Below are 44,281 nucleotides of genomic sequence, written 5' to 3'. Positions count from 1 at the left end.
ATTGTTCGCGCGTTGACTGTTCGGGCGTTGAGCGTTCGGGCGTTGATTGTTCGCGCGTTGACTGTTCGGGCGTTGAACGTTCGGGCGTAGTGCGTTCGGGGTTCGGGGTTCGGGGTTGGGCGTCAGGCGGAGTGGCGCCAGACGACGGGGGAGTCGAGCACGACGCTCAGCTCGACCGGCTCGGCCCCGGCGATCTGGCGCAGCACCAGTTCGGCGGCGGTGCGGCCCACCTCGCGGGCCGGCTGGTGCACGGTGGACAGCGGTGGCTGGGTGCGCAGCGCCCACGAGCTGTCGTCGAAGCCGACCAGCCCGACGTCCTCGGGCACCCGCCGCCCGGCCTCGCGCAGCGCCTCGAGCGCCCCGGCCGCCACCGCGTCGGACGCCGCGAACACCCCGTCGATCGCCGGCTCCCGGTCGAGCAGCGCCCGCATACCCTTCACGCCGTACGTGTAGTCGTAGAGCGGCACGTCGGCCACCAGCCCCGGGTCGAACCGCTCGCCCAGCGCCTGCTTGAACCCGGTGAGCCGGTCGGCCCCCGAGTCGCGGTCGAGCGCCGCCGCGATCATGCCGATCCGGGTCCGTCCCGTCGCCATCAGCCGCCGCGTGATGGCCAGCGCCGACCCGGCGTTGTCGATCCCCACGTACGGCATGTCCCGCGCCAGATCGGGCGGGTGGCCCACAAAGGTGGTCGGCAGCCCGATCTCCCCGATCAGCCGGATGATCGGGTCGTGCGACCGGGCCGACACGATGATCGCCCCGTCGACGAACCCGCCGCTCAGATACCGCCCGACCCGCTGCATGTCCCGGTCGGAGTCGATGACCAGGCTCACCATCTGATGGTCGGCCAGCGACAACGCCGAGTTGGCCCCCAGCATGATCGCCCCGATGTTCGGATCCTCCAGCAACAGCGAATGCGGCTCCAACGCGAGGAATCCCACGGCTTGCGACCGCTGCCGGGCCAGCATGCTGGCCGCCCGGTTGGGCACATAGCCCACCTCGGCGATGGCGGCCTCGATGGCCGTACGCGCGTCGGCCGACACATACCCGCCGTTGAGTACCCGATTGACCGTCCCTCGCGAAACGCCCGCCGCCGCAGCCACGTCATGCACAGTGGCGCGGCGCGTTTTCCTGGGCCCGGTCACGGCCAACACTGTACGGCCATCGCCCCTGCTGACGCCGCCGGCGGGGCGCAGTGTCGCTCCCGGCCCCGCGTGGTCAGCTTCCGCATCGATCCTGTCCCGAAGTGGTCGACGTCGCTCGACAACCCGGCGACCTCAAGCAGCGCGGCCTCGATGTCGATGCCCGGCTCGCGGGCGCCGCTCGCAAGCGCCGAGCGGTGCCCCGAGAAGTCGTCGAGCGGTGCTCCGAGAAGTAGTCGAGCGGTGCTCCGAGAAGTAGTCGTGACCCGACCCGCTCATTGCCAATCCGACCCGCTCATGGCCAAGGAACAAGGGTGCCGAGCGGCGGTCGCGAAATCTCGCTATTGACCCCCGGAGCAGCCCAGTCCTAGTGTGTGCCCGTTCACACAATCGTCATCGGCGATTGCTCGCGGCGAAATGTGTGCACGTGCACACACGAAGGGATCACGAGGATGCTGCGGCTGGGCTGCGACTACAACTACGAGCAGTGGTCGCCTGAGGTCTGGCGTGAGGACATGGCCCTCATGCGGGAGGCCGGCGTCGATCTCGTGGCGATCAACGTGTTCGGGTGGTCGCAGATAGAGCCGCGGGCGGGGGAGTACGACTTCGCCGCGCTCGACGAGATCGTCGAGCTCCTGCACGCGGCCGGCATCAAGCTCAACCTCGGCACCGGCACCTCCTCCGCGCCGCCGTGGCTGACCCGGCGGCACCCCGAGGTGCTGCCCGTCGCCGTCGACGGCACTACCCGCTTCCCGGGCGGCCGGCAGGCCTGGTGTCCCAGCTCGCCCGTGTTCCGCGAGCACGCCCTGCGCCTCGTCGAGCAGGTCGCCCAGCGCTACGGGCAGCACCCGGCACTCGACCTCTGGCACGTCTCCAACGAGCTCGGCTGCCACAACGCCCTCTGCTACTGCCAGGCGAGCGCCGACGCGTTCCGGGTGTGGCTCGAGACGCGGTACGGAACGGTCGAGGCGCTCAACAAGGCCTGGGGCACCGCGTTCTGGAGCCAGCGCTACGGGAGCTTCGACGAGGTGCACCCGCCCCGCACGGCGCTGTCGGTGCGCAACCCGGCTCAGCTGGTCGACTTCCAGCGCTTCTCCTCGGACGAGCTGCTCGCTCACTACCGGGCCGAGGCGTCCGTGATCCGCCGGCATTCGGACAGGAACGTCACCACGAACTTCATGGTGACCGCGCACATCCGCAACCAGAACTACTGGTCGTGGGCCGCGGACATGGACGTGGTCGCCAACGACCACTACCTCGACCACCGGCTGGCCGACCCGGTGGCCGAGCTGTCCTTCGCCGCCGACCTCACCCGCGGCCTGGCCGGCGGCCGCCCGTGGATCCTCATGGAGACCTCGACCGGCGCCGTCAACTGGCAGCCCTACAACCTGGCCAAGGAGCCGGGCCAGCTGGTGCGCAACGCGCTCACCCACGTGGCCCGAGGCGCCGACGCGATCTGCTTCTTCCAGTGGCGGGCCTCGGCCCAGGGCGCCGAGAAGTTCCACTCGGCGATCGTTCCGCACGCCGGCGTGGACGCCGCGGTCTGGCGCGAAGTGCTCGAGTTGTCGGCAACGCTCAAGAAACTGAGCGAAGTCGGCGGTACGACCGTCGAGGCGGACACTGCGCTCATCTTCAGCTGGGAATCCTGGTGGGCGACCGACACCGAGGCCCGCCCCTCGCAGGACCTGCGCTACCTCGATCAGGTGCACGCCGCCTACGCCGCGCTGCGCGAACTCGGCGTCACCACCGACATCGTCGCGCCGGGCGCAGACCTCAGCCGCTACCGCGCGGTCGTCGTCCCCTGCCTCCACATGGTCTCCGACCAGGAGGCGGCCACGGTCGCCGATTACGTCGAGGGCGGCGGCCGCGCGGTCATCACGTTTTACAGCGGCATCGTCGACCCCGACGATCGGGTACGCCTCGGTGGCTATCCCGGCGCCTTCCGGGAGCTGCTCGGCGTGGTCAGCGAGGAGTTCGCTCCGCTGCTGCCCGGCACCTCGGTCCCCCTGGCCGACGGCGGCCGGGCCACCCTCTGGACCGAGCGTCTGAGGCTGACCACGGCCAAGACGGAGCTGGCGTACGCCGACGGCCGCCCCGCCGTGACCCGCAACGCGTTCGGCGCCGGCGAGGCCTGGTACGTGTCCACCGCCCTGGACACCCCCGCCCTGAGCGACGTCCTCGAACGCGCAATCGGCGCCCCCGACTTCCAATCGGGCACCGCAGTCGCTGAGCCCGACGCCCGGGTCGCTTACGCGGGTGGCCGGGTCGCTCACGCGGATGGCCGGGTCGCTCACGGGGGCGGCCGGGTCGCTCATGGGGATGTCCGGGGCGCTCACGCGCAGGTCGAGGTTGTGCGGCGGGGGCGCTTCGTCTTTGTGGTCAACCACGGGAGCAAGGACATCGAACATCCGATCACCGGTCACGAGCTGGTGACCGGCCAGCCGATCACCAGCTCGGTCACCGTGCCCGGGGGCGCGGTCCGGGTCGTACGGGAGGAGGCGTGACCATGACACAGACAGTGACCACCGTCGACGTGCCTGAGGGCAGCGGAACACCCCCCACACCAGGCCGAGCCGTCCGGTACGGCCGGGCTGTGCCCTTCTTCGTAGTCCCGTTCGGGCTGCTCTTCATCCTGTTCTATCTGGTGCCCATCGGGTACGCGATCGTGCAGTCCCTCTACACGGTCGAGCGCACCGGCACCTTCGGGCCCGCCCGCGAGGTCTTCGGGGGTCTCGTGCAGTACCAGCGGGTCTTCGAGGACGGGCCGTTCTGGACGTCGATCGGGCGCGTCCTGCTCTTCGGCGTCGTGCAGGTGCCGGTCATGCTGGGCCTGGCCCTGCTGCTGGCCCTGCTGCTCGACTCGGGCCTGGTCAAGGGGCGCCGCTTCTTCCGGCTCGCCTTCTTCGTGCCGTACGCCGTCCCGGGTGTCATCGCCGCGATCATGTGGGGCTTTCTCTACTCGCCCAATCTGTCCCCGCTCAAGTCGATCACCAGCGTGGTCGATCTCCTCTCCGCCGACTTCGTGCTGTGGGCCATGGCCAACGTCGTGACCTGGGTCTACGTCGGCTACAACATGTTGATCATCTATTCCTCGCTGCTGGCCATCCCGGCCGAGGTGTACGAAGCGGCGCGGCTCGACGGCGCCGGCCCGGTCCGCATCGCCTGGTCGATCAAGATCCCGTTGGTCATGCCGGCCATCGTGCTGACCACCGTCTTCTCGATCATCGGAACGCTCCAGCTGCTGGCCGAGCCGCAGGTCTTCCGCAGCTTCAGCTCGGCGGTCTCGAGCACCTATACGCCCAACCTGACCGTCTATTCGACGTCGTCCATCCCGAACTTCAACCTGGCCGCCGCGTTCTCGGTCGTGCTGGCCCTGGCGACGTTCGTCCTCTCGTTCGCCTTCCTCAAGTTCACCCAGCGCAAGGGGGCCGCCCAGTGAGCGTCGCCAAGTTCGTCCAGCGCAAGGGGCCCAGCGAGCGTCACCCAGCGCAAGAAGGCCTAGTGAGCGTCGCCAGGTTCACCCAGCGCATGGGGCCCAGCGCCGCCAAGTTCACCCAGCGCAAGGGGGCCCAGTGAGCGTCGCCGCACCGGCCGGCACCAAAATCCGGGAGAGTCTGCTCTCCCGGACGGCGGCCACTCTCGTCATGGCCGTCTGCACGGTCTATTTCCTGACGCCCATCTGGTGGCTGTTCGTCGGGGCCAGCAAGAGCTCCGAGCAGTTCACCAGCACCAACCCGCTCTGGTTCGCCGACTTCGACCTGTTCGCCAACATCGGGGACCTGTTCGCCTACCGCGACGGCGTGTTCCTGCGCTGGATGCTCAACAGCGTCCTCTACACCGGCGGCGCCGCCCTGATCGGCACCGTGCTGGCTGCCATGTGCGGCTACGCGCTGGCCAAGTACCGGTTCCGGGGCCGGGAGCTGATCTTCAACGTGGTGCTCAGCGGCGTGCTCGTGCCGGCCACCGCGCTCGCGCTGCCGCTGTTCCTGCTGTTCAGCAAGGTCGACGCCACCAACACGTTCTGGTCGGTCTTCCTGCCCAGCCTGGTCAACCCGTTCGGGGTCTATCTGGCCCGGATCTACGCCACCGCGAGCGTTCCCGACGAGTTGCTCGAGGCGGCCCGGATCGACGGCTCGGGCGAGGTGCGCACGTTCTTCAAGGTGGCCACCCGGCTGATGTTCCCCGCCCTGGTCACGATCTTCCTGTTCCACTTCGTCGCCGTCTGGAACAACTTCCTGCTGCCGCTGATCATGCTCGGCGACGAGCGGCTGTTCCCGGTGACGCTCGGCCTCTACTCCTGGAACACCCAGGTCAACCAGATCCCCGAGCTACGCGGACTGGTGATCATCGGCGCCCTGCTCTCGATCACGCCGCTCGTGATCGCGTTCCTCTTCCTCCAGCGGTTCTGGCGCAACGGCCTCGGCGCCGGCGCCGTCAAGTAGCACCCCTTCCCAGGAAGTCTCACCCCACTAAGGAAATCGCCATGCGCACTGCATTCCGCGCGGCCAGCGCCTTGCTGGTCTCCGCGCTCGCCCTGACAGCCTGCGGGTCCGGCGGCGACGACGAGTCCGGCGGCACCGCGTCCGCCGCCTCGTGCGCCCCGTCGTCGGGCCCCGTCACCATCACCTACACCACCTGGATCCCCGGGATCGAGAACGTGGTGAAGGTCTGGAACGACAAGAACCCGAACATCCAGGTCAAGGTGCAGACCGGCCCGAACGGCAACGGCGGCACCTACCAGAACTTCTTCAACCAGCTCAAGGCCGGCAACACCCCCGACCTAGGCCACATCGAGTACGACGCCCTGCCCAGCTTCCGCGTCCAGGACGGCCTGTTCGACGTCGCGTCCTGCGACATCGTGGCCAAGGCCAAGGACCAGTTCATCCCGTGGACCTGGAACCAGGTCAGCTTCGGCGACGAGAAGTCGGCCTGGGGCATCCCGCAGGACTCGGGCCCGATGGCGCTGTTCTACCGGGCCGACCTGTTCGAGAAGAACAACATCGCCGTCCCCAAGACCTGGGACGAGTACGCGGCGGCGGCCGAGAAGGTGAAGGCGGCCGGCGGCTACATCACCAACTTCTCGCAGAGCGACATCAACCAGTTCGCGGGCTTCGCCTGGCAGGCCGGTGGCCGCTGGTTCGCCAACGACGGACAGCAGTGGACGGTCAACCTGACCGACGACAAGACGAAGAAGGTCGCCGACTACTGGCAGAACCTGATCAGCAAGAAGCTCGTCTCGACCGTCCCGCCGTGGACCACCGAGTGGGACAACGCCTACAACTCGAGCTCGGCCTGGACCTGGGTGTCGGCGGTGTGGGGCGCCAACTCGATCATGAGTGGCGCGCCCAAGACGGCCGGCAAGTGGCGGGTCGCGCCGATGCCGCAGTGGAGCGCGGGCGAGGACGTCGCCGGCAACTGGGGTGGCTCGGCGACCGCCGTCTTCAAGAGCTCCAAGCACCCGTACGAAGCCGCGCAGTTCGCTCTGTGGCTGAACACCAGTGAGGAAGCGCTCGCCCTGCTCAACAAGGAAGCGCAGCTCTACCCGGCCACCACGGCCGGAACCAAGTATTCGTACCTGGCCAACCCGGTCGAGTTCTATGGTGACCAGAAGATCTACGAGGTCTTCGCCGAGGCGGCCGGCAAGGTCACGCCCGACTTCACCTGGGGGCCGACGATGACCTCGACGTACGCGAACGCCTCGGACGGCTTCAAGGCGGCGGTGTCCGGCTCGGGCACCCTCGAGGAGGCCCTCGCCGTGACCCAGAAGTCGACCATCGAGACCCTCAAGTCCCAGGCCATCCCGGTCAAGGAGTAACACGCGTTGTTGATCCACCTGCAGGCCGCGGGCGCCAGCTTCCTGCTGGACGCCCGCGGCCCGCAGCCGCCCTCGGTGTTGCACTGGGGGGCCGCGCTCGGCGACCTCGGCGACGCCGACCTGGCTGCGCTCGCCTCGTCCGCGGCGGCCGCCGTGCCGCCCAGCTCGCTCGACACCCCGCCCCGGCTGTCCCTGCTGCCCACGCTGGGGGACGGCTGGAGCGGCCGGCCCGCGTTCGCCGGCCCCGGCCGGCCGCGGTGGCGCCTGACCGAGGTGTCCCGGCCGTCACCCGCCTCGGTGCTGGTCACGCTGGCCGCTGAGGGGCTGCTGCTGGCCCTCGAGATCGAGCTGAGCGCTCAGGGCGTCCTGCGCCTGCGGCACCGGCTCGACAACACCGGGCGTACGGCTTATGACCTCGGTTGGATCGCCATGGTCCTGCCGGTGCCGTCGCGAGCCTCGGAGGTGCTCGATTTCGCCGGACTGTGGGCGTACGAGCGGAAACCGCAACGCACGACGCTGCGCAACGGGATCTGGAGCCGCGAGACCCGCCACGGCCGCCCCGGCCACGACGACCCGTTCCTGATGATGCTCGGCGTGCCCGGGTTCTCGTTCCGCGACGGCGAAGTGTGGGCCACCCACCTGGCCTGGAGTGGCGACAAGCAGTTGTGGGCGGAACGGTCGACGCTCGGGCCGACGGTGCTCGGCGCGGGGGAGTTGCTCGCGCCCGGCGAGGTGCGGCTGGCGCCCGGCGAGTCGTACGCGTCGCCGTGGACGATCGCCGTCTGGTCGCCGGACGGCATCGATGGACTGTCCGCGCGTTTGCACGAATGGATCCGCTCGCGGCGCGCGCCCGCGAAACCGCGGCCGATGGTGCTCAACACCTGGGAAGCGGTCTACTTCGATCAGTCACTCGAGCGTCTGATGCCGCTCGTTTCGGCCGCCGCGGCGGCCGGTGTTGAGCGTTTTGTGCTCGATGACGGCTGGTTCACCGGCCGAACGGACGATCGGCGCGCACTCGGCGACTGGACGGTCGACCCGGTCCGCTGGCCGAACGGTCTGACGCCGCTGATCGATGCTGTCCGTTCGCGCGGAATGGAGTTCGGGCTGTGGCTGGAGCCCGAGATGGTCTCGCCCGACTCGGCGACGGCGCGCGAGCATCCCGATTGGATCCTGGGCGGCGCGGACGCGGCGACCTGGCGGCATCAGCTGGTGCTCGACCTGTCGGTGCCGGCGGCATATTCACACGTGCTCGACAGCATCGCGGCGCTGCTGGCCGAGTACCCGATCGCCTTCGTCAAGTGGGACCACAACCGCGACCTGCTCGAGGAAGGCTCGGCCCACCGCCAGACGACCGCGCTCTACCGCCTGCTGGCCGCGGTGAAGCAGCGCTTCCCCGACGTCGAGATCGAGAGCTGTGCCTCCGGCGGGGCCCGGATCGACCTCGGCATCCTCGACCACGTCGACCGTTTCTGGACGTCCGACACCAACGACGCCCTGGAACGGCAGCAGATCCAGCGCTGGACGAGCGTGCTGATGCCGCCCGAACTGCTGGGCTCCCATGTCGGCGCGCCGACCGCCCACATCACGGGCCGCCGCGGCGATCTGAGCTTCCGCCTGGCCACCTCCCTGTTCGGCCACGCCGGCATCGAGTGGGACCTGACCACCGCGCCGCCGGCCGACCGCGCGGTGATCGCCGCCTGGGTCGCCGAGTACAAGCAGCGGCGCGCGTTGCTGCACGGTGGCACGCTGGTCCGCTCCGACGGCGACGACCCGGCCGCCCTGGTGCACGGCGTTGTCGCCCCCGATCGGCGGTCGGCCCTCTATGCCCTGGTCAGATTGCGCGCGGCGGGCGAGGCCGTTCCTCCGCCGGTACGGTTTCCGGGCCTTGATCCGGTACGGCGCTACACCGTACGACCGCTCGTGCTGGGCTCCCCGCCGCGGGCGCTCCAGGACGCACCGCCCCCGTGGCTGGCCGTGGGCGAAGTGACACTGCCCGGCCGCCTGCTCACCGAAGTGGGCCTGCCGGCTCCGTTGCTGACGCCCGAGCAGGCCCAGGTCTTCACCGTCGACGCGGAATCCTAAAAACTTTCGTGTTTCCACCGCGGGCGCCGAGCCCTAGGCTGCATCGCGTGCGGAACGTGACAGTGCTCGGGGCCGGCGCGGCTGGTCTGGCCGTGGCGGCCCAGCTCAAGGCCCGCGGCGTGGACAGCGTCATCCTCGAGCGGGGGCCGGGGGTGGCCACCAGCTGGCGCGGCCGCTACGACCGGTTGCGCCTGCACACCACCCGCCGGCTGTCGGGGCTGCCCGGCATGCCGATCCCGCGCGGATACGGGCGGTGGGTGAAGCGGGACGACCTGGTGCGCTATCTGGAGGCGTACGCCGGGAAATTCGCCCTGGACGTGCGGACCGGCACGACGGCCCGGCGGATCGCGCCGATCGACGGCGGCTGGTCGCTCGAGCTGGAAGGCGGTGGCGACCACACCACGAGGACCCTCGTGGTCGCCACCGGTTACCTCCACACGCCGGCGGTGCCGGATTGGCCGGGCCGCGACCAGTGGGCGGGCACGCTGGTGCACTCGTCGCAGTACCGCAACGCCGAACCGTTCCGGGGCAAGCACGCGCTGGTGGCCGGCGTCGGCAACAGCGGCGCCGAGATCGCCACCGACCTGGCCGAGGGCGGGGCGGCCTCGGTGACCATCGCGATCCGCACCCCGCCGCACATCGTGCGCCGCGCGGTGGCGGGCTGGCCGGCCCAGATGAACGGCATCCTGCTGGGCCGGCTCCCGGCGCGGCTCTTCGACCCGCTGGCCACCGTGACAGCCCGCCTCGAGGTGCCGGACCTGCGCCCGTACGGCGTCGACCGCCCCGCCCAGGGCCTGATGACCCGCCACCTCGCCGGCCGCTACGTGCCGCTGCAGGACGTCGGCATCGTCCGTGACGTGATGGCCCGCCGGGTCCGCCCGGTGGCCGCCGTGCAGGGCTTCACGGCATCCTCGGTGCGGCTGGCCGACGGCTCCTCCGTCGAGCCCGACGTCCTCATCGCCGCCACCGGCTACGGTTCCGGCCTGCGCGAGCTGTTCGAGGACCCGTCCCTGTTCGACGGCACGGGCGTGCCGCACGTCCACGGCGGCGCCCCCGCCCGCCCCGGCCTCTGGTTCACCGGCTACGACGTCAACCTGGGCGGCATGCTGCGCCAGGCCGGGATCGAGGCCCGCAAGGTGGCCCGTCGCATCGCGGCTCGGTGAGCTTCGGGGGCGGCGCGACCCGGCTCGCCTCCCCGTCGGACCGCGTTCAATGTCGGACCCTCCCGATACTGTCGGCCCATGTCCGCTCCCGGAGATGTGCGCCCGGACGTCCTGCGTCGGCTGCGAGCGATCTGCCAGGGTCTGCCGCAGACGTACGAGGAACCCGCTTGGATCGGCGTGCGCTGGCGGATCCGTCAGCGCACGGTCGCCCACGTCTACACGGCCGATCCGGACCGTCAGCTGGATTACCCCCGGCACGCCGGCGACCAGCCCACCCTGATGACCTTCCGCGTGCCGGTCGACGACCTGCTCGGCCTGACCTGCAGCGGTTTCCCGTTCTTCCGCGCGGGCTGGGGGCACAACGTCGCCGGCGTCGTTCTGGGCGACCACACCGACTGGGCCGAGATCGCCGAGCTCCTCACCGACAGCTACTGCGAGATGGCCCCGAAGTTCCTCGCCGCCCAGCTCCCGCCGCATCCCTGACCGGCCGTCGCTCGACCGGGTGAGCCCCTGGCCCGGCACGCGTCCGGACGCGGCATTCCTCCCTACGGTGATCTTCTTGCCCGTCCCGAGGAGTTGCCGTGAAACGTCGTCACCTGGCGGTTGTCGTGGTCGCCGCCATGAGCGCGACCGCCGCTCCGGTCCCGGCCTCCGCCACGGCTCCCGACGCCTGGGGACAGGCCGCGGCCCACGCGACCGGCGACCACTACAACGCGGGCGAGACCCGGCTGACCCCGGCCACCGCCGCCAAGCTGAAGCCGCGCTGGAACGTTCCGCTCGCGACGGCGACCTGCGCTGCCCCGGCCGTGCCCCTGGTCGGCGCGAACCGGCTGGTCACCGCCGCCTCGTACCGGATCAGCGGTTATGACGCGACCACCGGCGCGCCGGTCTGGCAGACGCCCGCCACCAGCAGGAAGACGGACATCAGCCTGGCCGCGATCGTGGGGACCAGGCTGATCGCCCAGTCCCGCGACTGCCGTTCCGGCAAGACCTTCCTGGCCGCCCACGACGTGACCACCGGCAAGGAGCTCTACCGCAAGCGGATCCCCGAGACCATGTACGGCCTGTTCGTCGACAAGGGCGTCGTGGTCGGCAGCGTGTGGGACGCGACGATCAGCAAGTACGGCATCCGCGCCTACCGCGTCGCCGACGGTTCCCGGGTATGGGCCGGGTGGGATCGATCGGCGGCGAGACCATCGCCGCGGGCGGAAGGATCCTCGTGGTCGGCGACGACACGACCACCGCGGTCGACGTGACGACGGGCAAGGCGGTGTGGCCGGCCGGCGCGGGCTGCTTCACCCCGATCGGCGCGTCGCCCGACGGTTCCACGTTCTACATGCGATGTGACCCGGACGGGCGCGTCCGCAGCGTCAGCGCGGCCACCGGCGCCGTCCTCGAGACGTTCCCCAGCCACGGCGCGACAACCGGATTCGCCGCCGACGGCAATCGGATCTACCTGCACACCCTCGACAACGAACTGATCGCCGTCGACGCGGGCGACGGCCGCCGGCTCTGGACGGCCACCTTCACCGACGACGCACCGATCACGTTCGCGATCGGTGGCGGCGTGATTTACGGCTGGCGGGATACCGACCGTCCCCTGGCGGCGTTCGAAGCGCGGACGGGCAGCCCGATCAAGCTGGAGGCGAAAACGTCCGGCCTGCGGAGCGCGCCGATGGTGGCCAACGGGCGGCTGTACGGCACGACCGGGGCGACGGTGACCGCGTACGCGCCCTGATGCTGTCGACCGGGACGGCCGGACCGGTCAGACGTCCTGGGTCCAGACGCCCGGCGTGTGCTCGCCGGGCGGGAGCCAGAGGTGGGGCTGGGCGAGACTGCCGGTGTCCCAGGGGAACGCGCCGTCCCGGTCCGGCCAGACCACCTCGAGGAACGGAATCGGCGGCTGCCGGTAGAACCAGATGCCCTGGCCGAAGAAGGCCCGGTACCAGTCCGGTTCGACCTCCCGCAGGCGCACCGGGTAGCCGTTGACGACATCCTCGTGGGCCTGGCCGTCGGCGAGGTCGTCGCGCTTCCCGAGGATGTTCAGGCAGGACTGCATGACGTCCAGGTCGAGCCCGAACATGGCCAGCTCGGCGCCGCCCCGGCTGTGCCAGCGCCCGATCGTGTACGCCCAGCCCGGCCCGTCCTGGTCAGCCGGGACGCCGGTGACGCTCCACCCGAACGTCCGCACGTTGGCGAGCACGCCCTCGTCGGCCGCGTCGTAGTCGTCGCGATCGCCGTAGTCGTGGCAGATGACACAGCGGCAGATCCGCGAGTCCTCGAACACCCGCCGAGCCTATGCGATCACTCCGGCCGACCCGCGTACGGCCGGCGTCGCCGTCAAGGTGATCCTGTTCGCCTATGTGCTGGTGGCGCGGGTCGGGGCCGACCAGCGCCCTCGCCTGGTCTCCACGCCCAGCGCCCGCTCGAGCGCGGACTGAAACTCGTCGAGCTCCCAGTCGACCGCGCCCAGGCGCCGGACGTGCGGGGTCATCATCTGACAGTCGACGAAGTGGAAGTTCCAGGCCGCCAGCTGGTCGAGCAGCGTGAGCAGGGCGACCTTGGAGGCCTCGGACTCGAGCCGGAACATGGACTCGCCGAAGAAGGCCGCGCCCAGCGAGACCCCGTAGAGGCCGCCGACAAGCCTGTCACCGCTCCACGCCTCGACGGAGTGCGCGAAGCCCAGCTCGTGCAGGCGGGTGTAGCCCTCGACCATGGCCGGCGTGATCCACGTGCCGCCGTCGTGCCTCGGCACAGTGGCGCAGGCCGCGATCACGTCGGCGAACGCCCGGTCGTAGGTCATGGTGAACGGCGCACGGCGCATCGTCTTGCGGGCGCTGCGGCTCACCGAGATCCGGTCCGGGATCAGGACCGTACGCGGGCTGGGGCAGAACCACGGCAACAGCGGGGTGCGCTTGCTGGGCCAGGGGAAAATTCCGTTCGCGTACGCGACCAGGAGGCGCTCGGGGCTGAGGTCGCCACCCACCGCGAGCAGCCCGTCGTCGTCGGCCTGGGCGACCGGCGGGAACCCGAGGGCCTGGCGCGCCCGGCGCAGCTCGAGCCCGATCACACCGGGAGCGTACTCCCGGGCGCGGCCGGGGTCCGTCCGGGCACACCGGTTCGCGGAAATGTCGATACCTGTTTCATTCTGTTGACATCACGCATGTAAATGCCTGAATGTGGTCGCAACGCGTCGTTGATCGAAGGGAAACACTCGATGCCGCGATCTTCCCTGCGTCCCTGGCTCCTAGCCCTCCTTCTGGTTGTGTCCGTCTTCGTCGTGCCCACCCCCGCGCAGGCCGCGGTGACCGTCCACGGTCTCAAGGGTGAGTACTTCCGGATGTCCGCCCCCGGCGCCCGCGACTTCGCGGAGCTGGGCGGCGTGTCGCTCGATCCCAACGTCGACCTGCCCGGCCTGGTCGGCACGTTCGAATCGCTGACCGGCCGCACCGAGCACACCACAGCCCGCTGGACCGGCAAGCTCACCGCCCCGGCCACCGGCGACTACACGTTCTCGATGATCGGCGACAACGGCTTCCGCTTCTTCCTCGACGAGCAGCCCGTGATCGACCACTGGGTCGGCGACTGGGACGTCGAGCAGACCAGCGCGCCGGTGCGCCTGGTGGCGGGGGAGGCCCACACCGTACGCATCGAGATGTTCCAGGACATCGGCGGCGCCAACCTCTACCTGCGCTGGGCCGGCGCCGGCATCAGCAAGCAGATCGTGCCCGAGTCGGCGTTCACCCCGCCCGACGGCTTCCAGGTGTTCCCGGTCGCCTTCGCGGTCGACAAGGCCGGCACGACGCTGACCGCCGACTTCGACGCCCACGTGACAACACTCGGCCAATTCGCTCAGAAAACGACGGTCGAGGTGGACACCACCCCGTTCCCCATCACGTCGGCCCGGCGGTACGGCAAGAAGATCGTCGTCAAGCTGGGCGCGACGGTGCAGAAGAACCAGAAGGTGCGTGTCAGCTACGACGGCACCGGCGGGCTGGTCGTCGGCGGTGAAGCCGTTCCGCAGATCGTCCGCTCGGCGGCCAACAACTCGGCGCACCGGCTGACCACGCCGTGGGGCGACAGGGTCGACAAGAGGCACCCGCTGCCGGAGTATCCGCGGCCCCAACTCGTCCGCAAGGACTGGCTCAACCTGAACGGGCCGTGGGAATTCGCCGGGGCCGAGGCGGACGAGCAGCCGGTCTTCGGGAAGAAGCTGGCCGAGAAGATCACCGTGCCGTTCCCGGTCGAGTCGCAGCTGTCCGGCATCGAGCGGCGCGAGGACCACATGTTCTACCGCAAGCTCGTGACCGTTCCGGGCAACTGGCGGAACAAGCGCGTCAAGCTGAACTTCGGCGCGGTCGACTACCAGGCCAAGGTCTGGGTGAACGGCAAGCTGGTGACCGAGCACACCGGCGGTTACAACGCCTTCACGGCCGACATCACCGACGCGCTCAAACGGACCGGCCAGCAGGAGATCGTCGTCGCGGTCACCGACGTGACCGGGCCGAACCAGCCCAAGGGCAAGCAGTCGCTCAACCCGGGCGGCATCGTGTACGAGCCCTCGTCGGGCATCTGGCAGACCGTCTGGCTGGAACCGGTCGCCGCGGCCTCGATCGATCAGGTTTCGATCACTCCGACGCTCAATTCGGCCACCGTGGTTGTCCATTCGGCCACCAACGCCAAGGTCACCGCGACCGCGTTCGACAAGAGGCGCCGCAAGGTCGGCACAGTGAGCGGCACGGCCAACTCGCCGCTCACGCTGAAGGTCAGCAACCCGCGGCTGTGGAGCCCGGACGACCCGTATCTCTACGACCTCGACGTCAAGCTCGGCCACACCGACTCCGTGCGGAGCTACTTCGGCCTGCGTACGGTCGGGGTGAAGAACGTCGGCGGCTTCCCCAAGCTGGTGCTCAACGGCAAGCCGATCTTCTCGCTGGCCACGCTCGACCAGGGCTTCTGGCCGGACGGGCTGCACACCCAGCCCAGCGACGCGGCGCTCCGGTTCGACCTGGTGGAGACGAAGAAGCTCGGCTTCAACGCCGTCCGCAAGCACATCAAGGTCGAGTCGGCCCGCTGGTACCGGCACGCCGACGAACTGGGCCTGCTGGTCTGGCAGGACTTCGTGTCGGCCGACATCAACAGCACGGCCGGTCAGGAGGCGTTCCTCAGCCAGGGCCGCGAGATGATGAGGCAGCTGCACAGCTTCCCGTCGATCATCGGCTGGATCGTCTTCAACGAGGGCTGGGGCGAGTGGGACCGGGCCGCGACCGGGCGCATCGCCGAGGAGACGAAGGCGGCCGACCCGTCCCGGATCCTCAACGCCCACAGCGGTGTGAACTGCTGCTCCTCCAAGGGCGACTCCGGCAAGGGCGAGGTGATCGACCACCACGACTACGTCAACAACGACCCGCCGTACCCGGACGCGACGCGCATCGCGATGGACGGCGAGCACGGCGGTTTCACCCTGCGGACCCCCGGTCACATGTGGCCCGGCCCGCCGGCCGTCATCTACAGCGGGGTCGCCGACAAGGCCGCGCTGACCGCCAAGTACGTCGACAACACCGACCGGTTCTACCGTGAGGCGGCCGGCGCCGAGCTGTCCGGCTCGGTCTACACGCAGATCACCGACCTGGAGACCGAGCTCAACGGCCTCTGGACGTACGACCGGCGGGAGATCAAGGTCGACCCCGGTCCCGTACGCGAGATCAACGCGGCCATCATCAAGGCCGGAGCCGAGGCGGCGTCGGACGCGTCGTTCCCCGGCCGCGGCGACTGGAGCCTCGACGAGGGCAGCGGAACCACCGCCCGCGACAGCGGCGGCGGCGCGTCCCTCACACTCGGCGGCGACACGTCCTGGGTGGACGGCGTGAGCGGCTCGGCCCTGAAGTTCGACGGTGACGGCGATTCGGCCGACACCGCGGCGCCGATCCTCGACACCACCAAGGACTATTCGGTGTCGGCCTGGGTGACGCTGGACGAGCTGCCCGGCAACTACGCCAGCGCGGTCAGCCAGGACGGCCGGGCCCGCGAGAACCCGTTCTACCTCCAGTACGGCCAGGGCGCCTTCGCCTTCAGCACACCCGGCGGCAACCGGGCCCGCCAGGAGGTCACGCCCGAGCTGAACCGCTGGTACCACCTGGTCGGCGTCCGCGACCACGCCACCGGCGAGGCCCGCCTCTACGTCGACGGCAAGCGCGCCGCCGCCGTCCCGGCCGGCCCCGACGTGATCAGCACCGGCCCGCTGTCGGTCGGCCGGGCCAAGTACGCCGGCAACCCGACCGACTACTGGTCCGGCGCGGTCGACCAGGTCCACGCCTACAACAAGGCCCTGACCGACGAGGAGGTCGCGGCCCTCCACGCAGCCGAGGCCCCCTGATCCTCCTACCAGGAAGTGGCCCATCCCGGAGCGCCGGAATGGGCCACTTCTTTTGTCGCCCGCAATCGGCTACTGATCTCTGTAGATGGAACCGTTGTATTGAAGGCCGAGCCGATCGACCGAAGGACGGGTACGGTCCACAGGCGATCGGTTGGGTTGACGTCCGGCCAAGTCCGGCCGGAAGGCTGAGGCTCTGCGCGTCCGGCCCGGCTAGCGTCGCTGTCGTCCTGATCGGGTTCTCACGACCGAATTGGCCCATGCATGAAAATGATCACCACCGAGATTCTGGTGCGCTTTCCGGCAGCCGACGCCGAGAATTTGTCCGACCTGACGCGGACTCTGCAAAAGATCATTCTGGACGAGTCCGATGTCGACGACGTGCGCCCGGCCACCACCGGTACGGCCCCGGCCGGCAGCAAGTCGGGTGAGGTGGTCGCCGTCGGCGCGCTGGTGGTCACCCTCGCCCCGATCGTGCTCGAGGGCCTGGTGACCGTACTGTCGTCGTGGTTGAGCCGGCAGCCGTCCGACGTCGAGATCGAGGTGGACGGTCACCGGTTCAAGGGGCGGGTCACCAAGGCGCAACGGGACGCGCTGGTGACCGCCTTCGTGCGCCGCGTGGAAAGCGAGTGACGGCGCGGCGCGCGCTGGTGCTCGGCTGCTGCACGTTCAAGGACGAGTCACTGGCGAAGCTGCGGTCGCCGCGCCGTGACGTCCACGATCTGGGGCGGGTGCTGACCGATCAGCGCTACACCGTGAAGACCGAGATCGATTGCTCCAGCCGCACGGCGCAGCGGGAAATCGAGGGCTTCTTCCAGGCCGCCTCGGTGACCGACACGCTGAACCTGCTCTACCTTTCCTGTCACGGTGTGCAGGACCGGCAGGGGCAGCTGTATTTCGCATTCACCGATACCGAATGCGACTATCTCGGCTCGACGGCGATCTCCGCGGAATGGGTGCGCGAGCGCATGCAGTCCAGTCGGTCGAAAGCCACCGTCGTCCTGGTCGACTGCTGCTTCAGCGGCGCTTTCATCAAAGGGATGAGCATGCGCTCACCCGGGCCTGGCGTGGAGGCGTTGGTGCGGGATCTGCCCCGGAGCAGCGGAGTGGCTGTCCTGACCGCATCCGGGGCGACCGAAGGCAGCTTCGAGGACCAAGGAGGCGACCGGCCGTCGTACTTCACCGCGGCGGTGGTCGACGGAATATCAACCGGCGCCGCGGATCTCAACGGCGACGGGCGGATCACCGTCGACGAGCTCTACGAATACGTCTACGCGCAGATGAGCCGGGGGCCCTCGCCCCAGCGTCCGCGCCACCTCGGCGCCGGCGAGGGCGCCCTGGTGATCGCCGAGACGCTCGCCGACCCGCAGCCGGTTACCGCCGTCGGGCGGTGGGCGGCGATGAGGCCGAGGCGACGTCGGCGGTCAACGATCGCCGCCGTGACTCTCGCCGGCCTCCTGGTTTCGGGTGCCGCACTGGCCGTTCCCCATCTGCCGGACCGCACGCCGGAACGGACCGGTGAAGTCCCCCCACCGACACCCCTGGCAGTCGCCTCGAACAGCGGCCCGCCGGTTTCGGCAAGCACCTCCGGGACGCCGTCGACCCCACCGTCGCCAACCCCGGTGATCTCAACCTCGGTTCCCCGGACGTCCGCGCCCGGCCAGCCGCGGCAGCGCGCCACCACCGCGCGCACCACTACCACTCCACCCGCAGTGCCGAAGGCGCAAGTCGTCTCCACCGGCACCATTTCGTCGCCCGCCGGCGGGAGCCCGGTCAAGAACTGCTCCTACTTCACCGGCACGGCGAAGCTGGCCAACGGCAGAACGCTGATCCTGGCCAGCCGCAACCTCAGCAACGGCGACCCGAACCGCTACGTCCAGCAGGTGTTCGGCTGGCGAGAACCCGGGAACCTGGCCTCGTGGCGCGGTCACCAGTACTTCCCCGGCGACAACGGCCAGCGCTACGAGGTCGAGCTGATGTCCGTCGACCTCGACGCCGTCCAGACCGCCTACGACGGCAGCGACGCCGAGTGGGACGCCCTGGCCGGCCGGGGCACGAGGCTGGCCGCCCGCGAAGTGGTCCGGGCGACGGGCACGGTCGCCAACGACTGCGAAGGCCCGTGACGAACGGTGCAGCCCGGTCTTCCTGATCTCCCGCTCTGTCCGTGCCCCGCGGAGGGCTCAGTTCACCGCGATGTCGTCGGAGCACACGGTGCTCGTGTTGCCGCCGGACTTGAGGTGCAGCTGGACGCTCACGGCGCCGGCGGGAACGGCGGCGTCGACGGCGAGTAGCTCCGGTGGGCGGGGCGCCGGGGAGCGGTACGGTGCGCCTGTGGTGTCGACCTATCCGCCGCTGAACCTGCGGGTGTGCACCCCGCGGGTCACGCTCGCGGCTGCGACCGATGAGCTGCTGGAACGGCTGGTGCCGGTCGTGCGGGCGGGCGTGGTCGTCGAGGGGCAGCCGTTGCCGTTCGACGATCCGATGTCGCTCTACGAGCAGAGCCCGGACCGCGAGTGGAGCTGGATGCGCCGGGTCTGGTCGGGGCGGTCGAGGGTCAGCGCCGAGTTCTGGCGGCTCTACTTCGTGGTCTGCGCCGACGGCGAGCCGCTGGGCATGCAGGACCTGGTCGGCCGCGACTTCGCCGCCGTCGGCACGGTGACGACGTTCTCGTGGCTGGCGCCGGGCGTCCGCGGCCGCGGGCTGGGCAAGGAGGCGCGGGCGGCGATCCTGCATCTCGCCTTCGAGGGGTTCGGTGCCCGCGAGGCCGGCACCGACGCGTTCGCCGACAATCACGCGTCCAACCGGGTTTCCGAGGCGCTCGGCTACACCCGCAACGGCACCGACTGGGCCACCCGCCGGGGTGAGCCGGCCGAACTGTTCCGCTGGCGGATGACCCGGGAGGAGTGGCTGACCCGGCGACGCACCGACATCGAGCTGTCGGGCGTCGCCGAGTGCAGGCCGGTTCTCGGTCTCTGACTCGCGCGTCAGGCCACGGTGGCCGGGAAGCGCTGCCAGACGCGGTGCTTGGCCAGCAGCGGCTGGAGTTCCGTCAGGGCGGTGGCGGCGGAGTCTGCGGCGATGACGCCGGGCGTGCCGGCCAGGCCGGTCTGCTCGAGCACCGTGACTCCCGCGCCCCAGGCGCCGATGGCCTTGGCGTGGCGCCAGGCCTCCTCGATCAGCAGGGTGACCCGCGGGTCGACCGCGGGCGAGGAGGGCGCGCCGGCCTTGGCGTCGCGGGCGGGCAGCGCGTCGGTGGCCGGAGCGGGCGCGCCGGCCAGCAGGATCGCGTCGAACTCGATGGAGCGGGCCGTGGCGAACGTGCGCTGGACCGTGACGCCGTCGACCACGCCGCCGTGTGGGGCGATCACCAGCGGGACCATGCCGGCGGCGAAGACGGCCGTGCGGACCTCGTCGACACCGTCCAGGCCGGCTGCCGGGTCGACGACGATGCCGATCAGGCGGCCGTCGGCCGGCCACTCGCCGCCGATCTGCGACAGCGCGGGGCTGGGCTCGACCTCCGCGTCGAACGGGACCGTCGGCGCCGGCACGGGCAGGCCGAGACCGGTGGCCACCTGCTCGCACAGCACCGGGTCGATGTTGGCCAGGCACTGCACCTGACGTTCCTTGATGGCCTGCTCGTAGCACTTGGCCAGCTCGAACGTGTACGCCCGGACGATGTGCTCCTTCTCGACCGGGCTCATGCTGCGCCAGAACAGCCGCACCTGGCTGTAGTGGTCGTCGAACGAGACCGGGTTCTCCCGCACCTTGGTCGACTCGGCCACGCGTACGGGGATGTCTACGAAGCCGGTGTCCGTCGTGAACGGGTTGCCGCCGTCCAGCGAGTTCGGCCGGTACGGGGCGACGCCGCCGTGCACGGCGTGCTGGTGCAGGCCGTCGCGGAGCATGTCGTTGACCGGAGCGTGCGGGCGGTTGATCGGGATCTGCGAGAAGTTGGGCCCGCCCAGACGGGTGAGCTGCGTGTCGACGTACGAGAAGAGCCGCCCCTGCAGCAGCGGGTCGTTGGTCACGTCGATGCCGGGCGGCAGGTGACCGAGGTGGAACGCGACCTGCTCGACCTCGGCGTGGAAGTTGGTCGGCACCCCGTTGAGCACCAGCCTGCCGACCGGCTGCACCGGCGCGAGCTCCTCGGGGACGATCTTGGTCGGGTCGAGCAGGTCGATGCCGGCGAACGTCTCGTCCTCGGTGTCGGGGAAGACCTGCAGGCCCAGCTCCCACTCGGGGAACGCGCCGGCCTCGATCGAGTCGTACAGGTCGCGGCGGTGGAAGTCGGGGTCGACGCCGCCGGCGATCTGCGCCTCCTCCCAATCGAGGGAGTGCACGCCGAGCTTGGGCTTCCAGTGGAACTTGGCCAGCACGGTCGCGCCGGCCTCGTTGATCAGCCGGAACGTGTGGACGCCGAAGCCCTCCATGTGCCGGTACGAGCGGGGGATGCCCCGGTCGGACATGTTCCACATGGTGTGATGCTGGGCCTCGGTGTGCAGCGAGACGAAGTCCCAGAACGTGTCGTGCGCGCTCTGCGCCTGCGGGATCTCGCGGTCGGGGTGCCACTTGCCGGCGTGGATGATGTCCGGGAACTTGATGGCGTCCTGGATGAAGAACACCGGGATGTTGTTGCCGACCAGGTCGAAGGTGCCCTCGTCAGTGTAGAACTTCGTGGCGAAACCGCGCGTGTCGCGGACGGTGTCGGCCGAGCCGCGCGAGCCGAGCACGGTCGAGAAGCGTACGAAGACCTGGGTCTGTTTGCCCTTGGCCAGGAACCCGGCCTTCGTCACGTCAGTAGCGGTTCCGTACGCGGTGAAGAGCCCGTGCGCGCCGGCGCCCCGGGCATGCACGACCCGCTCCGGGATCCGCTCGTGGTCGAAGTGCGTGATCTTCTCGCGGAAGTGGTGGTCCTGCAGCAGGATCGGCCCGCGCGGCCCGGCCTTGAGCGAGTGGTCGGTGTCGCGCAGGCGGGCACCCTGCGACGTCGTCAGGTAGGCGCCCTGCTGGCTCTTGCTGATCTTGGGAGCACCGGTCGCGGCGCCGGTCGGCGTCACGGTTTCGGGCGCGTCCTGCTCGCTCTTGGGCGGCAGGGGCTCGATGGGCGTGGTCGGCTCGTCCAACGTCGGCGTACCGCTGCCCGGCGAGCCCGGGATGCGATCGCCGGGCGTCGTCACCTTCTCCACGGCATCCTTGATCTTCTTGACGGGCTTGCTGGCGTCCATCAGTCGGCACTCCTCCGCATCGGTTGCTGCGAGGCAACGGCTACCCGGCGCGGAGGCGGGCAAACTAGAACGGATCAGGAAAATGGCGCGGGGCCGGTCGAGTCGCGGACCACCAGCGTGTGACCGGTCGACCGGCGCCGGGGCCGGGCCGCCGCGGGCCGCAGGGCCAGCGCGAGCGCCATCTTGCCCATGTCGGTCATGGGCAGGCGGATGGTGGTGAGGCTGGGCGCGAGGTCCGCCGCCACGGACACGTCGTCGAAACCGACAACCGACATTCTTTCCGGTACGGGAACGCCGTGCGCCCGCAGCGTCGAGAGCACGCCGATGGCCATCGCGTCGTTCAGCGCGATGATCGCCGTCGTCTCCGGATGATCGCGGAGGATCTGCTCCGTCGCGGCCACCCCGCCGTCCCGGGTGAAGTCGGTGTGCACGACCGGCAGCTCGCTCATCGACAGGCCGGCTTCGCGCACGGCGCGCGCGACACCGCCCATCCGGTCGACGACGGTGTTCAGGTCGGCGCTGCCCGACGCGATCGCTATGCGCCGGTGGCCCAGTTCGAGCAGGTGCCGCCCGAGGGCGAGCCCCCCGGCCTCGTTGTCCGGCAGCACCGCGTCGACCCCCAGCGTGTGGCGCCCGATCACCGCGACGCGCCCGCCACCGCGTACGAAACCGGAAAGCTCTTCCCGGGCCGCCGTCTCGTGCCTGGCATCGGCGAAACCCGAGCCGGCGACGATGATGATGCGGACCCGCTGGTTGATGAGGTGGCGGATCTGGCGCAGCTCGTGCTCGGGGTCGCGGCCGGAATGGCAGATCTGCACGAGCAGGCCCTGCTCGTCGGCGACCCGGATGACGCCGCCGGCGATCTCGGAGAAGTACGGGTCGTCGACCTGGTGCACGACCAGCCCCACGGTCGAGCTGGCCCCGCCGGCCAGAGTGCGGGCGTACGGGTTGGCGACGTACCCCATCTCCTCGGAGATCTGCCGGATGCGCGCCGCCACCTCCTCGCTCACGCCGTCGCGCCCGGCCAGCGCGCGGGAGGCAGTGGCGAGCGAGACGCCGGCACGCTCGGCGATGTCGACGAGGCGCAACCTCACGCCGGGCTTGGGCATGCGTCCACTCTCCACGAGTCGTCGCGGGACGTGATCACCAGGCCGGGGGATCACCGGTATTACTGCAAATAAGTTTCCGGGGTGTTGCAAGTCACGCATCGATCACTTTAGGCTACGTAAGCGCTTTCGCAAGCGCTTACGTCCCGGCAAAGGAGCAGCGAGGATGCGTTCACCCGCGAGACGTACAACCTGGGCCATCGCGCTCAGCGCAACACTTTTCCTCGCCGCGTGCGGCGGAGGCGATGACGAGGGCGGCGGTGAGAAGTCCGGCGATCCGATCGTCGTGGGCATCTCGCTGCCGCTGACCGGCGACTTCTCCGAGCCCGGCAAGGGCGTCCAGGAGGGGTACGAGGCCTGGGCCAAGATCACCAATGACAAGGGTGGGCTGCTCGGCCGGCAGATCGAGCTGAAGATCCTCGATGACCAGTCGAACGCGGACCGGGTCGTCGCCGATTACGAGCAACTCATCGGCAGCGACCAGGTCGACCTGGTCGTCGGCCCGTTCTCGACCCGCCTGGTGGTGCCCTCGGCCCGGGTCGCGCAGGAGTACGGCATGCTGTTCGTCGAGCCTGCCGGCGCCGCCGCCGAGGTGTTCAATCAGGGCTTCAAGAACCTGTTCTACGCGGCCCCGGCGGTCGCCGACGACCATTACAATCACCTCGTCGAATACCTGCTGGCGCTGCCGGCCGGGCAGAAACCGACGAGCGTGGCGTACGCGGCCATGGACGACCCGTTCGCGCAGGGCACCGCGTACGGGCTGAAGAAGAAGCTCGAGGCGGGCGGCATCAAGACGGTCGTCGACGAGGTCTACCCGCCCAACACCACGGACTTCGGCAGCATCGCGGCCAAGATCGCGGCGGCCAAGCCCGACATGGTGGTCGGCGGCTCGCAGTACCAGGACGGGGTCAACCTGATCGTGGCCCTGCAACAGCTCGACTACCAGCCCAAGCTGGCCGCGTTCTCGACCGCCCCGACCAACCCCGAGTTCGACAAGGCGATCGGCAACAAGACCGAGGGCATCCTGTCGCCCACGGGCTACAGCCAGGACGCGCCGTACGCGAGCAACAAGGAGTTCGTCGAGAAGTTCACCGCGCAGTTCGGCAAGGCGCCCGAGGAGGACCAGGCCAACGGCTACACGACCGGGCAGGTGGTCGGGGCCGCGGTGCAGGCCGCCGGCTGCGCCGAGCAGGGCGAGTGCCAGCAGAAGCTGATCGACTGGCTGCACAGCAACACGGTCGACACCGTCGTCGGCCCGCTGAAGTGGGACGCCACCGGCAAGCCGCAGGGCGCCCACATGATTCAGCAGTGGATCGGCAACGACATCAAGATCGTGCTGCCGGCCGACGCCAAGGAGGCGGACATGGTCTACCCGAAGCCGGCCTGGTGATCCGCTGATGCCCTCCGGCGCGCTGCTGTTACAGAGCATCATCCTCGGTCTGCTCCTCGGCGGGCTGTACGCCCTGCTCGCCGCGGGTCTGACCCTCTACTTCGGCACCATGCGGGTGGTGATGATCGCCCACTCGGCGTTCCTCATCCTGGCGGCGTATCTGGCCTGGTGGACCAACGACAGGCTGGGCATCGACCCGCTGCTGTCGATGGTGGTGACCGTGCCGCTGTTCTTCGGCGCGGGGGTGCTGCTGCAGCGCGGCCTGTTGTCGCGGTTGCGCCCGGTGACTCTCACGATGATGTCGGTGCTGATCACGTTCGCGATCGCCCTCATCATCGAGGGGCTTCTGGGGTACGCCTTCTCGGGCACCCAGCGGCGCATCCAGCTCGGCTACGGCACCGAGAGCTTCAACCTGTTCGGCGCCCGGGTGGCCGTGGTCAAGCTGATCGCCTTCGTGCTGGCGGCGGTCTCGCTGGCCGGGCTGTACGTGCTGATGAAGCGCACCCAGTTCGGCTGGGCGCTGCGAGCGACCATCCAGCACCGGGACGCGGCCCGGCTGGTCGGCATCGACACCGAGCGGACGGCCGGCTTCGGCTTCGGGCTGGGGCTGGCCACCGCCGCGGTGGGCGGCACGGCGCTGTCGCTCGACACCACCATCTATCCGTCGCTGCACTGGCACTGGATCGGGCCGCTGATGGCCATCATCGTGGTCGGCGGTCTGGGCAGCGTGCCCGGCGCCGCGGCGGCCGCGCTGGTGCTCGGGCTGGCCCAGAGCCTGCTGCAGATCCCGATGGGCGCCACGTGGGCCCAGACCGTGTTCTACGTGGCGCTCTTCGCCACCCTGGCCGTCCGGCCACAGGGATTCTTCGGAGGCCGCCTTGCCCAACGCTTCTGACGCCGCCCCGCCCCCGAGCCAAGCTCCATCGCCGGGCGGCGCGCAAGCGAGCGCGAACGCTCAGGCTCGTGGCGCTGCGGTTACGAGCAGCGGTGACCAAACGAGCAGTAACACTCAGGCTCCTGCGCTTGCTGGTACGAGCAGCGGTGAACAAACGAGCAGCAACACTCAGGCTCCCGCGCTTGCTGATACGAGCAGCGGTGACCAGACGAGCAGTAACGCGCAGGCTCGTGGGGCTGCCGGGACGAGCAGCGGTAATCAAACGAGCAGTGACGCTCAACAAACACGCGGTTCCGGTGCGTCTCTGAACGCTCCCGGCAAGTGGCTGCCGCTCGGGGCGACCGCGGTGCTGATCGCGGCGATCCTCGTGTTTCCGAGTCTGGCTCCCAACCCGTACATCCTGTCGTCCGGCGTGATCGTCCTGAACTGGGCCGTGCTGGCCACCGCCTGGAATTTCGTCGGCGGCTTCACCGGTTACATCTCGCTCGGCCACGGGGCGCTCGCGGGGCTCGGCGGCTATGCGACCGGACTGCTCATCACCAAAGCCGACATCCCGAGCTTCGTGGCGCTCATTCTGGCCGCGGTGATCGTCGCGGCGCTCGCTGTGCCGATCGGGTTCGCCGCGTTGCGCGTTCGTGGCGCTTCGTTCGTCATCGTGTCCATCGCGCTCGTGCTCATCCTGTTGCTCGTCTTCCAGAGCTGGTCGTCGGTCACCGGCGGCTCGCGCGGCCTGGTCGTGCCCCGGCCGTTCCCGGGCATGCTGCGGCCTGAACACCATCGCGCGTTCTTCTTCCTCTACGGCGGCCTGCTGATCCTGGCGCTGGCGACGTGGTGGCTGCTCGACCGTTCCCGCTTCGGCATGGGGCTCAAGGCGATCCGCGAGGACGAGGACAAGGCCGAGTCGCTCGGGACGCCGACCTTCGCGTACAAGCTGACAGTCTTCGTGGTCTCGGCTGCCTTCACGGCGCTGGCCGGCGGGCTGTACGCGCTGTGGTTCGGCGACCTCGACCCGGTCTTCCAGTTCTCGGTGCTGACCGGCTCGTACATCGTGCTCATGGCGCTGCTCGGCGGCGTCCGCAACCTGTTCGGGCCGGTGCTCGGCGCGATCGTCGTGGGCATCGCGCTCGAGTACTTCAAGGTCGAGTTCGGCAGCACGCCGCTGCACCTGGTCACCACCGGCCTCCTACTCGGCCTGGTCGTGCTGTTCATGCCGGACGGTGTGATCCCGTCCGTCACCGGCCTCGTCCAGCGCCTGCGGAAGCGCGAGCAGAGCTCGATCCGCGAGTTCACCGCGGCCGACCTGGCCGAACAACGCAAACGCGACCGCGAGGGGGCGAGCTCGTGACGTCGAAGACCAAACGCTCACCCGAGCGTCGGGATGTGCTCGCGGCGCTCAGGACGGCTCGTGCGCGTGAGCGTGAGCGTGCGGACATGTTCGCGGGGCCCAGGGTGGACCGGCGGCTCGAACGCGAAGGAGTCAGGTCGTGACGCTGGAAACGCGTGGGCTGCGGAAGGCCTTCGGTGGGGTGGTCGCCATCGACGGGGCCGACGTCCAGTTTCAGCCGGGCAAGGTGAACGCGCTGATCGGGCCGAACGGCAGCGGGAAGACGACGTTCTTCAACTGCGTCACCGGCATGATCAGGCCCGACAGCGGGTCGGTCCTCTTCGGTGACCGGGATCTGACCGGGAGGGCGCCCCACGTCGTGGCGCGGGCGGGTGTCGGTCGCACTTTTCAGCTCTGTCGCGTCTTTCCGCGCATGACGGCTGTCGAGAATGTGCTCGCGGCTGTCCGTCCTGGCGGTTTGCTGCACGGTTTGCGCAGCGCGCGCCGGCAGGACGAAACCGAACGCGCATATGGTTGGCTCACCCGGCTCGGCATCGAGCACCTCGCCGGCGCCGAGGCCCGGAACATGTCGTGGGGGCAGCAGAAGCTGCTCGAGCTGGCCGGCGTGCTGATGGCCGAGCCGAGGACGATCCTGCTCGACGAGCCGGCCGGCGGCGTCAACCCGGCCCTGCTCGATCGGATCGGCACGCTGGTCCGCGAACTGAACGCCGAGGGCCGCACGTTTGTGATCGTCGAGCACAACATGGACCTCGTCATGAGCATCAGCGACCACATCGTGGTGTTCGATCGCGGGCGGCCGATCGCGGCGGGTCCGCCGGCCGAGGTCCGCGCCGACGAACGAGTGCTGGGGGCCTACCTTGGTGTCTGAGATCGAACTCGTCGACGTCCAGGCCGGGTACGGCCGGGCCGCACCCGTGCTGCGCGGCTTCAGCGTGTCGGTTCCGGCCGGGTCGGTGGTCTGCCTCGTCGGCCCGAACGGGGCGGGCAAGTCCACCGTGCTCAAGGTCGCCAGTGGTCTGCTCAGCCCGCGCTCCGGCCGGGTCATGGTCGGCGGCAAGGACCTCACCGGCGCCGGCCCGCAGAAGATGCTCGCCGAAGGCGTGGCGCTGGTGCTGCAGGGCCACAGCGTGTTCCGCGAGATGACCGTCGAGGAGAACGTGCTGCTCGGCGGCTACACCCTCAACGACAAAGCCGCCAAGTCCCGGCGCGCGAAGTTCGTACAAGAGCTGTTCCCCGTGGTGGGGGAGCGGTGGCGCTCGTTGGCCGGGCTGCTCTCGGGCGGACAGCAGAAGCAGGTCGAGTTCGCGCGTTCGCTCATGGTCGATCCCAAGGTCGTGCTGCTCGACGAGCCGTCCATGGGCCTCGACCCCAAGGCCACCAGCACCATCTTCGAACAGGTCGCGCGGATGCGCGACGCCGGGACGGCGGTGCTGCTGGTGGAGCAGAACGCCCGGCGCGCGCTGCAGACCGCCGATCTCGGGTGCGTGCTCGACCTCGGGCGCGTGCACATCTCCGGACCGGCGGCCGACCTGCTGGCCGACCCCCAGCTCGGGGAGCTCTACCTCGGCGGCCGTCCCGCCGAAAAGCCACCTGTCCCGTAACGAGAGGTGCGTTCCATGCGAAGAACCGGACGCGTCGCCGTGGCTGCCGCCGCTGTCCTGGCGGCCACCGCGGCTGCGGCACCCGTCTCGGCCGGCAACCGCTTCGGCCCGGACATCGTCCATCCCTCCCTGCGGCCGAATCTGGTCGCCTACTACGACTTCGACCACCCGCTGCGCGGCGACCCCGCGCTCGAACAGGACCAGGGCCGATCCAGCACCGAGATCGAACTGGTCAACGGCGGGACCGCCATGCGGGTCGCCGACCGCGCCTATCCCGGGGGTGGGCGCGTTCTTCAGACCCGGCAGGTCAACCCGGGCGTGACGGGCAACGACGACTGGAAGGCGGGCATCTACTCGGCCGGCGGGGTGCGTACGTTGCGCCCGTTCAGCAACGCCGAGGGCGCCACCGTGATGGGCTGGTTCAAGCGCTCGATGGACGGCCCGGCCGCCGGCTTCAACGCGATCGGCCTGGCCGGGGTGCTGACCGGCGACTCCGACGGTCATGCCGTACGGGCTCTGCTCGAGCTCATCGACGTCAACGGAGAGCTCAAGCTGGTCGCGCTCGGCCGCCGCATCGACGGCGGGAACTCGCAGACGTTCGCCGCGAACGAGGACTGGCGCACGCTGCTGCCCAAGGACAAATGGACGCACCTGACCGCCACGTTCGACTTCACCCGGGGCACGATGGCGTTGTACCGCAACGGCCGGGCGGTGCCGGGCTTCTACACCCGCACCGACGACCCTTGGCTGATCAACGGCCCCGGCCCGCACGTCACCAGCGCGGCCGACGCCCGCGGCATCAAGATCGGCGGGAGCTTCCCGCAGAACACGCTCGAACGCAATCCGTGCGACTGCCGGATGGACGCACTGATGTTCCTCGACCGCTCGCTCTCCCCCCGCGAGGTCGCGAACCAGTTCCGCCTCTTCTAGGAGTCTCGATGCGCAGACTGGCCGTAGTCGCCGCCGGTGCGGTGCTATTGTCCACATTGGTCGGTGTCCCGGCGTATGCCGCCGACCCGGCCCCCATCTACGACCCGGTTCCCACCGAGCCGGTCACCTCGAAGCTCGGCCTCGTCCTGACCGAGTACGCGCAGTTCCCCAAGAGCGAGACCAACCCGCCGCTGATCGACCCGCGGCTCAACCGGGTGGCCCGGATCAACACCATCATGGAGCTGCCGGACGGCTCCGGCCGGCGCGCGGTGCCCGACCTCAACGGCAACCTCTACATCGTCAAGAACGGCGTGCCCAGCGTCTATCTGGACGTGGCCGCCACCTTCGCGCCCCAGTTCTTCTCGGGCCGGGGGCTCGGGCAGGGCTTCGGCTATGTCGCGTTCCACCCCGACTTCAAGCGCACCGGCCAGTTCTACACGATCCACACCGAGCAGGCCGCGCTGACCACGGCCGTGCCCGACTACGCGCAGACCACCGTGCTGTTCCACGGCGTCATCAACGAGTGGAAGGCCACGAACCCGGCCGCCGACACGTTCGCGGGCACCCGCCGCGAGCTGTTGCGCGTGGGCTTCGGCGGGCAGATCCACGGCATCCAGGAAATCAACTTCAACCCGACCGCACGCAAGGGCACCGCCGAGTACGGCAAGCTCTATGTCGCCGTGGGCGACGGCGGTCAAGGCGTGAACAACACCGATCCGCAGAACCTGGCCCTCCCGCACGGCAAACTGCTGCGCATCGACCCGGCCGGCACCAACTCGCCCAACGGGAAGTACGGCATCCCGCGCGACAACCCGTTCGCCGGGCAGACCGGCACGGCGGGCGAGATCTACTCGTACGGGTATCGGGACCCGCACCGCTTCAGCTGGGACCGGGCCACCGGCAAGCTCTACCTCGGGCACATCGGCGAGCACGCCATCGAGGCCGTCTACGAGGTGCGGGCCGGCGACAACATGGGCTGGAGCGAGCGCGAAGGGGCGTTCGTCTTCGACAAGACCCCGGCGACGCCCTGCGATCGGCTGTTCCCGCTGCCCGCCGATGACGCCGGCTACGTCTATCCCGTCGCGGCGTACGACCACAACCCGGCGCCCGGCTGGAACTGCACCTCCGACGTGGGCGTCGCGGTGGCGGGCGGCTTCGTCTACCGCGGCCAGGACGTGCCGGCGTTGCGCGGCAAGTACGTCTTCGGCGACCTGGTCGACGGGCGCGTGCTCTACACCGAGGCCTCGGAGATGCGGCGCGGCCGCTCACCGGCGACCATCCACCGGCTGAACCTGTTCACGCCGGCCGGCATCCCGGTGCGGATGCAGGACCTCTCCGGCCCCGGCGCGCCCGGTGACCCGAACCGGGTCGACCTGCGCTTCGGCACGGACGCCCGGGGCGAGCTCTACATCCTGGCCAAGGCGAATGGCAAGATCTGGAAGGTGACCGGAACCAGGACCTTCGCCGCAGCCTCCGCCGGACCGGTCCGGATCGCGCCCGCTGCTCGGGCGGCGAACTGGGCGCCCGTCACCCCGGCCAAGTGGCAGTTCACCAACGGCCAGGTGATCCTGGCCGAGGCGGGCAGCCAGCGCCCCGGCCCGCGCCGCCCGTTCGAGTACGCGGTGCTGACCGCCGGCCCGGTCTTCTCATCCGTGGACATCCGCGCCCAGGTCCGCCTGGACGAGCCGGTGTCTCTGACCAACCGCGACGTGATCATCGTGTTCGGCTACCGGTCGGACACGGAGTTCTACTACGCGCATCTCTCCACCGACAACACGATCCTGCCCCACAACGGCATCTTCAAGGTCGACAACGCCGACCGCGAGCGCATCGACTACCAGTGGAACGGGCGCTCCCGCGGAGCCAACCCCGCCATCGTCGACGAGCGCTGGCACGACGTACGGGTGAAGCACCTGCCGGCGACGGGCGAGATCGCGGTCTACGTCGACGGTTCGCGCGACCCCCTGATGACGGCCCGCGACACGACGTTCACGTCGGGACGGGTCGGCTTCGGTTCGTTCGACAACCGCGGCCGCCTGCGCAACCTGACAGTGAACGGAACGCCCGCGGCGTAACCCCGATCGACGACGGGCCGGCGCTCCATCGAGGAGCGTCGGCCCAATGTCGTTTCGGGCAGGGTTCCGTGTCAGCCGGCGGGCGGCGCGGCTGCCGTCGCGGGCTCGCCTGCGGTGCCGTTCAGCGTGGTGTCGGTGCCGGTGAGGTCGACGCCGGTGACATTCGGGCTCTCGTCGGCGGCCGTGCCGGTCGTGGCGGCAGCTCCGGTGTCGGTCGCGGCGGGCGCTGCCATGTTGGTCGCGGCGGGAGCGGTCGTGCTGGTCGCCGCGGGCGCTGCCGTGTCGGTCGTGGCCGTAGCTGTCGTGTCGGCCGCCGGCGCAGCCGTGTCCGTCGTGGTGGGGGCTGCGGTGTCGGTCGTGGTGGGGGCTGCGGTGTCGGTCGCCGCTGGCGCTGCCGTGTCCGTCGTGGTGGTACCTCCCGTGTCGGTCGCGGCGGGCGCTGCCGTGTCGGTCGTGGTGGGAGCTGCCGTGTCGGTCGCCGCCGGCGCTGTGGTGTCTGTCGTGAGGGGACCTGCCGTGTCGGTCGCACCGGGCGCCGTATCGGTCGTGGCGGGAGCCTGCGTGGTGGGAGCTGCCGTGTCGGCCGGGGCGGCTGTTCCCGTCGGGCTGGTCGTGTCACCCGGCGTGGCCGGGGCGGTCGGGCTGGTCGTGTCTGCTGGCGTGGCCGGGGCGGTCGGGCTGGTCGTGTCTGCTGGCGTGGCCGGGGCGGTCGGGCCCGCCGGGTTCGGCGTTGTGGTGGGGCTGGTGGCCGGATCGCCGGAGCCGGGCTGGGGTGCGCCCGCCTGGTTGCCGCCGGTCTGCGTTTCCCCCGGCTGCGGAGCGTCCGGCGCCGGAGAGCCCGTGGAAGTCCCGGGTGCCGGTTGGCCGGCGGGAGTGCCGGGCTGCGGGGCGGTGGGGCCCTGGTCGTCGGGTGGCCAGCCGGTCTGGCCGCCGCCGGATGGGGGCGGGCTCATCGGCCAGCCCATCATCGGGGGCAGGCCCTCCAGGCTGCCGAGGATGATCACGACGACGTTGGGGACGTCGTGGGTCGTCGGCCGGCTGCCCGTCCAGGCGCCCTGGGCGGGGGCGCTGGGGTCCGGCTCGGCGGCGAGTGCCGCGGCGGCGGGGCCCAGGGCCAGAACGGCTCCGGCCAGCAGGCCCGCGCCGGCGGTGAGCCGGCTGTTCTTCTTGCGCATTTCCTTGGTCCTTCCCAGTTTCGGCTTGCTCGGGTCCGCAACAGCTCAGCACGTGAATGCGGGCGGGAAGGGCCGTTCGGCGCTATTCGACGGCGATTTCCGCGAACTCCGGAAAGCCCGAATGGGCTGCGGTTTCGCGGGTACACGAAAGGGCTTCCAGGCTCGCGATTCGTACATCTGTGGCTCGACCTCGCGCTCGGCCGGAAAGGGGAATCACCGCCGTTTTAGCCGTCGGAGTGTGACGTCTGTAATGGACGGCGCGCGATGGGCGGTGTTTCCCCTTTCGGCGCCGGGGTACCTCGCATCCGGATCGGATGTGGCCGACCGGCCGCGGCCGGCCGGTGTGGCGGGAAGAGGACCGGATGGCCTGGATCGACGAGGTACGCGAGCGGGCTCGGGCCCGGCTGGAGCAGGCACGTCTGGGGGCGCAGCCGCCGCCGTTCGCGGGCGATGCGGTCGCCGCGGCCACTCCCGTCGTCATGGTCGACGCGTCGCCGCGCGACGAGGACGGCCTGCCGCGTGCTGTCCGGGTGGCCGGCGCGTGGTCCTGGCGGATCGTGCTGTTCTTCGCCGTCGGCTGGCTGATGTTGCAGGTGATCGCCCGGCTCGACCTGGTGATCATCCCGGTCGTCGTGGCCGTTCTGCTGGCGGCGATGTTCCAGCCCGTAGCGGCCTGGCTGAGCCGTCGCGGCATGGGGCGGTCGCTGTCGGCCGCGCTGGTGCTGATCACCGCGCTGATCGTGGTCTTCGGCGGGCTCGGCCTGATCATCAACACGTTCGTCTCGCAGCTCGACACGCTGAGCTCGCAGGTCGGCGACGGTGTGCGTCAGGTGCAGGACTGGCTGGCCCGCGGTCCACTGCACCTGTCGCAGGATCAGATCAACAACGCGATCGCCGAGGCCCAGACCGCCATCACCTCGAACCGAGGGGCGCTGACTTCGGGCGCGGTGACCACCGCGACGACGATCGGCGAGGTCGGCACGGGCTTCTTCCTGACCCTGTTCACGCTGTTCTTCTTCCTGCGCGACGGCGACCAGATCTGGCGTTTCCTGTGCCGCCTGTTGCCGCGCGGCGCGCGCCTGCCGACCGCCCGTGCCGGCCACTACGCGTGGCACACGCTGGTGTCGTACGTGCATGCGACCGTCCTGGTCGCGTTCGTCGACGCGATCGGCATCGGGATCGGCCTGTTCGCCCTGCAGGTGCCGCTTGCCCTGCCGCTGGCCGCGCTGGTCTTCCTGGGCGCGTTCATCCCGGTGGTCGGCGCCACGATCAGCGGCGCCGTCGCCTGTCTGGTCGCGCTGGTCACGGTCGGCCCGGTCAAGGCGCTGATCCTGCTGGGCGTGGTCATCGCCGTGCAACAGCTGGAGGGCCACGTCCTCCAGCCGCTCATCATGGGCCGTGCCGTGGCTCTGCACCCGTTGGCCGTCATCCTGGCCATCGCGGCCGGCGTGGTGCTGGCCGGCATCGTGGGCGGCCTGATCGCCGTACCGCTGCTGGCCGTCCTCAACACCGCCGTGCGGTACCTGTTCGCCCACCCCGGCGGCGAGCCCACCCCCGACCGCGAACCACCGGGCACCGCGGATCCCGACGAGGCCGACGACAAGCCCTCGACAGCCGAGCTCGACCGCGACCCGGCCACCCCGCCCTCGGCCGGCACCAGCCTGCAGAAGCCGGGGTAGCTCAGCGCAGGCGGTCGGCGAGGTCGGTGCGGCCGATCTCGTCGAGTGCCCCCGGCAGCTCGCCGAGGCGTTCGCGTACCTCGAGCCAGGTCCACAGCGAGCGGGGTTCGTCGCCGCGGGTGAACCGGTAGACGTCGAACGGCGGCACGCCGAGCAGATCGGCCAGGTCGTGCCAGTCGTAGATCAGCGCCCGCAGCACGTCGACCTTGGCCGCGCCCGGAAAGGCGGGCGCGCCCGGGGAGGCGACCGCGGCCGGGGCCGGAAGCAGTGCGCCCAACAGCGCGAACAGGACGTCGGCGGAGGCGCGGGCGGCGAACTCCTTGAACCGGTCGTCCTTGTTGAGGTCGGCGTGGTCCATCACACCCTTGGCGACCAGCCAGTGCGGCACGTGGCGCTGATGGGCCACCGTGGCGATGGTCGCCGCCTCCATCTCGAGACCCAGCAGCTTGCGTACGCCCATCGAGCGCAGGTGATTCCAGACCTCCTCGTCCCGCTGCACCGCGCTGCCGCTGGCCATCGGCCCGGCGAGCACAGCGAACGGGAGCCGGTCGGGACCGTCGATGTCGCGGGCCAGCTGGTGCCGCACGGTCGTGCCGCCGGCCGGGGTCAGCGCCAGCTCGCCGTCGGCGAAGGTGACCAGCCCGGCCGCGGCCCACTTCTCGAGCCGGTGGGCCCAGGCGCCGCGCGGGAAGTACCGCTCGCGGGCCGGGTGGACGCGCGGATCCTGGCCCTGCAGCAGGCGTTCGAGCAGCCACACCCGGGACGATTCCTCGGTGGCCGGACCGTAGCTGGGCAGCCCGGCCGGATCGAACTCCTGAGCGGCGCGGATCCAGCGCGTGTCCTGCGGATACTGCTGATGGTCGCCCTGGAAGCCGTCGGCCGTCCGCAGGCCCTCGTCGTACTCGTAGGCGGCGGTCGCCACGATCACGTCGCCCGGCGCGCACTCGGCCGGGTTGCCCGCGCACACGCCGCTCATGGCCAGGCAACGCGGCTTCAGCACGTCGGTGAGGGTGGTCGCGAGCGGGCCGGTGACGCGCGAGCCCATCCGGACCGGCCGGGCCAGCGCCACCGTGAGCCCGCCGAACTCGCCGGCCAGATAGGGCACGGAGCCGGCGGACTGAGTCCGCCACCCGGTGCCGCCGAGGCGATTGCCGGCCGCCTCGGCGGCTTCGAGCTCGCGGGGGAGCGCGGTGATGATCAGGGCGTCGATCGTCATCGAGTCTCCGCTTCCTCTCACGGGCCCGGCCACGGGGCCGCCACCCCGTGGCCGGCACCAGCATCCCGGTGCGACCTACCGTTTTCCTACCCGTGCCGGTCGGTGCGCAGGATCGGCGGGTTCAGGCGGGTCGCCCCGCCCGCTCGGTAGAGGGCCGCCGGGCGGCCCACCTCGGGCATCCGCTTGCCGCCGGTCGGTTCCACGAAGCCCTCGGTGCCGAGCACCTTGCGGTTGAAGTTGCGCGGGTCGAGCGGCTGTCCCCACACCACCTCGTAGACGTTGCGCAGGTCGCCGATGGTGAAGTCGGCGCCGCAGAAGGCCGTGGCCAGGGTCGTGAACTCGAGCCGGGTGCGGGCGCGCTCGACGGCGTCGGCCAGGATGCGGTCGTGGTCGAAGGCGAGGCCGGTGGCTCGAGCGACCGGGGTCCAGCCGGCGGTGCTGGCGTCCGAGCCGGCGGTCGGCAGCGGCAGGTTCGGCATCATCGCCAGGTAGGCCACGCTGACGATCCGCCCGCGCGGGTCACGGTCCGGTTCCCCGTACGCCTCGACCTGCTCCAGATGCAGCCCGCGCCCGTCGAGCCCGGTCTCCTCGTGCAGCTCCCGCACGGCCGCGCCGACCAGGTCCTCCCCCTCGCGCAGGAAGCCGCCGGGCAGGGCCGCCTGCCCCCGGAAGGGCTTGTTGGCGCGGGTGATGGTGAGGACCTGGAGCGCGTCGTCGCGCACCGTGAGAATCACCAGGTCGACCGCGAGCCGCAGATAGAGATGATCCCGTTCCGGCATGATCCGAGCCTAGTGAAATTGTCCTGCTGACACAAAGACCGGGCGGCCCGCGGCCCAGATCTGGTCGAACTCGGCCTGGAAGTGCTGGTACCAGGTGTGGTCGCGGCCCGGGGCCAGGGCCAGCGCCGGTTCCCGCCCGCCGGACGTGTGCGAGTAGATGTCGACGTGCAGGCGGCCGTGCGGCTGGTGGACGTCGACGGCCAGCAGGCCGATCGCCGGCACGAAGTCGAGCAGGCGCACCTCGGCCCGGCCCGGGCCGGGCAGCGCGGCCAGTGCGGCGGCCAGGTCGAGCGTGGGCTGAAGGCGGTGGGCGAAGATCTCGGCCGTGCCGGGGGCGGTGCTGCGCCGGGCGGCCTCGTCCAGCACGTCGCCGCGCGGGTCGATGACGGCGATGCGGACCGTGCCGCCGCGCCGGACGCAGTCGCGCAGTTCGACGGCGTGGTTGCGGACCGTGCGGTTCAGCGTGACGCCGATCAGGCCGATCTCCCACGCGTGGGTCAGGTCCACGTCGAGTCCGGACGTGGACGTCGTCAGCAGCCGGTCGGCCGACGGCGGCTCGGCCAGGCTCCGGGTGAGGTCGGCCAGGCCGTGCATCTGGAAGCGCGCGGTGACCGAGCCGGCGGCCAGCACGCCCAGCGTGGCCAGGGTCGCGCCGGCCAGCACGGACGAGCCTGCGAGGTCGAGCATGCCCAGCACGCCCACGACGAGCGCCACGGCCGCGGTGAGGACGAGGTCGAGGGAGCGCCAGAGTCGCATGGGGGTCTCCGTTCTGTTCGGTGTCCGGTTGCTGTACCCAGCGTAGTCGTATTACTGTCAAACTGACAATAATTATGCCAACCAATCATCACTCGGCGCGGCGATGGCGTCACCGACCGCTCTGCTCCTACGGTGGCGGTTCGGGGATCGCGTGGGGTCGACTCTGGGGAACGGCACATGATCTTTCGCATTCTCGGGGACCTCGAGGTGCGCCCGCCCGGCGGCGGTCCCGTCGTGCTGCCCGGTGGGCACCACCTGTCGGTGCTCGCGGCCCTGCTGATCAGGGCGAATCAGCAACTGTCCACAGCCGAGCTGTTGCGGGCCGGCTGGGGCGATCCCGAGGTCAGCCCGGCTCAGCTGCACAAGGCGATCTCGGCGTTGCGCCGCCTGGTCGAGCAGGCCGGTTCGCCCGGGGCGATCAAGACCCACAACCGTTTCGGGTACGAGTTGAAGGCCGTGCCCGGCGAGCTCGACCTGCTCCAGTTCCTCCGCCACGTCGAGCGGGCCGACGCCGCCCGGCGCGACCAGAGGATCCCGGACGAGATCGAGCACCTGCGGGCGGCGATCCGGCTCTGGCGCGGCAGCACGCCACTGGCCAATGTGCCCGACGCCCCCTTCGCGGGCGACATCGCGGCCCTGCGCAGCCGTCGGAAGCGTTCGGCCGTACGGCTTTTCACGCTGGAGCACACGCGTGGCGAGCACGCCGCGATCCTCGACGACCTCACCCAGTTCGCCGCCGAGGACCCGGCCGACGGCGAGCTGTGCCGGCTGCTGATGCTCTCGCTCTATCTCAGCGGCCACGCGGCCGAGGCCATGGCCGCGCTCGAGCGGCACGAGGAGGCGGTCGACGGCGGGGCGGCCAAGGAGCTGCGCAAGCTCGGCTATTCGATGGCCATGCACAACGACGAGGCGGTGGCCCGCGCCGACGACGCGACCTCCCGGGTCCCGCGCGAGGTGCCGTTGCCGCGGCAGCTGCCGCCCGCTCCGGCGTCGTTCGTCGGCCGCGAAGACCTGCTGGCCGAGCTCGGCCGGCTGTTGCGCGACCGCCGCCGTACGGTCGTGGTGATCTCGGGACCGGGCGGCATGGGCAAGACCGCCCTGGCCCTGCGGGCCGCCCACGACGCGGCCGATCAGTTCACCGGCGGGCAGCTCTGGGCCGACCTGCGCGGCAGCTCCGACCAGCCGGTCGACCCGGGGGAGGTGCTGGCCGAGTTCCTGCGGGCGCTGGGCGAGACGGCCGTGCCCGAGAGCCGTCGCGAGCGGACCGGGTTGTTCCGCACCCTGGCCGCCGGCCGCAAGCTGCTGATCGTGCTGGACGACGCCGGCTCGGTGGCGCAGATCCGCGACCTGCTTCCCGGCGGAGGCGCCTCGATCGTGCTGGTCACCGCGCGGCGCCGGCTGCCCGGCATCGACGCCGCCGTTCACCACGTCCGCACCCTGCAGGCGCTCGACCACGGCACCGCCGCGGCGCTGTTCCGCAATGTCGTCGCGACCGCCCAGGTCGACGTCAGCGGCGAGCGGGAGGCGGTCGAGGGCGTCGTCCGGCTCTGCGGCGGTCTGCCCCTGGCCCTGCGGATCGCCGCTCAGATGCGGGTCGAGGACTTCCACCGCCCGACCGCCGAGCTGCTGCGGCGCCTGCGCGAGCAGGGCCCGGCTGCGTTCCGGCACGGCGACGAGAGCCTCGCCCGCACGCTCGGCGCCGGGCTGGCCCCGCTCGACGAGCTCGCTCGCCGCCTCTTCCTCGGGCTCGGCCTGCTCGCTCAGCCCACCTTCGGCGAGTGGACGGCGGCTGCCCTGCTGGCCGAGCCCGGCCCGGCCGCCGGCTCCGCGCTGGCCCGGCTCGCGCTGGTCGGGCTGGTCGATCCGGTCCACCCCGGCGCCCGGTACGGCTTCCACGACCTCACCCGCGACTACGCCCGCGACCGCGCGCGGGCCGAGCTGACACCTCCCGGCGAGCACGCCGAGGCGCCGGCGCGGGTGTGCCGGGCGCTGCTCACCCTGACCCGCCGAGCCCACGAGGCCGTCTACGGCGGGCGGTTCGACGTGATTCACAGCGACGAGCCGGACGTCGCCGTGCCGGCCTCCGAAGTGGACGCTGTGACCTCGGATCCGCGCGCGTGGTTCGAGATCGAGCGGCTCAACATTCGGGCCGCGGTCGGTCAGGCGGCAGCGCTCGGGCTGACCGGGGTCTGCTGGGACCTGGCCGTGTCGGCGCACGAGTTCTACGCCCTGGGCCAGTACTTCGACGACTGGCGGGTCACCCACGAGATCGCGCTGGCCGAGTGCCGGCGGGCCGGTGACCGCCGCGGCGAGGGGGTCGTGCTGGTCTCGCTCGGCCAGCCGCCGCTGGTGGCCAGTGGCAGTCCCGGTGTCTCCGGGGTGGCCGAGCTGGAGCGGGCGCAGGTGCTGCTGGCCGATGTGGGCGAGCAGCACGGCCGGGCGGTCGCCCTGCGGACGCTGGCCAACGCGCTGCGCCGCCGCGGCGAGCTGGCCCGGCCGCTGCGGCAGTTCACCGAGGCGCTCGTGCACTACCGCGAGAGCGACGACGTGGTGGGTGTGCAGCAGACCCTGCGCTTCGTCGGCCAGGCCCACCTCGACATGGGCAACCCGGCCGCGGCGGTGGCCACTCTGCGCGAGGCCGAGAGGATGGCCCGCGGGCTGGGTCAGCCCCAGGTGCTGGCGCCCACCCTCTACTGGATGGGCCACGCGTATCTCGACCTGGGCAACGGCGCGGCGGCGGAGACGGCCTTCGGCGAGGTGCTCGCGATGTTCCCGGACGGCGGCGTGGGGCACGCGTACGCGTTGCACGGCTTGGGCGCCCTGGCCCTGGCCGGTGGCGAGTTCGACGTGGCCGCGGCCCGGCTCGCGCGGGCCGCGGAGTGTGCCCGGGAGAGCGCGGATGTGTTGCTGGAGGGCCGCATCCATCTGACCGCGGCGGCGCTGGAGGGCGCCCGGGGCGTGCGCATCGAGCAGGAGGTCCTCCTGCTGCGCGCGGTCGAGTTGTTCCAGTCGCTCGGCGCGATCCATCTCGAGATCGCGGCCCAGGCGGCGCTGGCCGACGCGTACGCCTGGGGAAGCGACCAGCCGGAGGCCGAGGCCGCCGCCCGCGACCGCATCCGTGAGCTCTTGTCCAGTCTGCCGCCCGAGGACCGCCGGTACCGCTGATCCGGCATTAATGTCTCCTTGACGCGAAGCCCTGTCGTCCATTAACGTCATAGTGACAGTAAGACCTGTCGGGACGGCCGGCCGGCTCGGCGGACTTGCCGTCACCGCGCGCAACGGCACGCGTGGGGAGGGAAGGCCACCCTCCGCCGTCACCGCTCGGCCGGGCGGGACGGGCCCGCGTGCCCCTTATCCGCAACTCTCGCCATCCTTGAAAGGAAAGGTCATGCGCGCTCGTCATCGTCACTTCCTGGCCGCCCTCGTGTCGGCCGTCGCCATCGCCCTGTTCGCCCCCTCGGCCGCCTCCAGCGCCCAGGCGGTGACCTGCCCCGGCAGCACCAGCTGGGACAACATCCTCCAGCGCTGCGTCTGATCCGGCCCGCGCTCCAGGACGCGCCGGGGTCCGCACGGACCCCGGCGCTCCCGGCGGCAACGGCAGAAAACCGGAAGGCTTCGCGGTTAGCGTCCGCCGCAGCCTCTGTGTGCGGGAGGGAAAGCGTGATGACCTATTCGTTCCGGAGCCCGGGCCTGCCGCGAGTCGCGTCGCGGGTGCCGGCCGCGCCCACCGCAGTCAAGGCCGAGGTGGGCGTGCTGACCGTGCTGCCCGTCGAGATGCGGGCGGTCGTCGCCGCGCTGAAGCGGATGTACGACTACGGGGCCAGGCGCCTGGGTCCCGGGTCGCCGGTCCACGAGGCCTGGCTGCCCGACCCGCGCGGGCGGCCGGTGCGCGTCGCCGCCGTGCAAGCCCCGCGGCCGGGCCCCGAATCGGCAGCGCGGGCCTTCCGTGCTCTCATCGAGGAGTACCGGCCGGCCACGGTGGTGCTCACCGGCCTCGCCGGCGGAGTCGGGGCCCAGGTCGCGCCGGGCGACGTGGTCCTCTCCGACCGGCTGGTGACCACGCGCCTGCTCCCGGGCGCCCGCCGGGTCCAGGGCAATGCGGCCGCGGCGACTCTCGGGTACCGGCTCGACGACTTCCTCACTGCCGTCCCGCTCGTGCAGGAACGCGGCAACGGCGACTCCTTTCGGCTGCACCGCGGCCCGATCGGCTCGGGCGGCGTGCCCGTCGAGGACGCCCGGGCCGAGATCCGCCGCTGGCTGACCCAGGTCAACGACCAGGTGCTGGCGGTCGAGACCGAGGCCGTGGGCGTGGCCCGGGCGTTCTACGAGGGCGCCGGCAACGCCCGCGGGCGGCTCATCGTGCGCGGCATCGCCGACACCGCGTACCAGCGCAAGGGTGACGACCACCGCGAGTTGGCGGCCCGCCACGCGGCCGAGGTGACGGCGATGCTGGTTCCGTTCCTGCATCCCGCCCGATGACCCGCCCGAGGAGCCGTCACCTGCTAGGAAGAAGGGGAGCCGGGCACTCAGCGTATGCACAGCCGTATCTATTGAAGTACGGCTATCTACACCATAGGTTCATCAGTCACGGGGAGCGGCGGCCCGACCACGGCCACGCGTCCTCGCCGGATCACGAGCCGGATCGACGAGGAGGAACCTTTGGAGACGCACGAGCACCCGTCCGCGGTCAGCCGCAGGCGCATGCTGTCCGTCGCGCTGGGGGGAGCGGCCGCGGTCGCCCTGCCCGCACCTGCCTGGGCCGCCACCGGGCAGCGCCCCGGCGCCGCCCGGCCGCCCGCGCTGACCGGCCACGACCTCGACGTGGCCCGGCGGGTGTCGGCGGAACGCGCGCTGGCCCACCTCAAGGTGCTGTCGATCGGCATCGGGCCGCGCATCGGCGGCACGAAGTCCGAGCTGCTGGCGGCCAAGTACATCTCCGGCGTGCTCGACGTGCTCGGCTACGACGTGGAGCTCCAGCCGTTCCCGGTCGCCGACAAGTTCCTGGCCCAGCTCAGCTCGCCGCGCGGGCTGCCCACCGACCTCAACTGGCAGTGCGGCGCCTCGCCCCACGCGGCGCTCGACACCAAGGTGCGGGGCGACGTGCTCGACGCGGGCCTGGGTGGCGAGGCCGACTACCCGGCCGACGTCACCGGAAAGATCCTGCTGATCGACTACGTGGCTGCCACCCGCGAACTGGTCGTGGCCACCGCGGTCGCGCGCAGGGCGGCCGCCGTCATCTTCCTGCCGGCCGACCTGGTAGAGCCCCGCCGGGCCTCGGCCTTCAGCCCGCAGCTGCCCGGCCTGGCCGCGACACCGGCGCCGATCCCGGTCGTCGGGGTGGCCCAGGCCCAGAAACACCGGCTGCGCGCGCTGCTGGCCGCCCGCCGGCTGACGCTGACCCTGTCGACGGCGGCCCACCGCAACCTGACGTCGCACAACGTGCTCGCCAGCGCGCCGCGCCGCCGCGGTGCTCCCGCCGACGGTCCCGCGGTGATGGTGAGCGCCCACTACGACACCGTCATCGGGGCGCCCGGCGCGAATGACGACGGGTCGGGCACCGTACTGTGCCTGGAACTTGCCCGTGCCCTGCGGAAGCTGCCCACCAACGCCCAGCTGAAGTTCAGCCTGTGGGGCTCGGAGGAGCAGGGCCTGATCGGCTCGCGCTACTACGTGGCTCAGCTGCCGCAGGCCGAGCGGGACAGGATCCTCGCCGTCTACCAGAACGACATGGTGGCGACCAGTTGGGACCCGGCGACCCGGTACTGGGTGCTCTCGTTCGACGGCCTGGCCAACCGGGCGACCGACGGGGTGGCCGCGGCGGCCGAACGCCTCGGCTACACCCCGCGGATCTCGCCGGTCACCCTGCGCGGCTCCAGCGACCACCAGAGCTTCCAGGAGGTCGGCATCGCCTCCGCGAACTTCTCGTGGCGCGGCGAGGAGTCGCCGGCGCTGCTCGAACCGCCGTACCACAGCCCCGAGGACACCATCGCCAAGAACATCAGCCTCGAGCGCCTGCAGGTCTCGCTCGAACTGATCGGCTCGGCCGCGTACGCGACCGCGACCGCCTAGTTCCCCACCGATGCCCCGCCGCCGCTGCGCTCGGCCAACGCGCGCAGCAGCGGCGGGGCGTCGTGCTTGCCGAGGATGACCTCGACGAAGGTGACGTGGACGGTGCCGCGGTACTCGGCGCCGAGTTGCCTGGAGGTGGCAGGCTTTGGTCGTGCTGTTGACGCGTGCCGTCCGGATGCTGCCGCTGGCCTGCGTCGTCGCGGCGTTCCAGATGGTCGTCTTCACCACGGTCGCTGGTCTCATCCGGCCCGGCTATGACCCGAGCCGCAACTGGATCAGCCAGTTGTCGCTGGGCCCCGGCGGTTGGCTCGCCGACGTGAACCTCGTCCTCTGCGGGCTGTGGCTCCTGATCGGCGCCGCCGGGCTCGGGCACGGGTTGTCTCATCCGCGTCCGTCGTGGACGGGTGTGGGGCGGACGGCTGTCTCTCAGGGTGGGCTCGCGTTGCCCGTGGGGCGGGCGGTTGGTCTGTGGGGTGGGCTCGACCGGGCGGGGCGATGGGCGGCGGGGCTGATCGGCTGGTGTGGCGCCTGCCTGATTGTGCTGGCGGGGGTGCGTACCGACGCGGGGATCGGTTATCCGCCGGGTGTGCCGGCCACACATACGACGGTCGGGCTGGTTCATCAACTGGTGGCGGTCACGCTCGGGGTGGCCGGCGTCGCGGCGGCGGCGCTGCTCGGGCGGGCCACTCGACGACCGTACGCGGGGATGGTGGTTGCCCTGGTCATGGCGGTCACGTTCGTTGCCGCCAGCGTGTTGGTCGTGCTCGATGACGCGGGGGTGTGGCCGGGGAACCCCAGTGGGCTGCTCGAGCGGGTCGCGCTGTTCGTGGGGCTGGGCTGGATCGGGCTGGTCGGGCTCGAGGTGACGGTCAGAGGCGGGCCATCGGGTTCTTCCGCGAGCGCACCCGCCGACCCGAACGAAGATGAAACAGCAGGCGCAGCAACGGAAACAGCACCAGCAGCAGGCGCGCGGTGAGCCAGGCCCGAACGAGGGAACCGCGCGGCACGACCGGCCGGTGGGCGCTGTAACCGGCCTCGCTCATCAACAGGTAGTGCCGGTAATCGCGGTAGCGGTCGGCGATGCGCCGCACCGACGTGGCGGCTCGCAACCTCGATGCGCCGGCCCGCGCGGTTGGCGTGAGTGCCGCCAGCTGCGGTCTCGCGGTGGCTGGGACGCTTGCCAGGGCCTGGGCGTCGTGGTCGCCGTTGCTGCCGCCGGTTGCGGTCGTTTTGTGCCGGCGGCTGACCAGGCTAGCGGCGCCGTGGTTGGCGTGAGTGCCGCCAGCTGCGGTCTCCCGGTGGCTGGGCGGCTCACCAGGCCCTGGGCGTCGTGGTCGCCGTTGCTGCAGCCAGATGCGGTCGTTTTGCGGGCGAGCGGCGCCGTGGTCGGCCTAGTAGTGCTCCGTCATGATCTAGAAACCGTTTCGCGGTTGGGTCGTTGGTTCGAGCATGGTGGATGTGCAGGAGT

35 protein-coding genes are annotated in these 44,281 nt (G+C 70.8%); 26 read left to right on the top strand and 9 right to left on the bottom strand.

The features are described 5' to 3' along the window. Positions 1-122: 122 nt before the first annotated feature. Positions 123-1,142: a LacI family DNA-binding transcriptional regulator gene (locus LXN57_RS07960; protein ID WP_251797367.1), complete on the bottom strand. Its 1,020-nt coding sequence runs from the start codon at positions 1,140-1,142 to the stop codon at positions 123-125. A gap of 449 nt (positions 1,143-1,591) precedes the next feature. On the opposite strand from LXN57_RS07960, the gene LXN57_RS07955 reads away from it, so the two are divergent. The 9 genes from LXN57_RS07955 (at position 1,592) to LXN57_RS07915 (ending at position 11,937) form a co-directional block, all read left to right on the top strand. Then, entirely contained in the window at positions 1,592-3,643 is a 2,052-nt protein-coding gene (locus LXN57_RS07955) for a beta-galactosidase (protein WP_251797366.1), read from the top strand. 2 nt (positions 3,644-3,645) lie between these two features. Continuing rightward, entirely contained in the window at positions 3,646-4,578 is a 933-nt protein-coding gene (locus tag LXN57_RS07950; protein WP_251797365.1) for a carbohydrate ABC transporter permease, read from the top strand. A gap of 133 nt (positions 4,579-4,711) precedes the next feature. Beyond that, positions 4,712-5,581, top strand: a complete 870-nt coding sequence (locus LXN57_RS07945) for a carbohydrate ABC transporter permease (RefSeq protein ID WP_308206600.1) — start codon at positions 4,712-4,714, stop codon at positions 5,579-5,581. 41 nt (positions 5,582-5,622) lie between these two features. Next, positions 5,623-6,954: an ABC transporter substrate-binding protein gene (locus LXN57_RS07940; protein WP_251797364.1), complete on the top strand. Its 1,332-nt coding sequence runs from the start codon at positions 5,623-5,625 to the stop codon at positions 6,952-6,954. Positions 6,955-6,960: 6 nt separating this feature from the next. After that, positions 6,961-9,036: an alpha-galactosidase gene (locus tag LXN57_RS07935; protein WP_251797363.1), complete on the top strand. Its 2,076-nt coding sequence runs from the start codon at positions 6,961-6,963 to the stop codon at positions 9,034-9,036. A gap of 47 nt (positions 9,037-9,083) precedes the next feature. Beyond that, on the top strand, positions 9,084-10,199 hold the full coding sequence (locus tag LXN57_RS07930; protein WP_251797362.1) for a flavin-containing monooxygenase: 1,116 nt from the start codon (positions 9,084-9,086) through the stop codon (positions 10,197-10,199). A gap of 78 nt (positions 10,200-10,277) precedes the next feature. After that, positions 10,278-10,682 carry an MmcQ/YjbR family DNA-binding protein gene (locus LXN57_RS07925; RefSeq protein WP_251797361.1) on the top strand — a complete coding sequence of 135 codons (405 nt, stop codon included), beginning with the start codon at positions 10,278-10,280 and terminating at the stop codon, positions 10,680-10,682. Between the two features lie 98 nt (positions 10,683-10,780). After that, the gene (locus tag LXN57_RS07920; protein ID WP_251797360.1) at positions 10,781-11,455 is read left to right on the top strand and encodes an outer membrane protein assembly factor BamB family protein; all 675 of its coding nucleotides are present in this window, start codon (positions 10,781-10,783) and stop codon (positions 11,453-11,455) included. Beyond that, a complete protein-coding gene (locus LXN57_RS07915) occupies positions 11,419-11,937 on the top strand; it encodes an outer membrane protein assembly factor BamB family protein (RefSeq protein ID WP_251797359.1) in 519 nt (172 codons plus the stop codon). The genes LXN57_RS07920 and LXN57_RS07915 overlap by 37 nt, the downstream gene beginning before the upstream one ends. A gap of 27 nt (positions 11,938-11,964) precedes the next feature. Here the strand turns inward: LXN57_RS07915 and LXN57_RS07910 are convergent, their stop codons facing one another. Together LXN57_RS07910 and aat are read right to left on the bottom strand one after the other, a co-directional pair. Then, positions 11,965-12,486, bottom strand: a complete 522-nt coding sequence (locus tag LXN57_RS07910) for a DUF4262 domain-containing protein (RefSeq protein ID WP_251797358.1) — start codon at positions 12,484-12,486, stop codon at positions 11,965-11,967. A 72-nt stretch (positions 12,487-12,558) separates the two neighbouring features. Continuing rightward, a complete protein-coding gene (aat, locus tag LXN57_RS07905; RefSeq protein ID WP_251797357.1) occupies positions 12,559-13,269 on the bottom strand; it encodes a leucyl/phenylalanyl-tRNA--protein transferase in 711 nt (236 codons plus the stop codon). Between the two features lie 147 nt (positions 13,270-13,416). On the opposite strand from aat, the gene LXN57_RS07900 reads away from it, so the two are divergent. The 4 genes from LXN57_RS07900 (at position 13,417) to LXN57_RS07885 (ending at position 19,548) form a co-directional block, all read left to right on the top strand. Beyond that, positions 13,417-16,575, top strand: a complete 3,159-nt coding sequence (locus LXN57_RS07900) for a LamG-like jellyroll fold domain-containing protein (RefSeq protein ID WP_251797356.1) — start codon at positions 13,417-13,419, stop codon at positions 16,573-16,575. A 261-nt stretch (positions 16,576-16,836) separates the two neighbouring features. After that, positions 16,837-17,205: an effector-associated constant component EACC1 gene (locus LXN57_RS07895; protein ID WP_251797355.1), complete on the top strand. Its 369-nt coding sequence runs from the start codon at positions 16,837-16,839 to the stop codon at positions 17,203-17,205. Beyond that, entirely contained in the window at positions 17,202-18,695 is a 1,494-nt protein-coding gene (locus LXN57_RS07890) for a caspase family protein (protein WP_251797354.1), read from the top strand. The genes LXN57_RS07895 and LXN57_RS07890 overlap by 4 nt, the downstream gene beginning before the upstream one ends. A gap of 208 nt (positions 18,696-18,903) precedes the next feature. Continuing rightward, positions 18,904-19,548, top strand: coding sequence for a GNAT family N-acetyltransferase (locus LXN57_RS07885; RefSeq protein WP_251797353.1), 645 nt, complete (start codon positions 18,904-18,906; stop codon positions 19,546-19,548). A gap of 8 nt (positions 19,549-19,556) precedes the next feature. On the opposite strand, the gene LXN57_RS07880 is transcribed toward LXN57_RS07885, so the two are convergent. Both LXN57_RS07880 and LXN57_RS07875 read right to left on the bottom strand, forming a co-directional pair. Next, positions 19,557-21,797, bottom strand: a complete 2,241-nt coding sequence (locus LXN57_RS07880) for a catalase (protein ID WP_251797352.1) — start codon at positions 21,795-21,797, stop codon at positions 19,557-19,559. 74 nt (positions 21,798-21,871) lie between these two features. Next, a complete protein-coding gene (locus LXN57_RS07875) occupies positions 21,872-22,906 on the bottom strand; it encodes a LacI family DNA-binding transcriptional regulator (RefSeq protein ID WP_251797351.1) in 1,035 nt (344 codons plus the stop codon). A gap of 163 nt (positions 22,907-23,069) precedes the next feature. Here LXN57_RS07875 and LXN57_RS07870 point away from each other — a divergent pair, with 163 nt between their 5' ends. From LXN57_RS07870 to LXN57_RS07840, 7 genes are all read left to right on the top strand, one after another. Continuing rightward, on the top strand, positions 23,070-24,293 hold the full coding sequence (locus LXN57_RS07870; protein WP_251797350.1) for an amino acid ABC transporter substrate-binding protein: 1,224 nt from the start codon (positions 23,070-23,072) through the stop codon (positions 24,291-24,293). Positions 24,294-24,300: 7 nt separating this feature from the next. Continuing rightward, entirely contained in the window at positions 24,301-25,188 is an 888-nt protein-coding gene (locus LXN57_RS07865; RefSeq protein WP_251797349.1) for a branched-chain amino acid ABC transporter permease, read from the top strand. A gap of 346 nt (positions 25,189-25,534) precedes the next feature. Further along, positions 25,535-26,533 carry a branched-chain amino acid ABC transporter permease gene (locus LXN57_RS07860; RefSeq protein WP_251797348.1) on the top strand — a complete coding sequence of 333 codons (999 nt, stop codon included), beginning with the start codon at positions 25,535-25,537 and terminating at the stop codon, positions 26,531-26,533. 139 nt (positions 26,534-26,672) lie between these two features. After that, a complete protein-coding gene (locus LXN57_RS07855) occupies positions 26,673-27,401 on the top strand; it encodes an ABC transporter ATP-binding protein (protein ID WP_251797347.1) in 729 nt (242 codons plus the stop codon). Further along, the gene (locus LXN57_RS07850; RefSeq protein WP_251797346.1) at positions 27,394-28,134 is read left to right on the top strand and encodes an ABC transporter ATP-binding protein; all 741 of its coding nucleotides are present in this window, start codon (positions 27,394-27,396) and stop codon (positions 28,132-28,134) included. The genes LXN57_RS07855 and LXN57_RS07850 overlap by 8 nt, the downstream gene beginning before the upstream one ends. Positions 28,135-28,149: 15 nt before the next feature. Then, positions 28,150-29,064, top strand: a complete 915-nt coding sequence (locus LXN57_RS07845; RefSeq protein ID WP_251797345.1) for a LamG-like jellyroll fold domain-containing protein — start codon at positions 28,150-28,152, stop codon at positions 29,062-29,064. A gap of 8 nt (positions 29,065-29,072) precedes the next feature. Next, positions 29,073-31,139 (top strand): PQQ-dependent sugar dehydrogenase, encoded by a 2,067-nt coding sequence (locus LXN57_RS07840; protein ID WP_251797344.1) that lies wholly within the window; start codon positions 29,073-29,075, stop codon positions 31,137-31,139. Positions 31,140-31,210: 71 nt separating this feature from the next. Here the strand turns inward: LXN57_RS07840 and LXN57_RS07835 are convergent, their stop codons facing one another. Next, positions 31,211-32,314, bottom strand: coding sequence for a hypothetical protein (locus LXN57_RS07835; protein WP_251797343.1), 1,104 nt, complete (start codon positions 32,312-32,314; stop codon positions 31,211-31,213). A 362-nt stretch (positions 32,315-32,676) separates the two neighbouring features. Between LXN57_RS07835 and LXN57_RS07830 the strand changes: the two genes are divergently transcribed. After that, entirely contained in the window at positions 32,677-33,993 is a 1,317-nt protein-coding gene (locus tag LXN57_RS07830) for an AI-2E family transporter (RefSeq protein WP_251797342.1), read from the top strand. A gap of 1 nt (position 33,994) precedes the next feature. On the opposite strand, the gene LXN57_RS07825 is transcribed toward LXN57_RS07830, so the two are convergent. From LXN57_RS07825 to LXN57_RS07815, 3 genes are all read right to left on the bottom strand, one after another. Continuing rightward, positions 33,995-35,209: a phosphorylase family protein gene (locus LXN57_RS07825; protein ID WP_251797341.1), complete on the bottom strand. Its 1,215-nt coding sequence runs from the start codon at positions 35,207-35,209 to the stop codon at positions 33,995-33,997. An 86-nt stretch (positions 35,210-35,295) separates the two neighbouring features. Further along, positions 35,296-35,988 (bottom strand): NUDIX hydrolase, encoded by a 693-nt coding sequence (locus tag LXN57_RS07820; protein WP_251797340.1) that lies wholly within the window; start codon positions 35,986-35,988, stop codon positions 35,296-35,298. Positions 35,989-35,997: 9 nt separating this feature from the next. Beyond that, on the bottom strand, positions 35,998-36,744 hold the full coding sequence (locus LXN57_RS07815; protein WP_251797339.1) for a hypothetical protein: 747 nt from the start codon (positions 36,742-36,744) through the stop codon (positions 35,998-36,000). Positions 36,745-36,921: 177 nt separating this feature from the next. On the opposite strand from LXN57_RS07815, the gene LXN57_RS07810 reads away from it, so the two are divergent. The 5 genes from LXN57_RS07810 (at position 36,922) to LXN57_RS07790 (ending at position 43,789) form a co-directional block, all read left to right on the top strand. Further along, entirely contained in the window at positions 36,922-39,909 is a 2,988-nt protein-coding gene (locus tag LXN57_RS07810; RefSeq protein WP_251797338.1) for an AfsR/SARP family transcriptional regulator, read from the top strand. A gap of 223 nt (positions 39,910-40,132) precedes the next feature. Continuing rightward, positions 40,133-40,279, top strand: coding sequence for a hypothetical protein (locus tag LXN57_RS07805; protein ID WP_221374643.1), 147 nt, complete (start codon positions 40,133-40,135; stop codon positions 40,277-40,279). Between the two features lie 128 nt (positions 40,280-40,407). Further along, positions 40,408-41,223, top strand: coding sequence for a 5'-methylthioadenosine/S-adenosylhomocysteine nucleosidase family protein (locus LXN57_RS07800; RefSeq protein WP_251797337.1), 816 nt, complete (start codon positions 40,408-40,410; stop codon positions 41,221-41,223). A gap of 180 nt (positions 41,224-41,403) precedes the next feature. Then, complete coding sequence (locus tag LXN57_RS07795) at positions 41,404-42,813, top strand: M28 family peptidase (protein ID WP_251797336.1); 1,410 nt, start codon at positions 41,404-41,406, stop codon at positions 42,811-42,813. 175 nt (positions 42,814-42,988) lie between these two features. After that, the gene (locus LXN57_RS07790; RefSeq protein ID WP_251797335.1) at positions 42,989-43,789 is read left to right on the top strand and encodes a DUF998 domain-containing protein; all 801 of its coding nucleotides are present in this window, start codon (positions 42,989-42,991) and stop codon (positions 43,787-43,789) included. Positions 43,790-44,281: the final 492 nt, after the last annotated feature.

It is taken from the genome of Paractinoplanes hotanensis (genome assembly GCF_023717965.1).
GTDB classification, from domain to species: Bacteria; Actinomycetota; Actinomycetes; order Mycobacteriales; family Micromonosporaceae; genus Actinoplanes; species Actinoplanes polyasparticus.
This window is presented reverse-complemented; position numbering and strand designations above follow the sequence as displayed.

What these genes read in the sequence shown, in the direction of transcription:
- LXN57_RS07955 (WP_251797366.1), top strand. Translation starts at nt 1,592, where the DNA reads ATGCTGCGGCTGGGCTGCGACTACAACTACGAGCAGTGGTCGCCTGAG.
- LXN57_RS07950 (WP_251797365.1), top strand. Translation starts at nt 3,646, where the DNA reads ATGACACAGACAGTGACCACCGTCGACGTGCCTGAGGGCAGCGGAACA.
- LXN57_RS07940 (WP_251797364.1), top strand. Translation starts at nt 5,623, where the DNA reads ATGCGCACTGCATTCCGCGCGGCCAGCGCCTTGCTGGTCTCCGCGCTC.
- LXN57_RS07925 (WP_251797361.1), top strand. Translation starts at nt 10,278, where the DNA reads ATGTCCGCTCCCGGAGATGTGCGCCCGGACGTCCTGCGTCGGCTGCGA.
- LXN57_RS07900 (WP_251797356.1), top strand. Translation starts at nt 13,417, where the DNA reads ATGCCGCGATCTTCCCTGCGTCCCTGGCTCCTAGCCCTCCTTCTGGTT.
- LXN57_RS07895 (WP_251797355.1), top strand. Translation starts at nt 16,837, where the DNA reads ATGAAAATGATCACCACCGAGATTCTGGTGCGCTTTCCGGCAGCCGAC.
- LXN57_RS07880 (WP_251797352.1), bottom strand. Translation starts at nt 21,797, where the DNA reads ATGGACGCCAGCAAGCCCGTCAAGAAGATCAAGGATGCCGTGGAGAAG.
- LXN57_RS07875 (WP_251797351.1), bottom strand. Translation starts at nt 22,906, where the DNA reads ATGCCCAAGCCCGGCGTGAGGTTGCGCCTCGTCGACATCGCCGAGCGT.
- LXN57_RS07870 (WP_251797350.1), top strand. Translation starts at nt 23,070, where the DNA reads ATGCGTTCACCCGCGAGACGTACAACCTGGGCCATCGCGCTCAGCGCA.
- LXN57_RS07865 (WP_251797349.1), top strand. Translation starts at nt 24,301, where the DNA reads ATGCCCTCCGGCGCGCTGCTGTTACAGAGCATCATCCTCGGTCTGCTC.
- LXN57_RS07845 (WP_251797345.1), top strand. Translation starts at nt 28,150, where the DNA reads ATGCGAAGAACCGGACGCGTCGCCGTGGCTGCCGCCGCTGTCCTGGCG.
- LXN57_RS07840 (WP_251797344.1), top strand. Translation starts at nt 29,073, where the DNA reads ATGCGCAGACTGGCCGTAGTCGCCGCCGGTGCGGTGCTATTGTCCACA.
- LXN57_RS07835 (WP_251797343.1), bottom strand. Translation starts at nt 32,314, where the DNA reads ATGCGCAAGAAGAACAGCCGGCTCACCGCCGGCGCGGGCCTGCTGGCC.
- LXN57_RS07830 (WP_251797342.1), top strand. Translation starts at nt 32,677, where the DNA reads ATGGCCTGGATCGACGAGGTACGCGAGCGGGCTCGGGCCCGGCTGGAG.
- LXN57_RS07825 (WP_251797341.1), bottom strand. Translation starts at nt 35,209, where the DNA reads ATGACGATCGACGCCCTGATCATCACCGCGCTCCCCCGCGAGCTCGAA.
- LXN57_RS07820 (WP_251797340.1), bottom strand. Translation starts at nt 35,988, where the DNA reads ATGCCGGAACGGGATCATCTCTATCTGCGGCTCGCGGTCGACCTGGTG.
- LXN57_RS07815 (WP_251797339.1), bottom strand. Translation starts at nt 36,744, where the DNA reads ATGCGACTCTGGCGCTCCCTCGACCTCGTCCTCACCGCGGCCGTGGCG.
- LXN57_RS07810 (WP_251797338.1), top strand. Translation starts at nt 36,922, where the DNA reads ATGATCTTTCGCATTCTCGGGGACCTCGAGGTGCGCCCGCCCGGCGGC.
- LXN57_RS07805 (WP_221374643.1), top strand. Translation starts at nt 40,133, where the DNA reads ATGCGCGCTCGTCATCGTCACTTCCTGGCCGCCCTCGTGTCGGCCGTC.
- LXN57_RS07800 (WP_251797337.1), top strand. Translation starts at nt 40,408, where the DNA reads ATGACCTATTCGTTCCGGAGCCCGGGCCTGCCGCGAGTCGCGTCGCGG.
- LXN57_RS07790 (WP_251797335.1), top strand. Translation starts at nt 42,989, where the DNA reads ATGCTGCCGCTGGCCTGCGTCGTCGCGGCGTTCCAGATGGTCGTCTTC.